This is a genomic window from Methanofollis aquaemaris, from assembly GCF_017357525.1.
GTDB lineage: Archaea > Halobacteriota > Methanomicrobia > Methanomicrobiales > Methanofollaceae > Methanofollis > Methanofollis aquaemaris.
Genome location: NZ_CP036172.1, coordinates 2,042,543 through 2,100,213 on the forward strand (window position 1 = coordinate 2,042,543; position 57,671 = coordinate 2,100,213).

Here is a 57,671-nt window from a genome sequence, read left to right on the forward strand (position 1 = left end):
GTCTCTTCGTACCTCTCTGACGGGACGGTCTTTGCCGGTGAGGGGGATCTGGTCAATGCCCACGCCAGTTTTGCCTATGCCTATGGGTGGCTGGATGCCGGTGCCTTCCTCGGGCTGTATCATGGTCGGAGCGTTCCCGGAGACTATGATTTCTCCACCTCGACCGGGCCGGATCTCCGTGCCCACCTGGAGGAGAAGACGGCGCGCTATGAACGACTTCTTACTGAGGCGGTCGGGTCGATCTCCCCGGCACCCGATGCCGAGACTCCGATGTACCGGACGGCATGTCAGGTCGCCGATGCCGGAAGGGTTGCGCTGGGACGGGGGCAGGAGTGTGCCGCAGACCTGAGGCTGGAGGAAGCGCTCGGCTGGTATTCGTATGGGTATGGATGGCTTGACGCCGGTGTTCAGGCCGGGATTTTTGTAATTCTTGGCAGACGAGATATTTTTACAGTCTGAAGGGTGGATTTCTCTTATTTTCGTGTGAATTCATTCATATCCCCTCTTCTTTCTATTCCAAATACTCAAAGGGTTTATACTATGGTCCATAACCTTAGTGGAACAGAGTGCACCCGGTGCTCCTCCGGGTGCGATGGTGCCAGATGAAGAGATCGCAGTGGAAGTGGCTTGCCGTTTCGCTTGGGTTCAGCAGTATCGTACTTGTCCTTGTCCTTTACTTCACCTTTGACGAGAGGACGCTGACCTATCTCTCCAGGCTCAACCCCTGGTATCTCGCCCTTGCTCTGATCGCTCACATTGTCGCCCTCGGGATCTGGGCGCTCAGGATGAAGGTTCTCTCCCGTTCGCTCGGGTACCGCGTGGGGTTGTCCGGGTGTCTCAACGCGGTCTTTGCAAACTTGCTCATCGCGGGGATTACTCCCTCGCAGGCCGGGGGGGAACCGGTGCGTGTCCACGAACTCTACCGTTCCGGCGTCAAACTCGGTGACGCCACGGCGGTGGTGATCATGGAACGGATCCTGGACGCTGTGGTGCTGGTCGCCATCAGCATCATCTCGATGCTCCTGCTGGGCCAGCAGTGGCAGAGCATCGGATCAGGACAGTCCGGTCTGATCTACGGGTCCTGGGCGATCATTGCCACCTTTGTGCTGCTCTTGCTCTATCTGTTCAAAAATCCCCATGTGCTGAAGGGATGGCTCAGGAGAATATCGCTCTGGCTGGACAAGAGGAAGAGAAAGCGGAATGCGGAAAAACTGACTGCGCTCCTCACCAGGATCGACAGCGAGGTCGACAACTTCCATGGGAGTCTGGGCATGTTTGTCAGCCGCGGGAGGTTCGGTCTCTTTCTGGGGATGGTCTGCACCGCACTCTTCTGGTTCATCGAGTTTGTCATAGCCTCAGTCATCCTGGTGGGTCTGGGGGAGCAGCCACACTTTGTGGAGTCGTTCATCGCCCAGATCCTCATCGCTCTCCTGATGATGATCCCGCTCACGCCCGGCGGGTCGGGGATCGCAGAGGTGAGCGCCATCTCGATCTATAGTATTTTTGTGGACTCTGCGATTGTCGGCGTCTTTGTCCTCCTCTGGCGGATGATATTCTATTATTTCAACATCTTCGCGGGTCTTGTGGCGAGCATCGGCATCCTCAAGCGTGAGGTCAAGAGGCTCTAACCCGCCGCAACCCTTAACTGGGGGGAGATGATCTCGTAGCTCATGGGAGCCGTGGACGCGACTGTACGGGGGGTGTTCTTCACTGCCAGTGCCGGGGGGGCGGTGCCTGCTGTCCTGCTCGGACTCCCCTCAGGGAAGGCGCTGCCGATCTATATCGGGTTGTGGGAGGCGATCTCGATCAACAATGCACTCAATGACGATCTTCTTCCCCGGCCAGGAACACATGACCTTTTTGTGGCGATGCTGGAGTCGTACGGGATCAGGGTGACCGGGCTCACGATCGACGACCTGCGGGACGGAGTATTTTATGCCAGACTCGTCTCGGTGCGCGAAGAGGGGGAGGAGAGTCTGGACTGCCGTCCAAGTGACGGGATCGCGATCGCCATCCGGTCCGGGGCACCGATCGCTATCGAGGAGGTGGTGGCCGAGAAGGCGGGAGTCGAAGAAGAGGATCTGCCGAGTTTTGTTGATCTTTCCACGTACCTTTCCTGAAGTCGGGGATCTCGTGGAGGCAAAAGAGGGAGGTTATTTCCTCCGTGCAGCGAGTTCTCCGAGGACGTCCTCGATGTCGATCTCCGCTGCTTTGAGGGCGACGAGGAAGTGGAAGAGAAGATCGGCGCCTTCCTCGATGGTTCGATCGTTTTCCCCGTTCTTGACGGCAAGGATGAACTCGGTCGCCTCTTCGCCGACCTTTTCCAGGGGTTTGTCGATCCCTTTGCGGTGCGTCAGGATCGAACTGACATAGGAGTCAGGGGAAGGGTGCTCGGCCCGTTCGTTGATGACGGTCCAGAGTTCTTCAAGGACTTCCAGGTTTTTCATGCTTTTTCCCACTCCTCTTCGGCTGGCGGGACGATTTCGCCGACTTCATCGCCGAAAAAGCGCCTGACCAGGAGTCTTGCTTTTTCTACGGTGCTGCCGCCCTTCCCGATCGCGATCCCGAGTTCGCTCTTTTTTCGTATGACGATCTCCAGTTTGCCGCTGATTTCATCGGTTCTTACGTCTTCCACTTCGGCGGGTCTAAGGATATTTGCGATGAATGCTTCCTTCTCTTCTGCGTATTCGACCATCTCGATCCGCTTTCCGAGGACTTTCTGCATTTTTCTGATGTTTTCACCCTTTTTACCGATGGCAAGTCCCATGTCCCCGGGTTTGATGACGTAGATCACCCGGTCGAACCGGTCGTCGATGATGCAGTCGACGGCCACCGATTTGGTGAGAATGCGGAGTTCCTCGATGTATCGTCTCTCTTTAAAGCCAATACTCCGTTCCATTTTTAAAATCCCTGATATTGCATATTTTCAACATTTCTTTCCGATTTTTGCGATTCGTGGAAAAATCTGTCTGGTGTTCATATATAGTTTGTGCGGGAGCAAAAAAAGAGTTGGCAGGTCTGACACACCGGCCAACACGCACCGACATGGTGCTCGGTCTCGGATTCATAGAGGGTTTGAGTGGAATGAAGATGTCTGGTCGTCCCCCCGGGCGGGATGTCCGGCCACCCGCGGATGGACCACCCTCTCATCTCTACAATCTTATATATATAATTTCTCCATGCCCTATGATCAGGAGAACTGGTGTTGCCGGCCTGCGCCCCCTTGATTGAATGCTCCGGAGTTTTTCTCTCTTATTGTCTCTATTCCTTCTGTACAGTGTGATGGAGAGAGATAGGCGAGTTTCTTGAGGGCATCAAGGTCTTCTTCAGAGACTGAATGGAATCCCCCAATCGCGCCCATGATCTGGCCATGTCTCGCGACGGTCCCGATGATCTCGCTGATGTGGGGATGGGCGCATCCGGTGATGATCAGGTACCCGCGCTCTGTTCTGAGGGCGAGTGCCTGTTCGGGGGGATTGTCCCCACATGGGCCGGTGGAGAAGAGGCCCGGGGCCAACTCCTGCCAGCCTTCGATGATCTCGGTCCTGCCGCCCTCTGCCGCGGCTGTCTTTGTCTTTTCAGAGAAGGTGTCGAGGATGCAGACGGTGAGGTCGGGGTTCTGGCCGAGCACGGCCTGAAGGCCACCCACATGGTCCCAGTGGTCATGGGAGAGGACGAGCGTCCGGATCCTGGCGGGGTCGATCCCGAGTGTCTGCAGGTTGGCCGAGAGGATGGCCGGATCGCCGCCGGTATCGAAGAGGAGATCCGCCTCCTTGATGTGGCATGAAAAACCCTTTGCTGTCCTGAGCGCCGGGTCGAAGGGGATGTTGTTGTAAACTTCGGTAACGGTGTACATCGAAGAAGAGATGTTTTCTTCTTCTATAGGTCTTGTCTTTGAGGAAAAAAGGGGGTGAGTTTTTCAGGCGCAGAGATATGAGATGGAGACCGACGCGGTGACTTTCGCCTCGCCTGCTTCGATAGGGGTCGGCATCCCGGCGGCGGTGTCCATCGCCATCGGTGCGTTGAAACTGCGCTCATAGTACGGGACATAGGTGCCGCCGATGGTGATCTCTTTGGTTCCTGTGATGGTCACGCCTGCGGCGGCCGCAACGGCATCGGCGTCGGCGCGTGCATGGTTAACGGCCTGGGTAAGCGCCTCGGCTCTGAGTTCCTGTTCCTTCTCGGGGCTGAGGGTGAAGTACAGTCCGTTGACGCGGTTGACGTCGTTCGAGACGGCGATGTCGATCACCTCGCCCGCACGGTCAACATCCTTGAGGGTGACCTGGAGGGTGTTGGTGACATGGTAGATCGTTGCCTGGGTCCTGAAGGGCTTGTCGTTGTCGGGCTTTTCGTGCCAGATGTTGTACCCGGTGGTCTTGAGGTCTTCAGAGGCGATACCCGCGGCTTTGAGGGCGTTGATCACCTTGTTCATCGCCTGGCTGTTTGCCGCCTGGGCGGCTTTCGGGTCGGTGTTCTCGGTCTCGACACCGAAGGAGATGACCGCACGGTCAGGGGTCGTCGTCACCTCGCCGGTGCCGGAGGCATGGATGAGCCGCTCCTCGGTGGTGTCGGTGGCTGCTGCGCTGGCGCTCCAGACGCCGGCGGCCATGAGCACCATGAGAGCGGTGCAGAGGATGAGTGTGTGCGTACGCATGGTTATCAGGCTACTATCGAACCAGAAAATAAAAATACCTTCCCAAAACTCCGAAAAATTTCGCACTTATCGCGTGAGATCTTGGCTCTGTTGAATCGAGCATGAACTCCTGGCTCAAGCATACGGGATGAAAATGCTCAGAGCAGCGTTTCAAGATGTGGAAGTATTCACCGCCCTTGCGCCGGTACACCCGAGAGGATCTCGTTCAATCGCCACCCTTTGGCTATCCTCTGTCCGTGGGGGGTTTCGGGATGAAAACTCCCGGCCCCCCCACGATGAAGATAGCCAAGGGGCGGATCCGCGTTCATCCACGCACCTGTTGACCGGAGACTCCTCGCTCCGCCCCTTTCGCCCCCAAAAGTTAAAATCGGGGAAAATTCGAGAAGTACATAAGATGGGAAAAAAAGATGGTGAATTTTCCTGTGGACTCTCTGCTGTAGAGGTTCCTGACGGTGCAGATGTTTTGACTCCTGAGCGTGCGTGCTGCGATCTCTGTGGGGAGTGGTTTATCCCGCATTCCCGGGAAGAGGAAGAGAGGGGGCTCTGTCCAGTCTGCAGGAGGGCATACATCCGGATATGTCCGTACTGCGAGCGTCCCTTCAGGACCGATACGTGGCCGCATGAAGTCTGTCCTGAATGTTATGAGGACGATCTCTGGCGGGGTGATGGTCCTGTCGACGAATATGAGGATGAATTGGACTGTCTTGAGGATTACTAGTGGCGAGTCAAGAACACAAGGTCGCCAGGAGAATATAATTGAACGACAGGCTCTGTTGAATCAGGTATGAAGCGAAAGCACGCCTCAGGCATAGCCCCTGAAAAAGTTTCATAGCAGATCTTCCGGGTGATTTTCATGGTAAACCCTCAATTCCTCTTCTCCCGTCCTTGAGGGTGACGGGAGCCGAGCACTTCGCCGCCCCTCGGCTCTCTTCGTCGTGGGGGGGTCCGGGGGGCAGCGAGGTGCTCTGTTCTCACCCGCCGCCATGTTGTGAGGAGCCTGATCGAGGCTTTCTACAGAGCCCTAAGAGCTCTCTTCCTCTTTCTTCTTTTTTCCGGTGAGGATGATCCCGATATTGGGGACGATGGTATAGACGGTGAAGTGGCCGCCAAGACAGTGGCGTTCAGGGCCGTAGGCACTCATCTGTATCAGAGTTTTTCTGATTGCAGATAGTTCTTCTATGATCCTGGAATCGTCCTCTCCTTCTGCTGCTGCCCGGTCGGCCAGGTTCTCTGCGGCCGGGAGGAGGTGCTCCTTCATCTCCTGGATCTCAGTCTTGTTCACCTCCAGGAGGAGCGACCTGGAGTACCTTCCCTGGAAGGAGCGGAGAAACACGAACTGCGCGAGGAGGAGCGGGACGACCGGCAGAAATGTTCTGAGCCTGGTGACCGCCTCAACATCCAGGAGTCTGTCGAGGGTCATGCCAGGGAGGAGCATCGCCGAGACGATCAGGATGCCGGCGACGGCGGCGACGCCGCCGATCACGAGGAGGGCGACGAAACCTGACCTGACGCCCCCGGCGATCCCGGTCTTGAGGTCATGGCGCATGCCGAGGACTCTCCCGAAGAAGCCCGGGGAATAGGGTTTCATGCGCCAGATGGCGACGTAAAAGGCGATGATAGCGATCGACTGCACCCCAACGATCGTCGCCACCTGCCAGCCCGTCTCTCCGGTTGCGGTGAGGATGAGGACGAAGAGTATGTCCAGTGAGTAGATGAGCCAGAACCCCGGTGCCAGGGGCTGACTGTTGATGAAGAAGAGGTTCCAGAAAACCTCGGCGACCGCACCCCGTCTGGTGGTGACGGTCTCCTTGATCGCACCGACGTCGCGGAGATATCTGGTGTATTTGATAAGATCCTCTTTGCTCAGTTTGGGCTTTTCGGCCCCGCCGGACGGGACGAACATGGCCAGCGGGTGGAACATATAGAGGTAGAAACTGGCCACGATCCAGAAGAGGAGAGTACCGTCGATGAAGAGAAAGAGCGCTGCGGTGTTGATGACGGCAAGGAAGAGAACAATACTCTCGGGCCAGGTCCGTCCTGGGGCCGCTTGCATGCCCCGGTTGTATTCTTCGGCCTTCCTGACCGCGTCACGCACCTCATCTCTGAGGGCCGCGGCCTCGCCGGCGTACATGCTTCCCATAAGAGAATAAGTACCTTATTTTGAATAAGCGTTTTCATCAGTTTTCTGCTTATTTCTCGGAGAAGACGAGGGATGCGGAGTTGATGCAGTAGCGCAGACCTGTCGGCGGTGGTCCGTCCTCGAATACATGGCCGAGATGTGCGTCGCACCGGGCACAGAGCACTTCGGTTCTGTTCATCCCGAAACGTCTGTCGGAAAGTGTCCTGATATTCAGTTCGGAGGCCGGCGCCCTGAAACTCGGCCACCCGGTGCCTGAGTCGAATTTTGCCTCAGAGAGGAAGAGGTCGGTGCTGCAACAGACGCAACGGTAAATCCCCGCCGCCTTCCAGGCATGGTACCTCCCGGTGAAGGGGGGTTCGGTACCTCCTTCTCTCGCCACCCTGAAGGCCTCGGGTGTGAGTCTCTGTCGCCACTCCTCCTCGGAAAGCCTGCACCGCGCCACGGGCCTCACCGTTCCCGAGGCGTCGTCGTAGATCATGACCGTATCCATCGCCCACCCTCACGTGGGTGGTGATGATAAGAGTGTCGATACCTTCAGGCTAGATTGCGGATCTCTTTGAGGGTGAGGCAGAACGTGAGATCTTTGCCGGCGAGCGGGTGATTGGCGTCCACGACCACCCAGTGTTTGCTCACTTCCTTGACGGTGACGAGCGAACTCTTCCCGTTCTTGAGACTGACTCTCGCCATCCCGCCCGGAACCGGATCTTCGGGCAGGTTGAGTTTCTTGCGCCGGATCCTGAAGACCAGTCTCATTTTGTACGGACCATAGGCCTTCTTTGCCGGGAGGAAGATTGTCTTTGTCTCGCCGGGGGCCATCCCGATCAGTGCTTCCTCGAAGGCCGGGTTGATCGTTCCTTCGCCGATGGTCACCTCTTGCGGTTCATCCGAGCGGTCGAAGACGGTGCCGTCTTCAAGGGTGCCGGTGTATTCGACGAGGACGACATCGCCCTCCGCTGCCCTCTCCATGCCTCTCTGGTGCGGCGGGCAGGGGCATAAAGGTGCGGCACCGCAAAAGTTTATTCCCCCTGAAGATGAATGACCACCAGTCTCTCCGGTTCCGGGATGGGGCCCGGCCGGAGGAGGAATGGTGAAAATATCATGTATAAGAAAATGCTTCTTCTTGCCATGGCTCTGTGTCTCATCTGTTCTGTGCCTGCCGCGTCGGCAGTGCTCCTTGAGGTCACAGAGAAAGGAACCGTCACGGCACTTGACGCCGAGAATGGAACGATGACCATTCTGCCTGATGCCAGGTACGCCTGCAACTATTCGATGACACCGCCATGCGGATGGGCCGCGATGAACGAGAGTATCGAGGTCAATGGCACGGTACCTGACCCTGCCGTCTTTTCGATCTTCGAGGTCGGCGATGTTGTCGAGGTCACCTCGGTCGGCGGCGAGGGCGGCCGCTGGATCGCCGTCGGGAAACTGGTGGCCTCAGAGGGGGTCTGGTATGCGACTGATATCGTCGGCGACCCGGCCACCCTGCCTGCGCCGCTGGTCGGCAATTATTCGCTGACCTATGAGGCGGTCCCTGACTGCGCCAACTGCACCGGATCGGTCTGCCCGGCCGTCGAGATGAATATCACCGTCCTGAGCGAGGGGAAGACAGTCTTTGAAGATGTCATCAAGCCCGGCGAAGACCTCATGTACAACGGGAGAAACGACAACTCGAGTGTCCTGGTTACTTTTATCCGGGGGGAGGCCTCGTCCTTGAACTGTCCTGACCAGCCCATGGTGGCCGGACCTCAACCGATCTCGGTCTTCCTGGTCCATGTGAACCCGCCGATCGGCTTTGAGCCTGAGGGAACCGCGGTCCCGACGACCGTCGCCACAACCGCCCCGACCTCGTCGGGCGCCCTGCTGGTGCCGCTCGTCGCCGGTATCCTCGGTTGTGTCGCCGCCCTCAGGCGGCGCTAATCTTTTTTTGTTCAGGATCACAGCCTGACCAGGTGCGCCTCTTTAGTCCTGGTATCGAGGACGGCGAGGGTCGGTGTCCCGGTGAGATATCCGCAGATCTCGCCAGGGTTGATCATCAGCGTCCTCCCATGCCTGCCGATGAGGGGATGGTGGGTGTGGCCGGAGACGAGGACATCGAGATCGCCGCTCTCCATGAAGGTGGTGAGCAGGTCGGTGTCATGACCATGAACAAGCCCGATGGAGAGGTCTCCGTCCTCGATCCTGGCGCCGTCGCCGCGCAGGTCGACTATGTCGCCCTCAGATGCGGTTTTTCTGAGCAGTTCCCGGTCGCCGTCATTGTTCCCGAAGACTCCGATCACCGGCGCGTCCAGTCCTTCAAGCACCCTCAGGGTGAAAGGGGCGACATAGTCCCCGGCATGGAGGACAAGCCCGACGCCCTCCCTGTTCAGCACCTCGACCGCCCGCTCCACCAGGGGAAGACAGTCATGGGTATCCGCCATGATCCCGATGCGCATAGATCCCGATGGGAGCCGATCGCCATAGCGCTTTTGGCATGCGAGGGGGTGTGCGGGCCGTCCTCTTCTGGCCGATCAGAACTCCTTAACTTGCGCTGATTTTGGTTAACATGCGCCTGTGGACGTTCCTATTTCACAAGGACTATATATTGTCGTGAGTCGATCATATTTTATGGACAAAAGGATCCTGACCGCTTTTGTTGCAGCGATCGTCGTTCTGGCGGTCGCTCTCTGCGGCTGCACTGGTACATCCCCCGATGTGCCGGAAACCACTCCTGCAGTCACCCCTGTTGCCACAGGTGACGCAGGTACGCCTGCTCCTGAGACGAATGTCACTGAGACCACTCCTGAGACAAACGTCACTGAGACCTCCCCTGCTGCTCAGACCGGCGAGAAGACCAGGTACATCGTGGGCATCGACGGCGACTACAAGCCGTACTCCTGGATGACCCTCGATGGGAAGGCTACCGGCTTTGACGTCGAGTCGATCCAGTGGATCGCCGACGAAATGGGCTTTGAAGTCGAGATCAAACCCATGGCCTGGGACGGCATCATCCCCGCGCTCCAGCAGGGCAAGATCGACATGGTCTATTCGGGCATGACCATCTCCCCCGAACGTCTCCAGAATGTGAACTTCTCCAAGCCCTACTGGATCGTCAACCAGGCCGTCGCCGTCCGCGAGGGCTCCGACCTGACCATTGAGGATGTCAAGGAGGGCAAGGTCGTGATGGGTGTCCAGCGCGGTTGCACCGCCCACACCTGGATCGACCAGCACCTGATCCAGACCGGGAACCTCTCCTCGGACGACTGCAAACTCTACAAGAACGTCCAGCTCGCCCTGACCGACCTCCAGAACAAGCGGGTCGACGCCGTGATGTACGACGTTCCGGTGATCAAAGACGCCATCCAGGGCAAACCCCTGGTGATGCTCGGCGAGATCCAGACCGATGAGGAGTACGGCGTGGCCGTCCGCAAGGACGACAACGACCTGCGTGCCACCATCAACGAGGGCCTGGACAAACTGATGACCTCCCCGAAGTGGGACGAACTCAAGCAGAAGTACGAGATGGCGTGAGCGCTTTCTTGCGCTTCTTCATCCCCTCTACATTTTTCAATGATGGTGCTCAATTCATATCAAACGTGATTCGAGCCCCCATGTTCTGGACAGGACAGGGTCCCCTGTGGTGTGGTGAGTTCAGGTGACCGGTGTCCTTGAGGTGATCGCCCAGTCGCTCCCCTATCTTTTAGAAGGGATAGTGGTCACGCTCGCCCTCGTTCTTGCCGCCCTCGGTGTGGGCCTCCTGATGGGGGTGCCGATGGCCGTCGCCCATGTCTACGGATCCAGGGCGGTCAAAGGGCTCATCTCGATCTATGTCTGGTTCTTCAGGGCCCTCCCGAACCTGGTGCTGCTCTTTCTCTTCTTCTTCGGGATCTTCCCGCTCATCGGTCTGGGCGAGATCTCGCCTTTCGTTGTGGCCGTCGTCGTCCTGGGGTTGAGGTCTGGAGCATACCAGTCCCAGATCTTTCGGGGTGCGATCCAGTCCCTGGGCGAGGGGCAGATGACCGCCGCACGGTCACTGGGGATGAGCAGGCGGCAGGCGATCAAGAGCATCATCCTTCCTCAGGCGATGCGGATCGCCCTGCCCGGATGGTCGAACGAGTACCCGATCCTCCTCACCGATTCGGCGGTCTGCTATGCGATCGGGGTGATGGAGATCCTGTTCAGGGCCGACCAGATCGTCTCGGTGACCTATGAACCGATGACTGTCTATGTGGGGGCAGCGGTTGTGTACATCCTTCTCAATTATGGCGGGATGTGGCTCCTGGATCGGGTCGAGAAGAAGATCACCATCCCGGGATTTGGAAAAGGAGCATAAGAGATGGTTTCAGATGTTTGCATCCTCCGGGTCGAGGATATTCATAAGAAATATGGTGAGCGGGAGGTGCTCCGGGGTGTCTCCTTCGATGTGAAGAAAGGTGAGACAAAAGTCTTCATCGGCCCTTCAGGTACGGGCAAGAGCACCTTGCTGCGGTGCATCAACCAGTTGACCGATCCCGACGAGGGACGTGTGTTCCTGCACGATGAGGAAGTGACGCACTCTGGTGCACGTATCAATTATTTCCGGCAGAAGATCGGGATGGTGTTCCAGAACTTCTACCTCTTCGACCACCTGACGGCTGTACGGAATGTCGAGATCGCACTGCTGAAGGTGAAGAAGATGGATCCCGCCGCGGCCCGCGAGAAGGCGCTTGCCGAACTGCGCCGGGTGGGGATGGAGGATTGGGCCGAGAACTATCCTGCCGAACTCTCGGGGGGTCAGGCGCAGCGCGTCTCGATCGCGCGTGCGCTGGCGATGGACCCCGACGTGATCCTCTTCGACGAACCGACCTCTGCCCTCGACCCCGAACTGACCCGCGAGGTGCTTGAGGTGATGAAGTCGCTTGCCCGACAGGGGATGACGATGCTCGTGGTGACGCACGAGATGAGTTTTGCCCGCTCGGTCGCCAACGAGATCATCTTCATGGAACACGGGAAGATCCAGGAACAGGGCTCCCCCGACGACCTCATGACAGGTCCTGCATTCACCCGGACAAGAGAGTTCATAGGATCATTTACTGAAACCATTACCGGAAAGCAGGATGACTGAAGCAGATTTTTTCCTTGAGATCCTCCTCCCCGCCCTCCTGAGCGGGACGATCATCTCCCTGCAGTTGATCATCCTCTCAGCCCCGTTCGGTTTCCTGTTAGGCACCGGTATCGCCGTCGGTCGGACCTATGGGGGGAGACTCCTCTCTTTCCTCTGCAAACTCTATATCATCTTTTTCAAGGGAACCCCCCTTCTTCTCCTTCTCTTTATCCTGTACTTCGGTCTGCCGTCGGTCGGGATCGTTTTTGAACCCTTTGTGGCGGCCTTGATCGGGTTTGTACTCTGTAATGGGGCCTATAACTCGGAGTACATCCGTGGCGCCCTTCTCTCAGTGAAGGAAGGGCAGATCACCGCTGCCCAGGCCCTCGGGATGACGCGTCTCCAGGCGATCAGAAGTATTGTTCTTCCCCAGGCACTCCGTCGGGCGATCCCTGGAGTTTCAAACGAGTTCATCTATCTGATCAAATATTCATCCCTCGCCTACCTGATCACGGTACCTGAACTGACCGGTGCGGGCGCCAACATTGCGTCCAAATATTTCGCATTCTTCGAGGCCTTTGCCATGGTTGGGGTCTTCTACCTTGTCATGGTTACGGTGGCCACCATCGCCGTCAACTGGTTGGAGAAGCGGACCGCCATCCCTGGCATGGTTGCGTCGTGAGGGCATCCGGCGCTCTCTCCCTATTCCTGGTCAGAATGAGTCAATTATACAAATTCAACTATAATACTGGGTGGGGCGGGGTATACCCAGTAAATCCAGATTGATCTTCTCTTCTACAAGAATTCTCTGATAACCTGTGACCAAATCATTAATCTGAACTCTCAGGAAACGTTTTTTCAGTATTATGGCAGAAGATCAGCGTTGGAGTTCTCGAAAAATGTTCATTCTCGCCGTTGTCAGTTCGGCGATCGGCCTGGGAAATCTCTGGCGTTTCCCGTATGTCGCCTATGACAACGGTGGTGGTGCGTTCCTCATTCCCTATCTGCTTGCGCTGTTTACCGTCGGTATCCCCCTCCTCATCCTGGAGACCGGGGTCGGGTATAAGACCCATTCGGGTCCGCCGCTGGCATTCAAACGTCTCCTGGGCAAGTGGTCCAGCGTGATCGGGTGGGCCGCCGTCCTGGTCGCCTTCCTGATCGTCACGTACTATTCGGTGATCGTGGCATGGAGCTTTGACTATCTGGGCTTTTCCTTTAATCTTGCCTGGGGCAATGACCCGAGTGCGTTCTTCTACGACGACTTTCTCCAGATCTCTGATGGGTTCTTCTCCATCAGCGGCCTGAATCTCGTGGTCCTCGCCGGTGCGATCCTTGCCTGGATCTGGATCTATCTTTCCATCTTCAAAGGGGTCAGGTCGGTCGAGAAGATGGTCTGGGTCACCGTCGTCGTCCCCTGGCTTCTGATCATCATCTTTGTGCTCAGAGGGATCACCCTTCCGGGCGCGATGGACGGGCTTGCCTACTATCTGACCCCCGACTTCTCGGCCCTCCTCGATCCCGGTGTCTGGATCGCCGCCTACGGCCAGGTCTTCTACTCGATGTCGATCGGGATGGCGATCATCATCGCGTACTCCAGATTCCTTGGCGAAAAGTCCGACGTGGTGAAGAACGCAGTGGTCATCGCCATCGCCGACTGTTTCACTTCCATCTTTGCCGGAATCGCTGTCTTCTCCACTCTCGGTTATCTTGCCTATACCCATGGCGTCTCGGTGACCGAGGTGGTCCGGAGCGGGATCGAACTGGCGTTCGTGACCTACCCTGCGGTCATCAGTGCACTCCCGGTCCTTCCGCAACTCTTCGGCATCCTCTTCTTTGCGATGCTCATCACCCTTGGGGTCGGTTCCGCCTTCTCCCTGGTACAGGCGGTGAGCGCCAGTCTCACAGATTATATCAGGACCGAACGCTGGATCCTCACTGGTGTGATCTGCGTCGCTGCCTTTGCTGTCAGTCTCATCTACATGACCGATGCCGGTCTCCTCTGGCTCGATGTCATCGACCACTATGTCAACAACTTCCTGGTCCTCATGGTCGGGCTTGCCGAGGCGGTCGTCATCGGGTATGGCTATGGCGCTCCGAAGCTGCGCGAGTTTGTCAATAAATATTCTGACTGGAAGGTCGGGCGCTGGTGGGACGTCTGCATCTGGGTCGTCATCCCGCTTTTCCTGGGCCTGGCCCTGATCATCAACGTCATCGACGGGATCGCGGATCCCTATGGCGACTACCCGCTCGCGGCCAACCTGATCGGGTGGGCCGAGGTCATCGTCCTCCCGCTTCTTGCAGTGGTCCTCGCCTATGTCTACCGGAACCATGAAGGCGTTGGGGTGGACGAAAAGGCCTCGAAATAATTTTTTTGGCTCTGGTGAAACCCCGGTACTTCTCTTATTTTTCGGCTCCGTAGAATGGGCATGAACCTGGGGCTCGAGCATACGCGATGAAAATTTCTCTGAGCAGTGCCTCAAAGTGTGGAGGGATTCCTTTCTTCACGACAGGGCAACAGAGAGTCTCCCGTTCAATCGCCGCCCCTCGGCTATCTTCGCCGTGGGGGGTCCGGGGCTCTCCCCCGGTGCGAGAGAACCGGGTAAAGTTTCTCGTTCTTCTGGTGGGGCGCCCCTTCGGATCGCCCACCTTTTCCCCTATCAAATCGCGCCGGGAAGGCGAAGGAGGGAATCTTTGGAAGGGTGATCCCGTCCTCTGCCGATCCGTCGTGCGGGGGCAAGGGGGTGGTCGACCCCTGATGTTCACGCCAGAAGATGGATACAACAAAGCCCATTTTCCTATTTCCATCCGATGCTCCTGGTCTCTTTTCTCCTGGCCCCGGTTTCGACAATTCATAAAAGATATATCAAGGCCGACCCCATTTTTTTATGAATGAACATGAAGTTGGGTGGTGGTCTGCTGGTCCTTATACTCGCCTTTACCGTCTGCTTTGCAGGGTGTACAGGGAGTGAGGCGCCGGCTGACCAGGGTCAGGAAACTGGCGGTGCTGACGATGTCCCCACATACATTGTCGGTGTCGACTCAGCGTATCCTCCATATGCCTATATGGAGAAGGACGGAACGATCACCGGGCTTGACGTCGAGTCGGTTCAGTGGATCGCCGAGAAGAAAGGGTTCAAGGTTGAGATCAAAGGCATGGACTGGGACGGCATCATCCCTGCGCTCCAGCAGCGCAAGATCGATATGGTCTACTCAGGGATGACCATTACGCCCGAGCGTCTTGAGGAAGTGAACTTCTCCAATCCATACCTGACGATCAACCAGTCCTTTGCTGTCCATGATGACTCCGGGCTCACGATGGATGACATCATGGCAGGCAAGGCCGTGATCGGTGCCCAGCGCGGGACGACCGGTGCGTACTGGGTGGAGCAAAACCTCATCGCAAACGGCACGATACCCAAAGAGAACCTGAAGTACTTTGACAGTTTCCCGATTGCCATCACCGCCCTGAACAACCGGCAGGTCGATGCGACGATCTACGACAAGCCTCCGCATATGAACTCGATCCAGGGCCAGCCCCTCCATATCGTGGGTGAGATCTACACCGGCGAGAACTATGGTGTGGCTATCCGCAAGGAGGATAACAAACTCCTCAAGACCGTCAACGAAGGTCTCGACGAGTTGATGGCCTCCCCGAAGTGGGAGGAACTTCTCAAGAAGTACGAGATGCTCTGAACCGGCTCTCTGCCCCGGTTGCTATGCATCGGCAGGGTGAGGGGTTAAACCCCAAACCTTTTCTTAAATGCAGGATAACCATAAAACACTGTATTCCTGGTGAACACATAGAACATGGCCGCTCCTTCGTGTGGCTATAGGGACTGAACATGGGTGTTATAACTATCCTGGTGGATTGGATCCCGTACCTCTTTGAGGGGGTCATCCTGACCCTCGCTCTGGTGCTTTCCTCCCTTGGTCTGGGGTTGCTCTTCGGTCTCCCTATGGCCCTCGGCCAGATCTATGGGAATCGGATCCTCAAGAGTATAATATCGGTATATGTCTGGTTCTTCAGGGGTCTGCCTGTCCTTGTGCTCCTGTTCCTCTTCTATTTCGGGATTTTTCTCTCGCTGAACCCCGGGATAGACCCATTTTATGTTGCTATCGTCGTACTTGGGCTCAGGGGTGCGGCGTACCAGTCTCAGATCTTCCGTGGTGCTATCCTCTCGATCAGCGAGGGACAGATGATCGCCGCGAGGTCGCTGGGGATGAGCAGGTGGCAGGCGATCAAGAGTATTATCCTCCCACAGGCAGTGCGGATCGCCCTGCCCGGGTGGTCAAACGAGTACCCGACGGTGCTGACCGATACCTCGGTCTGCTATGCAATCGGAGTGGCCGAGATCCTGACACGGACGACGCAGATTGTAGCCCAGACCTACATCGCGATGCCGATCTATCTGGCTGCAGCCGGGATCTATATTCTTCTCAATTATGCGGGGATGAAGGGCCTGCACATACTGGAGAAGAGGATCAGTATCCCCGGGTTTGGACAAGGAGGCGTGTAGAGAGATGGTTTCAGATGGTTGCATCCTCCGGGTCGAGGATATTCATAAGAAATATGGTGAGCGGGAGGTGCTCCGGGGTGTCTCCTTCGATGTGAAGAAAGGTGAGACAAAAGTCTTCATCGGTCCTTCGGGTACGGGCAAGAGCACCTTGCTGCGGTGCATCAACCAGTTGACCGATCCCGACGAGGGGCGTGTGTTCCTGCACGATGAGGAAGTGACGCACTCTGGCGCACGTATCAATTATTTCCGGCAGAAGATCGGGATGGTGTTCCAGAACTTCTACCTCTTCGACCACCTGACGGCTGTACGGAATGTCGAGATCGCACTGCTGAAGGTGAAGAAGATGGATCCCGCCGCGGCCCGCGAGAAGGCGCTTGCCGAACTGCGCCGGGTGGGGATGGAGGATTGGGCCGAGAACTATCCTGCCGAACTCTCGGGGGGTCAGGCGCAGCGCGTCTCGATCGCGCGTGCGCTGGCGATGGATCCCGACGTGATCCTCTTTGACGAACCTACCTCTGCTCTCGACCCCGAATTGACCCGCGAGGTGCTCGAGGTGATGAAGACGCTCGCCCGGCAGGGGATGACGATGCTCGTGGTGACGCACGAGATGAGTTTTGCCCGCTCGGTTGCGAACGAGATCATCTTCATGGAACACGGGAAGATCCAGGAACAGGGCTCCCCCGACGACCTCATGACAGGTCCTGCATTCACCCGGACAAGAGAGTTCATAGGATCATTCCAGGACTTCGGCGAGCAGTGACGTGGCGAGACGATGGACGATATAGTATTCCTGACGACAATTCTTCTCCCGGCTCTCTGGGACGGTGTCCTGATCACCCTCCTTCTCATCGCAGCGGCAGCCCCCTTCGGTTTTCTCCTGGGGATCGGTCTTGCGATCGGCAGAACATATGGCAACCGCTGGGTTTCGTTTCCCTGCAAAGCTTTTGTCACCTTTGTCAAGGGGACGCCCCTTCTTCTCCTCCTCTTCATCCTGTACTTCGGTATGCCTTCGATCGGGATCAGGTTCCCGTCGGCCGAGTGGGCGGCGGTGGTCGGGTTTATCTTCTGTAATGGGGCGTATAGTTCAGAGTATATCCGGGGTGCGCTTCTCTCGGTGAAGGAAGGGCAGATCACCGCTGCCCAGGCGCTCGGAATGACCAGATTCCAGGGGATTCGGTACATCGTCCTCCCACAGGCGCTCCGCCGTGCCATCCCCGGGCTGACCAATGAGTTCATCTATCTCATCAAGTATTCGTCCCTCGCCTACATGATCACGGTCATCGAACTGACCGGTGCGGGCAAGTTGGTGGCAACGAAGTACTTCACCTTCAATGAGACCTTCATCGTGGTCGGGATCGTCTATCTCTTCCTGGTCACAGTCACCACCCTGGTCGCAAACGGGCTTGAGAAGAAGTACGCCGTCCCGGTGTGAGGGACTCACACTCTTTTTTCAGAACGATCTGTCAGGCGCGAGGGATCCCGTTCACTCATTTCTCGCCGCCCCCCGATGCGAGACGGCAGGGTAGAATCCGTCGGGTGTGGAGGCTCTTCCGATCATCCCGCCGCCGCGCTCCCCATTTGAGTTAGGTTTATCCACCGTGGTGACCTATGCCCCCCGAACCGGGGGGGACCGGACTGAGATGATTTCAGGGTATTTCTCTCTGAGGAGCGGGTGCGATGGCTGAGGAGAAGGGCCCGGCACGGGAACTGGACTGCGTCGGACTCTTCTGCCCGGAACCGATTGCGAGAACGAAAGAGGAGATCGAGAAGGTCGCCGTCGGTGAGGTGCTGAAGGTCGAGGCCGACGACCCGGCGGCCGAAGAGGACATCACCCGCTGGGCGAAGCGGACCGGGCATGAGATTATTGGTCTTGAGAAGGAAGAGGGGATCCTGACCTTCTATATCAGGAGGACGAAGTGAGGTGGTTGGATGGAAAAAATATTGTATGTCCAGACGAGCGGACCCGATACTCCGGAACGGTTGTACGCCCCGTTCATTCTCGGGGCGACGGCGGTGAGCATGGGGGTCGAGGCGGCGATCTTCTTTATGATCAAGGGGGTGATGGTCGTCAAGCAGGGTGAGGCCGAGCAGGTCAGGGTCGGGGCCTTCCCGCCCCTGGTCGAGGCGATGCAGCAGGCGCTCGACGTTGGGGTGAAGATCTATATCTGCGAGCAGAGCACGCAACTGCTCGGGATTCCCCGTGGTGAGTTCATCCCCGAGGGAGTGATCGCCGGCGGGGCGACGCTCAACGACCTGGCCCTGGAGGCCGACGCGGTCCTGACCTTCTGAGTGGTGAGGTGGAGAATGGTCTACCTGGATCATGCATCGGCGGTGCCGGTGGACCCGCGTGTCCTGGCCTTTGCCAGGCACTATCTGGAGGAGGAGTTTGGCAACCCCTCTTCCCTGTATGACCGCGGGCTCTCGGCGCGGCGTGCGGTGGAGGCAGCGAGGGAGCAGGTCGCGGCCCTGGTCAATGCCGGGAGCCCGCGGAGCATCGTCTTCACCGGGAGCGCGACCGAGTCGAACAACCTGGGGATCAGGGGGACGGCGCTGCGGAACCGGAAGAAGGGGAAGAAGATCCTTGTCAGTGCGGTCGAGCACATCTCAGTGATGAACCCGGCAAAAGATCTCCAGAAACAGGGGTTTGAGCTGGATTTCATCCCGGTGGACCGGTATGGGACGGTCGACCTGGCCAATCTGGAGGCAGAGCTCACGCCTGAGACCGTGCTGGTCTCGGTCAATTATGCGAACGACGAGATCGGGACGGTCGAGCCGGTGCGTGAGGTGAGCAGGCTGGTGCATGAGCACGGGGCGTATCTCCATGTGAACGCCACCGCCGCGGCCGGGCGGGTGCCGATCGATGTGCAGGGGGACGGGATCGATCTCCTGACCCTTTCGGGAAACGATCTCGGGGGGCCGCGGGGCGCGGCCGCCCTGTACGTCGGGCCGGGGGTGAAGGTCCAGTCGGTGATGCCGGGCGGCGGGCAGGAGCGCGGGCTGCGTTCAGGGACCGAGAATGTCTTTGCCATTGCCGGGATGGGTGAGGCGGCGCGGCTTGCGGCAGAAGAGATGGAAGAGGAGATGGCGCGGGAGCAGGCGATCCGCGACCGTCTCGTCAGGGCGGTTCTGGAGATCGAGGAGGCCGCACTCACCGGCCACCCGACCGACCGACTCCCTCATCACGCAAGTTTCAGGTTCAGCAGGATCGAGGGGGAGAGCATTCTCCTGAATCTGGATACGTTCTTTGGCATCCAGGTGGCGACCGGGTCGGCGTGCAGTTCCAGGACGCTGGAGCCTTCCCATGTCCTGCTTGCGATCGGGTTGACCCATGAGCAGGCGCATGGCTCGGTGGTGATGACCCTGGGACGGTCGAACACCGTCGCCGATGTCAGGGTCGTCGTCGATGCGATGCAGGAGACGGTAGGGCGTCTCAGGGGGATCTCCCCGTTATAAGAGGAGGTGAAGATATGGAAGATAGGCCACAGATTGGCTACTCGAAGCGGGTCATGGACCATTTCATGAACCCGAGGAATGTGGGCGAGGTCGAGGACGCGGACGGCGTCGGGTTGGTGGGCAACCCGGTCTGCGGCGACCTGATGCAGGTCACTATCAGGGTCGAGGAGGACGTGATCACCGATATCAAGTTCAAGACTTTTGGGTGTGGTTCTGCGATCGCGACGGCAAGCATGGTCACCGAACTGGCGATGGGCAAGCACCTGGACGAGGCGCTGGCGATCACCCGTCAGGACGTGGCAGACGAACTGGAGGGACTGCCGCCGGTGAAGATGCACTGTTCCAACCTCGCGGCAGACGCCCTGCACGAGGCGATCACGGATTATCGGGAGAAGAGAAAGAAGAAAGAGGCTGAAATGACGGCTTGAACCTGCCGGGTATCTGGTGCGGCTGTCCGGGATCAGACCGACAGGATGATGTACCGTTATGTTCCAAGTTCTCACATGGTAGAGGAGTGCTACAGCATCGTCGACCTGATGCTCCTGACGTCTGAGAAGGTTGCGGAGACAGCACGCGGCCTGGACCAGGAGCAGGCGGCGGGGCTCATCGACCACCTCCTTGCGGCGCGCCGGGTCTATGTGGTCGGGGCGGGTCGCTCGGGGCTTGTGGCCAGGGCGTTTGCGATGCGGCTCTGCCATCTTGGGGTGGAAGCCTATGTGGTCGGGGAGACGATCACCCCGGCCCTGGGAGAAGGGGACACGCTTGTCGCTTTTTCGGGTTCGGGGGAAACGACGTCGGTCGTTGACTTCTGCGAGACGGCCCAGGAACTCAATGGCCGGATCTGTCTCATCACGGCCACCCCGGATTCGCAGCTCGGCCGAATGGCCGACTGTGTGGTGGACCTGGGCGCCTCGGCCCCACCGATCCGGACCTCTTCGGGGCAGTATGAGATTCGCCAGCTCACCGGGGAGTATCGATCGGTCTCTCCGTCGTTTGCTCCGTTCGGGACACTGTACGAGACTGCCGCCTTGATCTTTTCAGATGCCGTCCTCTCGGCCCTGATGGAGTTGAAGCATTGCAGTCTTGAGGATGTGAAGGGGCGGCTCGCCAATATCCAGTGAACCGCTCTGAAGATTGATATCTTTGTGAAGGGTTGACCACTCGGAGACCTGTGGTCTTCTCATGCTTTTTTTGGTCGCATCTCGAAAATCAAAGGTTTTTTGGCTTTGTGGAATTCCGTTTCCGGCGTGAGCATCGGGGGCAAGGGTGTGAACTCAAAAGATCTCTGATGAACAATTTTCATGTGGTGTGCCTGAGGCGTGCTCTCTGCTCATCCCTGATTTTACGCAGCCCCATGAGCCTTTTCATTCGGTTCCGTCGTCGGGGCGTCCCTCGATCATCTCGACTTTTTTTCTGATCTCGTCGACTGAGCGCTTCAGGTCGGCGAACTCCCTGTTCATCCCGATCCTCTCGCGGTGGCGACGGTCCAGCCAGGCCTTGAGCCTGAAGAGGGTGTAGAGCAGGAGGGTGAAGCCCGCCAGGAGGAGGATGACCACCGAGAGGGCGTGCAGATGGTCCAGGTATCGGGGGATATTGCCGGTGAGTGCGTACCCGGCCCCACCTACCACGAAGAGCCCACCGGCAGCGGCCCAGGCGGAGAGGACAGCCAGTTTCAGAGGATCCCTGCCCATATGCATATCACCGGATGGTACGGCCGGGGGTGGGGCGCTGAAGAAGTTTTTGTCCAGATGAGCGTTAATCTCAGGTGTCTGGTTGAACATGTCGAGGGGGCTACCGCCGGCGGCGTACCGTTTTATGGGATATGTACATATTCATATTGTTATATTTTTTGTAGATTTTGTGGATCGTCAGGGGGTTATATGCATTTTTTTCAGGAACTGTTTCTATCTGACGGGGTATTCAGCGATTCAGTCCTGCAATATAATTCTGAACAGCAGACGTATCTTTTTCCGGCCTGAGAGGGTGTTGTCCTGGACTTCGGTTCCTGTGTCGCGTGTAAATATATAGCCGCCGCCTATGCTGCCGTCTCCGTCCTTCTCCTCATTACATCGTGAGTGATCGGGTTCTTTTTCGAGACGATCGCATATTTGCCGGGGGCCCTCTTAGAGTATTTTGCCTCAATTTCGCGCTCCTCGTCCCCTTATCCCCTCTTCGCATCACATCTGCGAATCACGCATCCCTCCCTGGCAATTCTTGCCGCCGGTCTCCTGATACCCTCCGGTGTCCCTGATGTCGTGATGCAGGCGCTCTATCTCTCCCTGATCGATGTCTTCGCCGCGGTCGTGTATGCACTTGCGGTCCTTGCGACCAGCAGCCCAGGAAGAGTATTATCCCTCAGGCGTAGAAAAGATCTATTCAATGACTCAGAATGAAGGACACTTTGAGAAGGGGCGGTGGGTCGAGTATGAGGAACCGGCGCCTGAAACATCGTCAGAACCCTCAGCACCTTCGTTGGATGACCTCGTCGACGAGGCCTCGAAGTCGGTACGCAGGGCGGTCGGGGACGTGACCGCACTCGGCCGCCACCTTTTCCTCACTGAGGAGGGACGCGGTCACCTGGAGAAGAAGGCACGGGACGCCGGGGCGGCGCTGGAACGTGCCGTCACCGAGGTGGCCGAGAAGGCGCGGAAGGGTCACGAAAAGAAGGAATAAGCAGGCGGTGGTCTGCTGGCCTCATATCTTTTTTTTAGGCTCTGTAGAATTTTTCATGAGCGCCGGGCTCACGCATACGGGATGAAAATTTCTTGTCACGTGCTGTCTCATTTCAAGACGCAAGAATCGATGGAGACCTCACTCTATTGCCGCCCCCCGGCTATCTTCGTCTGTGGGGGTCCGGGGGCACGGCCCCCGGTGCGAGACGGCAGGGAAGTTTCTGCAATTGAGGGCGGCATGCCTGATCATTCCATCACGCCTTCCCAAACATCGGTGCCGGGGGGAGATTTCTGGCTGTTCACCGATCGCAAGGAGGGGATCACAAACTCTTCCACATCCTGGACGACTGCAATATGAAATTTTCATCCAATATGCCTGTGGTGTGCTTTCGCTTTATGGGCTATTCTAAAAAGCCTGATCTTCTTCAGTTTTCCTGGTGAGGAGTCGATCTGTCATCGCTTCAAGTGCAGTGGTGGCCTCTTCATCGGTTATATTGGGGTCTCTGAAACGGGTAAACCGCTCACATACAAGTTCCTGGCACTGCCCACAGTGGTCGAGGTGCCGTTCGCCCACACAGCATTCATGGATCGGGCACTCCTCGGCTCCGACATATGCCGTCCAGAACGGCCTGCCCCGGACCGCTTCGCACCCTCCACATTCAGAAAAGTAGTCGCAGTCTTTACAGACAATTCCACAGACCTCGATATTTTGTTCCATATGATCGCACTCTGACTGATCGATATATATCTCTGTGCCCTGTATGGTGAAAGTAAATAAGGGAATATATGGGTTCTGTTGAATCGCATGTTTTTAAGGCTTTGTAGAATTTTTCATGAGGCGAAAGCACGCCTCAAGCATATGGGATGAAAATTTCTTGTCACTTGCTCTCTCTCTTTTCAAGAGAGGAGAATCGGTGGGGATCGTGTTCCATCGCCGCCCCTCGGCTATCTTTGGTCCGTGGGGGGTCCGGGGGGTGCAACCCCCCGGCGTGAGACAGCGGGGAAGATTCTGCGATTGAGGGCGGCACATCAGATCGACGTGCCTTCCTCCACGGTTGGTAATGGATCGTGACCAGAACGCGGCGATCAATATTATGAGATTGGGGCTGCAATCTCAGGGGTAACATCCCAGGATGCCCCCGACTTCAGTCGGGGGAGCAGTCACCATTATTTCACGTTCTGTCTTACAACGGCACTCCCATGAGGTGAAGGATCACCACGATAACCACGCCGACGATCCCGCCGAGTGCACAGATGAGTACGGTGATAATGTCGATCGGGATGTCGGGTTGTCCGAAAAGGCTCATCACGTTGAAGAGGTTGATCAGGTAGAGGACGACGACGCCGATGATGGCGTTGATCACGAGTGCAATCCCTTTTCTCACAAAATAAAACAGGAGCAGCGCTATGAGAAGTGCGAGCAGGATTCCGATGATTGGTCCGAGCATGCCTGTAACTCAGCATGCGGAATAAATAGGTTGCGGTCACTTCGCCCTGACCCGCCAGACCCCCGCGGCGAGGACGGCGGCCCAGAGGGGGGCGACCGCTCCGAAACTCCAGGGGAGGGCGGCGAGTGCCGTCGCGAGGGCAAGGGCCTGCGCCGCCCTCACTCTCCCGGGTTCCAGTGTTCCTCCTCCGCTGTCGCCTGATGACCGGATAGTCGATGCCGCGGCGATCGCCCGGAGGAAGAGCACCGTCGCGACGGCGACGATGATGCCGATCGGGAGGAGAGGTGTCGTGATCGCGGTGCCCCGTCCGGCGAAGAGGGCCGCCGCCGCGGCGGTGAGGGCGAGGGCCGCGGCGGGGATGCGGTGGGGGGCGGGCTTCCTCAATGTTTTGTCGAGGAGGAGCGCCGCGGCCGTGAGCGGCCCTGCCATGAGAAACCCCTGCCAGAGGGGCCAGAGGGTAAGGGCGAGCACCAGCGCGACGTCCACGCCCGTTGCCGTAAGCCCGGACGTCCGGTTCACGATCCGCAGGACGAGAAGGAGCCAGAGGAGGGTGAGGATGTCGGAGGCAGGCAGGACGAGGAGAGCGGCGGCCGTGAGCGCCGCCGCCAGCAGCGCGGAAGGGTCGTGGTCGGGGTCGACCTCCCGGCCGAGCGCCCAGGCAAGGAAGACTGCCATGCCGGCGGCGACGCCCAGGATGACGGGCCCGACGATCCCGGTGCCGGTGAGGGCTGTCGCCGCCGTTTTGATGAAGAAGATCACGAGAGAAAAGATGGCAATTGCACGGTTTGTCGGGTAGGAGAAGTCAAGGGGCCGGACGATCCCGCTCACAGGTTGCATGATGGCAGGGCGGCGTGCGCGTAAAAAAGGTTTGGTGCCGGTGCGCGGCCCTTGTTCATTCACGCACCGATACTTTCTCTGTCTTCTCGAATGGCACGTCGAACGAGGCGATGCCTGCATCGATGGTCATCGTGCCTTCCACTTTCACCTCAAGTTCTCCGGAGAGGAGCAGAACCGCGGCCGCAGAGAGCATGGCCGCATTGTCCATGGTGATCGGGACCGTGACTTCGGTCCGGTTGGATGCCGGGACGGTGATCGCTCCTTTGGTTCCTGAGCCGAGCAGCACCTCGGCTCTGTCTTTCGAGTAGGAGACGTCCATCTCCACCCTGCTGATCGTCACCTCGATCGGGTTCGGGTTGTCCACGGCAAGGAAGACCACCAGGTCCATGCTCTCCAGGCTGAGGTCACTGACGGCTACGCCGGTGACGGTGACCTCCGGCGGCCCGACTGGCGGTTCTGAGGTGCATCCGGCGATGAAGACCGCGATCGCGAGAATGGCCAGGATTGGAGTGAGTTTCATAATCCTCCTCTGTCGGTGAAGGGGTGTCACGGTATTTATGGTGCTCGGCACCGCAGGGGGACCGATGGAAAAAAGAGGTGAAGGCCCTGCTCACATCAAGTAGAGGGCCAGATAGACCACGAAGACCGGGACAAAGGCCACTGCCCAGTTCACTCTGTTCCACGTGTACACCGAACTCCCGTCCATGGGGGTGAAGGGCACGAGGGAGTAGACGGCCTCGATGAGGTTGACCGAGAGACCGGTGGTGCCCATGAGGGTCCAGATGCCGCCGAAGGGGATGAGGAGGGCGAATCCCACGGCGAAGATAAAGGAGACAAGCGGCCCTGCGATCATGGTGATGCCGGTCGCCCGCTTCTCGGCGGCCGGGACTGCGGTCATCAGGGGCTGGGCAAAGACATTGCCGAAGAACCAGGCGGTGAGGAAGGTGGTGACGATGCCGCTCGCGTTGAACCTGACCCTGGAGGGCATTGCAAAACGACGGGCGATGAGATGGTGCGTCGCCTCATGCACTGCGACCACCACTCCGCAGACGAGGATGTACACCCCGATGACCCCGGGTACCAGGCCGATCCTTTCGGCAAGGACGAAGGCGAGGCCGTAGATGACCGCACCTGTGCTGAGGATGAGGATCTCGCGGTGGCGGTTTTTTCCTGTCGTATCCCCGAATTTGTTGGCGGCGATCTCTGCCTCTTTCTCCCCCAGTTTCTCGGCGATGTGTTCGCCGAAGAACTCGGCGAGGTTGCCGAGGAGATCCCTGAGGGTGTCGCCGATGCGCCTGAAGACCGAACCGGTCGCACTGCCCGCTATACCGGTTGCAACGAGTGCCCCCGCGACGACCCCGAGGACGACGGCGCCGAGGGGCTCGGTCCCTTCAGGCATCAGGGCCGCGGCCGGTACCGGTCCCTTCACACCAGCGACCGCGCCCGAGGCCCGTGCGCCACCTTCCTGCACGGCCCTGGCCGCTCCGCTGAGGGTATTCATGATCGTCCGGGAGGGGCTTTCGGGAGGCTTTACGTCGTTTGATCCTTCAGGTTGTGCTTCTGAGAGAACTGATGCGCTTTCCCCGGATTTGACCTCTGCTTCTTCGGCGGCCCTTCCATCCGCCTCAGGGACGGCAGGCTGGGCCGGGGGGGTGTCCCGTTCCTCTGTACATGGTGCGCTCGCGTCGCTGCTTCCAGAATGCCAACTGTCTGATCCGCCGTCGTTCGAAGGCGTCGGTGTCGTTGGCGTGACTGTCGGCGGCGTAAGCGGGGCGAGTGCCCCCGCGGCGAAAGTTGAGAAACCGGGGGTCCATACCCTGAAGACGGTGTGAGTGACGTTCTCGGAGACGAAGGCGGCCGGAAGGACGGTGACATTCCCGGTATCGTCCCGCCTGAAGAGCCTGATGTTCTCGTTCCCATACGCCCCGACCCACTCCTTCGGGACGGTCAGGGTGATGAAGGCACCGTTCAGGGCGGAGAGGGTGTGATCGACGAGCATGGTGAGACAGATCTCATCGAGAGACCTGCCTTCAGCCAATGCGGCTTCGGAGAATGCAGCGAGGTCGCTCCCGCTGCACCCGTCTGAGACGAGGAGGTCGAAGGAGGCGGCCTGGTCGTACCGGGAACCGTTGATCTCCACCGCGATCGAGGCCGTCCCGCCTCCTGGGAGGATGATGCTCACCGGGACACCATTCATCAGCACATAATCGAGATCGCCGGTGACATTGCCGCCTGCCTCTGTGAGGGAGGAGAAGATGAAGCGTATCCGGGTGAATGAGGGGTTCGGCCCCTCCACGACCGTCGTGTTTCCGGAGACGTTCAGGGGGGCGGCAAGGGCCGTCCTGTTCAGGGTGACGGTCTGCCCCCCGCCGACAAGGACTCCGTTCAGAGAGAAGGGATAGGAATGCCCTGCCTGGAAGACCGCGATGTAATCTGGCTCTTCTGCCGTGTCCGCGGCATCCCGGTTCTGCACCGTCAGGTTCACGGCGTACCAGCCGTGTACGGCGTACTCGTGGGTCGGGTGCTGGTCTATCGAGAGCGCGGTGTCGTCGCCGAAGTCCCAGCGCCAGGTGTTGGGGAAGCCTGTGGAGGTGTCGTTGAACCGGACGGTTAAGGGTGCGACGCCTGCCGAGGTGTCCGCGGTGAATCCTGCTCTCGGCGGGAGGTTGACCGCATACCAGAGGGTGCCTGCGGTGGTGTTCGTGTCCACGGTCCCGTAGCAGGTATGTGCGATATCGCTCCTGTCGAGGGCCAGGGCGGCGGCGGTGATGAAGGTGTCCGGGGCCGACGCCTCCAGGGTCGTCTGCGACCAGTGCGGTCCTTCGTACCAGAGATGGACCAACCCTTCGGGCGCGACATAGCAGATGTGGGGGTTGCCCGCACTGTCGAGGGCGAGTGAGACGGTATCATAGTCGACCGTACCGAGGAAGGTGATCTTCCAGTCGGTTCCGTCGAAATGGGTATACTTTAGCATCGGGTTGATGGCCGCGGCGTTCGCCCCCTCCGGGCTGTTAACGGTGTAGGCGATGTGAGGATTGCCGTTCCGGTCTATCGCCAGGGAGGTATCGAAGACTTCCACCTTTTCGAGGGTTCTGTTCTCGAAGGAGGACGATCCCTGAGGCAGCCAGGCATGTACCAGTTCTTTGGTATCGCCGCTCTGGCGATAATAACTGAGGTGCGGCCGTCCGGCCGGGTCGAATGCAAGGGAGATGCCGTCGGCATCGGTCCTTTCTTTCGTCTCCACCGCGACCGAATTCCAGGACGCCCCGTCGTGGCGGGCATATATGACGGCTGTCCCCATATTATCGGGAAGTTCGGTCGTGTATGCGATACAGGGAGATCCGGTGCCGTCCACGGCGCAGGCACTCTCTCTGGTCGAGAACCTATAGACGTGATATTCTGTATCCGGCCGACCGAGCACGCCGTCGATGTCATAGTAGTAAAGGCCCTCCTCACTTCCGTCATAATAGACGGTGTGACTCACGCCGGCGAGGCCTTCGCCGTCCAGCGCAACGGAGATGCTGTCCCGTAGGTCTGTCCCGTTCGCGAGGCTCCGCGTCTCCCAGGTCGTCCGGTTCAGGACGGCGTACATCACCTCGACGAGGGTCGGGGAGGAGGACGCCTTCTGGAAGGAGAGATGGGGTCGCCCCTGCCTGTCCACCGCAAGAGAGCACGGACTGCCCGTCCATCTCTCGCCGGTTGAGACGTCGTCGAATGTCCAGTTCACAAGAGGCTCCACCGCGATGACGGTGATGAGATCTGTTTTTTTTGCCGTCCCTGCCTGTCCGTCTCCGTCCCTCACGGTCAGGCCGACCGTGTAGGTGCCGGGGGTTTTATAGGTGTGATCGATGTTCCTGCCGGTTCCCTTCGACCCGTCCCCGAAGTCCCATTCCCACTGAACCAGGGGAGCGGTGTCCGGCGGGGTGAATGAATGGTCGGAGAACTGTACGGTGAGGGGAGCGGGGCCTGCTGGCGGTGCGGCAGAGAAGTCGGCGCTGATCCCCATCAAAGGCACCGCATACTTAAGGGCGGTGTTTGTCTCGTCATAGAAGACGATCCCGGGGTTTCCGTCGCTGTCCACTGCGAGGGCGGGCAACCCGAACCCCTCGACGGTTGCGACGGTGACCGTCTGCCACATGTCCCCGTCGTACCGGGCGTACTGCAGGTTCTTCTCCTCCCCTCCACCGACCATATAACAGATCTGGGGCCTGCCCTCCCCGTCGAGGACGAGGGGGGTGGCGAACCCGATCCTGTCCGCGTCGATGACGTTCTTCTGCCACTGCCCTGCCTCGAGCCAGGCATGGTACAGCGTCGCGGTCTCGCCTTCGAAGCCCACATAACTGATCATGGGCCTGTCCTGAATGTCGAAGAGGAAGGAGGAATCATAGGGAAGAAAACCCGAGGCGACGACTGAGGTCTGCCATTGCCCTTCTTCAAACCGGGCATAGGTCAGTTGGTCCTCTCCGGTCCCGGGTTCGGTTGCCATGAAGCAGATCCCCGGCCTGTCGTGGCTGTCGAAGAGGAGAGTGGCGTCCTGGACCGGGCCTATGGCGACCCGCGCCGTTTCCCATTCTTCCTCACCGACCCTGGCATAGCAGAGGGCGTTTCCTGCATTGTGGTAGCAGATCCCCGGCTTCCCCTGGCTGTCGGTCGCTACCGAGAGGGGTGTCCCTCCGGCTGGATCGGCGGCCTCCGTCTTCCAGGTCGTGCCGTTCCTGAAGGTGCAGAGGAGAGGACCTCCCATGGCGGTGTACGTGATGCAGGGATCACCGTCGGGACCGAGGGTCAGGACCAGGTTCTCAGGCCGTGCTTCCTGGCCGGTCGCAATAGTCTTGGTGACCCAGTTCTCCTCTCTGTGGATGTACCGGAGGGAGGTGTCTTCTGCGACCGAACAGACAAGGTGCGGCCTGCCCTGGCTGTCATGGACGATCTTCGACATCCCGCGGATCTCGCCGCCCGGCGGGGGGACCGCCTCGGTATGCCAGGAAGATCCTTCCCGCCAGGTATGGTTCATCCCATCGTAGGAGGGAGTTCCGATCTCATAGCAAAAGTGCGGATGGCCCTCATCGTCGACAGCAAAGGACCGAAGATAACAGATTGAATTATCCGGAAAATCTGCGGCTACGACGACGTTCCAGGAGGATGTCGCGGAGGCTGCCGGGATGAGAAGAAGAGCGATGAAAAAAACAGCGGTCATGAGGCCTCGCCTGCTGCTGGAGAGGGTAGATGGTGTCATCATGGTTCCTCCAGGTCAGCGCTCCGCCTTCTTTCTCAGGCCGAGGATGCACGGCCCGCCGCGGCACCCGCCGATCGGGTTCTGGGGACGGCCGAGCGAGCACATGCACCGGGCCATCAGGGAGGCGCCGCGGGCGAGGGCGTCCTCGACAAAGATAACGTGGTCGTAGGGGGTGGTGTAGAGACTCCGGTCCTTGATGTCCATGAAGATGTACTCGGGTTTTCTCCCTGAGGTCGCCGCCCGCCCGGAGAAACCGATCGCCGTCTTCTCCGGGAGCAGCAGCCTCTCCTCGACCGCGACGTCGATGAAGCGCAGGGCCATGCGTGCACAGACGCGGTCGATGACCTCGGCCATCTTCTTTGCGCCGTGCTTCTCGTAGATGTCCGCCCCGATCGCTTTGAGTCTGGGGGCGTCGGAGAAGTTGGTCCCGCAGTCGCAACCGATGAGCGTGATCCCCTGTTCGGTCGCGCCCTTCGGGTCGACCGGGACGGTGCCGAAGTGCGTCGCCCCTTCGGGGACGACGCCGATGGTGAGCAGGTCGTGAACCTCGTCGGTGTACTCCTTGACGACCGAACGCTCTCGCAGGGTGAGGACCGTCGGCACGAACTCGTCGCCGAGAAGGTCGAGTGCGGTGCCGTTGTCGTCGTCGACGTCTGGCGTACCCCGTGCAAGGGCATCCGGGACGGCACCTCCGAGGCCGAGGATCGTCCCGATCGTTCGGGCAAAGGGAGTTTTATGGTCATGGGGGACGTCGCCGGTGATGCACCCGTCCACCGTGGTGCCGAAGTCCATCGCGATGCAGGGGTTGCGGAAGTCGATGGGGGAGAGGAGGGCACCGTCCTTGATCCCGGCCATGGCGAGCACGCCCTCCATCTCGTTGGCCACCAGGCGGTCCTCGCCGGCGAGGTCAGAGGGGGGGATCACCCCGGCGACCGTCTCGCGGAGGGTGACTTTGTCCATCAGAGAGAAGGGCTGCAACTTCTTGGGGAGATGTTCTCTGGACATCGGAGGCGTCATCTTTCTCGGATGGACACCCGCCTGGACGCAGCCGGTGGCGATCGCCCCGATAAACCCGGCGACCTCCTGGGGGGAGTGCCAGGTCGCCGCCATCCCGGTGCTTCGCACCACAAAGTCGAGGTCGTGCTCGATCGAGAGTCCGGCCTCTTCGTGGCACTGTTTGAGCACATCCCTGGCGATTTCGGCCACTCCTTCCATGGAGACCGGGTGACCGACAAGGGAGGTTGCGATCACCTCCTCGCCCTCCTTCGGGAGGCGGGCGTCGCGGGTGAACATCACCGTCTTGTTGATGATGTACGTGGCACCGGTCTCGAGATTGGTCCCGGTGAGCACGCACTTCGTAGTGGTGTTGCCCATCTCGACCGATGCAACGATGAAGTAGGGCTTTTCCCGATATTCAGGAATGGTTGTACCTGCCCCGTTGTTGCGGAAAGGCGGCGGACGGCTCTCCATGAAGTGGGGGAGCGGGTGTTTGAGAGAATCGATGAAACCCATGCATCAAAATCCATAGATTGCTGATTAATGGTATGCGATGCAACAATGCCCGGCATATTATAATTATTGAAATTGGTCGCAATTTGTGGTATGATTTGATTTTTGAAATCTTTTGAGACTTTATTTTACGTCGATGCAAATCCCTGTAATTTATTTAGGATATTTTCCATTCATCTCTTTAGGAGTGGTGCATGTCCGAAACCCTCGAACATCAGATCGCAGACGCCGAGATCACCGACAGGATCCTCGGGATCCTCAGGTTCAGAAAAAAGGGTGCCACAATATCGGAAATATCCCGGGAAACACACCTGAACCGGAATTCGGTCGCGAAATATCTTGAGGTTCTCCTCGCGTCCGGGCAGGTGGAGATGAAACGGATCGGCAAGGCAAAGGCCTACTCTCTCTCCAGGCGGGTGCCGGTCTCCGTGTTGATCGACACCATATCCGAATATATCGTGATCCTGGATGAACACACCCGGATCCTCGAGATCAACGAGCCGTACCTCTCCTTTTGTGGGAGAGGAAAAGACGAACTCGTGGGATGCCCCCTTTTCGCGGCTGCCCTTCCTGGACTCACCGATGATCTCGCTCCCCTGGTGAAAGAGGCGCTCGCCGGCGACCCCTTTGCAGAGGAGGTCTGCCTGGAGAGGGATGGTCTGGCCCGACATTTCAGAGTGAACTTTGTTCCCACCGTGCTCGCCTCCGGGGAGGACGGGCTGATGATCCTGATGGCCGACACGACTGAGAAGACAAACGTGGAGGCGGGTCTCAGGGAATCGGAAAAATTTTACCGGACCGTTTTCAACAACATCAATGCCGCCGTTTTTCTCCTGGATGTGGAAGAGGGCAGCAGACCCGGCAGTTTCATTGCGGCCAACGACCATGCCTGCGATTTCTTCGATTCCCCCCGCGATGAGTTGATCGGGACGGCCTTCGCGCGTTTCACGCTTCCCGAATGCCCCAGGGTCGGGGAAGATTCCGTTTTCCTGGCATTCGGGCAGGGGGAGTATGCGAACGCCGAAATGGCCCTGGCGAACCGGCGCGGGGAGCGGATGGTGGTGCGGATCAGGTCGCATTCTTTTCTCTACGATGATTCGCCGGTGATTCTGTCCGTCGTCCGGGATATCACCGAGGAGCGTAAGAAAGAGGAACAGGATCGGAAATATGTCATTTCTCTCGAATACCTCACCGGTACCGCCGCGGAGTTCTCTTGTTTCCCGCCCGATCGGGATATCTATGACTATATCGCCGACGAGATCTGCGGGCTTGTCCCTGATGCCATCGTGGCCGTCAATGCTCCGCTGGAGGATGGGTCGGGGTGGGTGAACCGTGCCTTCCGCGGCTGGGAACGGCACCGCCAGAACTTTGACGCTGTAATGGGAGGAAGCCCGGAGGGAAGACCCGTCACCATGAACGGGAAGCAGATGCGGTTCTTTAAGTCGGGGATCTTCTTTCACCACAGGGTCACCGATGACGACATCTCCCTCGCCGACGAGGTCAAGCAGAACTGCATGATGCTCGCAGAACACCTCGGATACGGCGAGTACTACATTAAGGGCCTGGTGGCTGACAGCGTCCTCTATGGCATGGTCATCCTCAGTTTGCCGATAGGGAAGATGCTTGCGGACCAGATGACGGTGGAGGCCTTCATCGACCAGGCCGCCGCGGCCCTCCGGAGGCGACAGGCTGAACGGAGACTTGAGGAAGCAAACGAAGAACTGCGCTTCGCCCTCTCAGACCATGAATCAGACCTCCGCGTCCTCCAGAAAGCGCTTGGGGACCAGAGATATGAGCGTGAACAGACCGAAAAGGCCATTCGCGATCTCGCCGACCTTGCTCTCCGGTGCATCTCCCTCGGGAATATGGCAGTCGTTGGCCTTTCACGAGGTGGAGACGTGATCCACATCAGTCCGGCGATGTCCTCAGTAATCGGCTGCAGCGTAGAGGATGCAGTCGGAAGGCACTGGTACTCCTCGTTTGTCCCGGCGTCCGTGCGGGAGAAAGCGATGGAACTGCATCGTCTTCTCCTTGCCGGGGTGATCGGCACCGGCGAGACGGTCTGTCCCCTCCTGACCGGAGACGGGGAGGAGCGGACGATGGTCTGGGCCGTCAGGCGGGTTGCCGGGGGTCAGGACGACGGCCTCGCCGTCCTCTGGTTCGGAGAGGAACCGCCCGGAAAAAAGGTCATGGCGTTGTCTTTCCCGGGCTGAGGCCGTTCCCGTCGTCCCTGATGTGGATATCGATCTGGCTGAACGGGATCTCGATCCCCTCCTCCCTGAAGCGCCGGTCGATCTCGCGGTTGATGGTGCTTCTCGTCGTCCGCTCCATTCTGAAATCGTTCGTCCAGACCCTGAGCATGAAGTTGAGGCTTGAGGCCCCGAACTCGTCGAAGAAAACGACCGGTTTGGGGTCGGTGAGGATGTAGTCTTCCTCTGCCGCGGCCTCCTCGACGACCCTGTTCAGGATGCTCATCACCTGCTCGACGTCGCTCCCATAGGCCACCGGAACCTGGATGTTCACCACGATCTTCGGCTCGGGCCTGGCATAGTTGGTGATGACGCTCTGGGTGACGACAGTGTTCGGGATGGTAATGATCAGATCGTCGATCGTCTTGATCTGGGTGCTTCTCGGTCCGACCCGTACCACATCCCCGAAATGATCCAGAATCCGCACCCGGTCGTTCACCCTGAGCGGCTGGTCGACCATGATCACGCTCCCTGCAAAGATGTTGCCGATGATCTCCTGGGCTGCGAGGGCGACGGCGATCCCGGCGACGCCTGCGCCCGCGACGAGGGGGGTGATGTCCACGTTGAGGGTGCAGAGCACCATCAGGATTCCTATGAACCAGATGATGTAGTGCGCCGTTTTCTCGAGGGTGCCAAGGATGTGGTCGTCCAGGTCGGTGTCGGTCTTCTCTGCGATCTCTCTTCCATACTCGCGGAAGGCGAACTCCACGAAACTGGCGGCCGCCCATGTCCCGAGAAAGACGAGGAAGGCCGAAGCGGTGGTGGTGCCGACCACCCAGGCCTGCTCACCGGGCAGGGTGATCTCGTAGGTGAAGGCGTACCAGACGGCGGCGGCGAGCACAAAGACGATGAGCGGTTTGCCCAGTGAGATGAGGAAGAGGTCGTCGAGTTTTGATGCTGTCCTCTCAGCCCGTTGGATCCCGCGGTGATACAGCGCATAGATGACCACCGAGGCGAGCGCTCCTCCGAGAATGACGACTATACCAAGAATAGAATGATAAATGTCCACCAGGTGGTGGTTCAGGCCCGCAGGAAAAATAGATATGCCATGCAACGATGCGTTGCGTCGGCGGCAGGCTTATCCGCTCTGCCGCCGTGAGCCTCCACCGATGGAGGGGAGTGACGACGAGACCCGCCGGGTGCTCGCCTTTCTCGGTGCCGAGCGGAGGCTTGCCGGCCGTTTTTCTCTCCCGGCCGAAGCCTTCCTTCCGGTCTTTTTCTCGCTGCGCTTCGGGGGTGCGTGGAGTTATGCGACGGAAGGGTTCAGGGCGGTCTCGGTCGTGAAGAAGACGACCGTCTATGAGGACGAAGGGAGGGGGACCACCATCGAAGAGGTCTATCTCCTCGTCGACCCGGTGGTTCTCAGCGAGGAGGGGGCGGTCGCCAGGCTTGAGAAGTGCGGGGAAGAGCCCGAACGCCTCCTGGTCGTCCGCCCCTCTCGTGTGCGTCTCAAGTTCCGCCGGGGAGTGCGGGTGCGGGTCGATCCGGCCAGAAGAGAAATCTCGGCTGAGGAGGTGGCCGGGAACGTCCTCGTCTTCGAGGGTTCGGCGGCGTTCACTTTTGCCCATGAGATGGAGCACCTCGAAGAGCGCGAGGTCTCGGGGAGGAGGTTGTGGGAGTTCAGGTTTGTCTGAAAAACCGCGCCCGCCCGGTCCGCTCCAGGACCATTTCGCAGAGGGCGAAGTAGACCTCCTCCTGCTCGTCGGGGGTCAGGCCGAAGGCTTCGAAGACCATGGCGTCCAGATGTGTCCGGTCAGGGAGAGGCCTGGGGCGCTGTTCTCGTATCGGTCGGCCGGGATCGATCCCGCACTCTTCAAAGATCGAACCAAGTTCCCGGTCCTCAAGGAGCAATTCCCCGGAGAGCCCGTCGATCCCGGCGGGGATCAGCATTCGGTTGACCTCGTAGACCATCAGCGACCTGGCACCCTGGCCGAGGCTGCTGCGCGAGAGGGTCTCGGCCAGGAAGAGAGCCAGGGTGCTGTTGACAGCGTTCTGAACCGCCATCGGGGCGCTGACACAGTAGAAGCGGCAGTCGCAGAGGAGGTCGCGCTCTGAGACGAAACATCCGAGCCGTTCGTAGGTCTCCTTCATCCAGAAGAGGTTGCCGCCCCTCGCGTCGAGAGAATACCATTGCTTCTTCGTCTCAAAGGAGCGGAGGCGGTGGTATCCCCTGACCGCCCCGCCTCGCTCCCCCCCGCCCCGCACCCTGACCTGTTGTTCCTCGCCCATCTCGATATAGCGGCCGGCACCGGTGCCGGCAAGGGTGTCTCTACTCCTGGTGCAGACGAAGGCCCGATGCTGCAGGGCGGCCGGGTCGACCCTGGTCGTCAGGCACTCGCGCGGGCTCTTGATCACCGGGACGAGGAACTCGCCCTCGATTTTCCACTGTTCCCGCGTTGCCGTGTCGAGGTAGAAGAACTTGTTCGCCCCGGTGGTCATCCCGCGCCTGAACGGTGCCACCTCGCCGATCCTGACGAGCCGGTCCTGGCCCTTTCTGAGCACCGTGTAGAAGATCTCCGGCGCCCTGAGAAATTTCCCGGTCCAGGCACTCCCGGCGTACCGGCCGTCCCGCGTGTCCCGGCCCTCTTCAAGGAGGTCTGCCTGGAGGGCCGGGAAGGCCCGGCACCTCCCGACCTTTACGAGGTTTCCGGCCATCGTTGCGAGGTTCCCGCCCCGGGCCGCGGCCCCGTCCCTCTCGACCGCCGCCAGATCACCGGCGAGGTTCCGGTCGCCGGGGGGTGCGGCGACCCGCACGAACCTGGCCTGATGGTCGAGGCACCTGTCTGGTTCTTCTGTGGGGGGGCCGAGGAGGGTGATGACCGTGTTCACATCGGCGCAGGAGAATGTACGTCCCGGGAAGTCATAGACCGCGATGATAGGGACGTTTCTGAGGAGAAATTCCTGCAGCCCGTTGCCGTAGGCGGTGTCGAGCCAGGTGGTCGGGGTGATGAAGCAGAGGACGCCGCCGGAACGCCTGAGCATCGCCAGTCCGCAGAGGAAGAAGTAGATGTAGAGGTCGGACCGGCGGTCCGGGCGCCCGAGGGCCGGGAAGACCGTCCCGGCCTTCTGGATCAGGGTGTCTTTGTAGACCTGCCGCTCGCGCTTCCCGACCCCTTCCTCGCCCGGAGGAGCGATCAACTCCTGCCTGACATAGGGTGGGTTGCCGATGACGATATCAAAGCAGCCTTCCCAGGGGGCGGCGAGGGTGTCCCCAACGCGGAGATTCTGCCAGGGACTGACCGATCCCGCCCCCCCTCCGGCAAGGAGCCTGAGGAGGAGGCGCAGGCCCGCGGCCCTGACGGCGGCCGGCATCACGTCGGTCCCGTGAAGCCCCTCCCCGACGGCCCGCACCATCGTCCTGGTCCCGGACCCCCCGAGGGCCCGCGCCGTCGCCTCGAACACCCCCAGCATCCCGACGAGGAAGGAGCCCGACCCGCAGGCCGGGTCGATGACCGTGATCTCGTCGAGGGCGGCGAGTGCGCGGCCACGGTCCGGCAAACCTGCTGCAGACTGCGAAAAGACGAGGGCGTAGAGCGCCTCGGTCCCGACCTCAGGGAAGCGGGCACCCAGCGCCTCGACCAGGGCCCGGCGGCACATGAACCAGACCTCAGTTACGGGAGTATAGAAGACCCCGGTGAGATCGTGGTCGCCTGCCGGGGCGAGACTCTCGGTGAGGAGAGCAATCGCCTCGGGTCCGACTGCGGCCTCCTGCTCTTCGGGTGTCTCTTCGCGGCAGGTGAAACGGTATCGCTCTATGATCTCCAGAATATTCTTGCAGAAGCGGTCCGGGACATGGAGGAGGTCGGACGGCGGGCACCCCTGCAACGCCCCCGCGAGGGACGGGCCCGCCACCTCGGAGGCGAACCGGTCGGTGCCGTACCTCCCTTCGGCACGGTACCTCTCCCAGAGATCGCCCGGACCTTCACCTTCAGCACCAAGGATGGAGAGCACGACGAGGTCGACGAAGACGTCGAGGGTGCCCTCCCGGTCGCCGGTCGCCCGCGAGATCGACTCGAAGAGGGGGATGCACTCCTCCGTGAACCGGCGGGAGGTGGCCGCCTGTCCGTATGCTTCGCCGTCCCGCAGGGCGAGCAAGGCGCGGCGGTCGCTCTCCCGCACGTCTGCCGGGTCGAGGACGATCCTGGTGTGCCCCTCTCCCGCCGGGCAGAGCAGCACGCCCTTCTCGCCCACACTGACGATCACGAGGGGCCCGTCCGGCACCTCGTCGTCGTTCCCGGTCCAGAGGGCGAGCGGCACCTCCGTGGTCCCGGCCAGGAGGAAGACGCCGGCGGTCTCCAGAGGGAGGGGACGGGGGAGAGGCGAGATGCCGAGAGTGATGCAGAAGGCGGCGGCACCTTCCGGTGATCCGAGCGCGTTGGTCATCACATCGAGCCAGTCTGGCGGCCAGGCCCTCGGGTCGCCGGCGGACATCCCTCTCCTCTGTTCTGAGGAGTGTCTTCAGGGGAAGGGATGATGAAGGTTCCGACATGTTCCCAGGACTGAAGGCGGCCTCCTGTCATGGCCGTCGTAGACAAATTTGTGTCAGATCGGCTTTGTAGAATTCCTTTTCTGGCGTGAACATCGGGGGCCCGGAGGCAGCGCCCCCGGCGCGATTCATGGAGTAAGGCGGGCGATCCGAAGGGCTGCCCCACCAGAAGGACGAGAAATGCTAAGTTGATCTCTCGCGCCGGGGGGGGGGCGGTGAGGGCTTGTGTTTTCCCTCGCTGCCATGTTGTGAGGGGAGTGATCGAGGTTTACTACAGAGCCGCCAGATCAGAATTACTTCCATGAGTCTGAATCACTCTCCCCATCCCCGGCAAAAGACTGATGACGTACCGGCATGCATGGAGGGACGAGGAGGTCGGCGATATGGGAGGGCCTGAGATCATCTGTCCCGGACTGCTCGTCCTCAACGCCGTCTGTGCCCTCCTGATCATTTTGTTCGAGCGGAAAAACCCGGGTGCCGCCCTCGCCTGGATCGTCGTCCTGGTCTTCATCCCGGTGCTGGGGTTCGTCTTCTACCTCCTCCTCGGCCAGAACATCTACAAAGAACGGCTCTTCATCCTCAAAAAGAAGGACGACGAGATGCTGAAGGGGATTCTCAAGGAGCAGGAGGAGTGGATGACGGCCGGCGGCCCTCCTCTCGACACCCGCCTCGGAGCCTTCCGGCCCCTGGCCTCCATGTTGCTGCGCCACGACATGGCGGTCCTCTGCCCTGACAACGAGGTGGAGGTCTACACCGCAGGAGATGAAAAGTTCTCGGCCCTCTTCGATGCAATCCTCGCGGCCCGCGACCATATCCATCTCCAGTATTATATCATCAGGGACGACCACCTGGGCCGGCGGCTGGTCTCGGTGCTTGCCGGGAAGGCGGCCGAAGGGTGCGAGGTGCGACTGCTGTACGACGCCGTCGGGTGCCGGCGGCTCCCGAACGATTTTTTTAGACCCCTGACCGATGCGGGCGGGGCGGTGGCGAGTTTCTTCCCGTCGCGCTACCTCCCCTTCAACCTCAGGGTGAACTACCGCAACCACCGAAAGATCGCCGTCGTCGACGGGACAGTCGGATTCATCGGCGGCTTCAATGTCGGCATCGAATACCTGGGCGAGGACCGGCATCTTGGCCCCTGGCGGGACACCCACCTGAAGGTCACCGGGAGCGCCGCCTCCTTCATGCAACTCAGGTTTTTTCTGGACTGGAACTATGCCGCCGGCGACGACCTCGGGTTTGAGGAGTGCTACTTTCCGGTCCGCGACTTCACCGGCGACGCCGTTGTCCAGATCGTCTCAAGCGGCCCCGACTCGCTCGGGGAAGAGATCAAGAAGGGATACCTCAAACTCATCTCCTCGGCGCACGAGTCGGTCTACATCCAGTCGCCGTACTTTGTTCCTGACGGGAGCGTGCTCGACGCCCTGACCATCGCCGCGCTCTCGGGCGTTGACGTGCGGGTGATGATCCCCTGCAAGCCCGACCACCCCTTCGTCTACTGGGCGACGTACTCGTACATCGGCGACCTCCTCGCCGCCGGGGTGCGGGCCTACACCTATGACGCCGGGTTTCTCCATGCCAAGACCGTCGTCGTCGACGGCGCCGCGGCCTCGGTGGGGAGCGCTAACTGGGATATCCGGAGTTTTTGCCTGAACTTCGAGGCCAACGCCTTCATCTACGACGCAGAGGTGGCCGGGCGGCTGAAGGCGGTCTTCGAAGTCGACCTGGCTGCCTGTACCGAGGTGACGCCGGCGGTCTATGCGGCGCGGTCACGCAGGGTGAAGGTGAAAGAGGCGGTCTTCCGTCTCTTTTCAGGGGTGATGTAGCCCGTCTCTCAACCGCTCGGGGATGCGGAGGAGGCGGGGGAGGTTCTGGTGCCAGTGGACTGCGAGGGAGGGGCCGAGGTACGGGAGGTACTGCGGGACGACCCCGACGGCCATGGCGCACTTCTCAAGGACATTCTTCTCAAGCCCGACGACCGTCGTCTCCCGCCTGACGACGGCGTCGAGGAACGCTCCTGTGTCCGCGGCGTCGGCACAGGTGACCACATTGCCGAGGTCTGAGAGGAGGTGACCGTCTGTCCCGCCGGTGACCCCGAGTTCCCCATCCCTGGCGAGGCGGGCGGCCTTCTCGTTCTGCCCTCTGCCCATCCCCCCGCAGACCGCTTCGACGGCGTCGAACTCGAAGAGGATCTCGGGTTCGAGATACTCGCGGTCGATGCACTTCTGCACCCCCTTGTTGAAGAGGAGGTAGCCGTATGGGTGGGCGGCCGAGACGACGCAGGAGTACCCGGCGGCCCACTCCAGGACCTCGGGGGTGGTGAGACGGGTGGCAAGGTACGGGCTTTTGCTCCGTGCATCCCTGATATGAGACCGGTAAAAATCCTCCAGGTCGTGGGTGTCGTAAAAATAGACGAGGATGTGCGGGCCGTCCCAGGCGCTCACCTCGATCCCGGGGACGACCATCGCGTGAGTGCCCAGGCGCCGCGCCTCCAGGACGCCGCCGATACCGTTGTGGTCGGTGATCGCAAGTCCGAAACCGCGGTCTTCGGCCTTGCGGAGGGCGTCTTTTACGCGTGTCGGGGCGTCTGAGTGGTTCGTGTGGGTGTGCATGTCCACCGGCATGAACCCTCTCTCCCTGAGGGCGGCGAAGTCGGGGCGGGCAAAGGTGACTGTCTGACGCATGGGTGTATCTCTCTGATCTCCTCTGCCCCGGGCGGTGATGAAGGTCGCGGTCGGTGCACCCTTCAGACGGCCGCCCCCCCTCCCTTCTCGCTTACCCTGAGGAGGTGGGCGATGTAGATCCTGGCCCATCCGTATCCGACGATCCCGCCGAGGATGTTGCCGATGACGATCCCCCACCAGACCCCTGCCTCGCCAAGGCCGAGGGGAATGGCGAGGAGGTAGGCGAAGACGGCGATGAAGACAAGGTTGCGCAGCAGACTGAGGACCAGCGAGTACATCCCCTTCCCGGTCCCCTGGAAGACCGAACCCGACATGATGCCAGGCGGGACGAAGGGGTAGAAGAAGCAGATCGTCTGGAGGAAGGCGACGATCGTCGGGGCGAGGTGGGCGCTCTCCGGGGAGTAGGTGAAGACGAGGGCGATCGCCGGGGCGAAGACCCAGGTGACGATGCTGATGGCGATGGCGATCGCCACCCCCAGGCCGACCGAGAAGGTGTGGGCGGTCTTGAGATTTTCAAAGAGCCGCGCACCATAGGACGCACCGACGACCGAGACGACCGAGGTGCCGATGGCGATGAAGGGGATGAGCGCAAACATCACGACCCGCCACCCTGAGGTATAGACGGCGACGGCTTCGGTGCCGGCGACATGGACGAGGAGGCCGTTGATGACGATGACGACGATCGACATCAGGAAGAACTCCATGCTTGCCGGGAGCCCGACCCTGAGGATGTCTTTGAAGATCGCCCGGTCAGGGGAGAAACCCTGCCAGGAGAGGGTGACATAGGTGTCCCTTCTGACGAGGAACCAGTAGAGCAGGATGACCGAGACCAGAGCGACGGCGATGATCGTGGCCCAGGCCGCACCGGCGATGCCCATCCCTGCCCAGTAGATGAGGACGGGATCGAGGAGCATGTTGACGACTGCGGACACGCCCATGGCATACATCGTCCGTCTGGTGTCACCTTCGGCCCTGAGCACGGCATAGGCGATGTTGGTGAAGAGGATGAAGATCGTCCCCGAGAAGACAATGCTCCCATAGGTCGCCGCAAGGTCTGCGGTCTCGCCGGCACCGAGGGCGGCGGCGACCGGTCCGGCGAGGAGAGTGAGAGGGAGGGTGAAGATGGCCGAGAGGAGGATGGTCAGGACCATTGCGTGCATGGCCGCGCTGTCTGCCCCGACTCTGTCCTTCGCACCGATCCGGCGGGAGATAGCCGAACTCACGCCGGCCCCGAGGCCGTTCCCGAGGCCGATGAGGATCATGAAGACCGGGGTCACGAACCCGACGGCGGCGAGGGCGTCGTCACCGAGTCCTGCAACCCAGACGGCGTCGACGAGGTTGTAGATCGAGAGGAGGAACATCGCCATGATCATCGGGCCCGAGAGTTTGATGATGGCCTTCTTCGGATCGCCGGTAAGGATGGAGACGCCCTTTGTTGTTCCGGTCTGTTCAGGAGGTTTTGTTTCGTTGTTGTGCATACTCGTTCTCCAGGATGAGGCTGAGGCTGTTGTGGGCGATGGCCCTGAGGAGAGTGCGGACCATCTTCTGCTCTTCGTCGGTGAGGCCGGCGCAGACCTCCTCTTCCCATTCTTGATCGATCCTGACGATCTCAGGGACGATCTCTTCCCCTTTTTCGGTCAGGAAGATCCTGACGGCCCGGCGGTCGTCGGGGTCGGTGGTCCGTCGGATGTATCCGGTGTCTTCCAGTCTCCGCACGGCCCGGGCGACAGTACCTTTGTCGACGTGGAAGCGGCGGGCCAGTGTCTCCTGGGTGATCCCCTGCTGGTGGGCGAGGTGGATGAGGGTAAAGAGTTGCCCTGAGGAGAGGCCGTACCGCTTCATCCGCTCGTCGATGATGATGTGGTGGGTCCGGTGGATGACCGAGACGAGGGCCCCGAGCGGGACCTTCTCGTGAGGGGGTTGCATAGAGATCAGTTTGGTAGTGGGAGAGGATAATGGTTGCCTGCGCAACTGTTGGGTCGGCAACTATATGCAGTGACGACCGGATCTTTTTTCTGTCTCCCGGTGGTTCATTGCCGCCGGTGAATCAGTCATGCCTGACGGAGAGAGAGGACCACCCGATCGAGGGTTTGGTCGGCGGGGGGAACCGCCCGAGAACTGTGTATGCCCGAGGTGCGGTTATCAAGAACCAAAGACGCGAGGTGTGCCCTGCCGGGAGATGAAGTGCCCGAAGTGCGGTGCGCCTATGAGGGGGAAGTGATCGGGGGACAATGCCTCCGACGCTGTGAGGCGGGGGTCAGACCGGACCCCGCCATGTTTGCTGAGCAAAAGAAGTTGGTATTTTGCCGCCCGTCTCAGTGGATGCTCGGGCTGACAAAACCCACGGTCATCCCGCCGAGTCCCTCGAAGAGCATCTGGATGGCGATGCCTGCGATGACGATCCCGAAGATCCTGACCACGATCTCAAGCCCCTGCTTCCCGAAGAACTTGAGGATGTAGTCTGAGGCGAAGTTGCAGAGGGTGATGAGGAGACAGACGATCAGGACGACGCCAAGGGCCGGGATGAGAAGGGCGCCGTCGGCCAGGGCCTGGTGACCGTAGAGGACGAGGGCGCTGATCGTGCCGGCCCCGACATAGATCGGGATGACGAGCGGGACGATGACCTTCGGGATCACGGCCTCCGCACGCTTCCAGACTGACTCTTCCCCTGTCGCAGCGGTGAGGGCGTGGGTGCGGTCGGTGTGCGTGCCCGAGAGCATGGAGAAGGCGATGGTCAGCAGGATGATCGCCCCGGCGATCTGAAAGGCCGGGATCGAGATGCCGAAGAACGTGAGGATGTCGGCGCCAAAGAACATGCACAGCAACATCGTCCCGGCGAGAACTCCCCCGAGGAGGAGGGCGACGGCATGTCTGGTGCGGGTCGATGAGACGTCTGCGGTGTACATGATGAAGAAGGGTACGTTGCCGATCGGGTTGGCGATGGCGAAGAGGGCGGCGAAGAACGCGGCAAAGAACGAGGTCGGGTCCATGGCGGCAATAGGGGGATGCGATACTTAAGGGCTTTGTGCAAGGCCGTGGAGTGAGAGGGGTTGAGGGTCCGGAAAAAAGAGATGGGAGGAATGTGGAGGTCACCGCTTCCTTATCCTGGCCGCGCCACAGGTGGCTGCTATGGCAAGGAGAGTGCCGAGAGTCCCGAAGGCGGCTGAAGGGCTCTGGGCCGGGTTTGTCCTGGTGGCTTTTGGGGTTGTTCGTGTCGGTTCAGAAGTGGTGGGGGTGTCGACCGCCGCTTCCCGCGCCGGTGCGGTCACTTCGAGAACGATTGTCCCGTTCTCTTGATAGACAATGGCAAAGTAGGAGAAGCCCGGGGTTTCGGCAGAGTAGTAGTAATAACCATCTTTTTCTCCTTCAAAAGTCGTCGGAATTCTGGTCCATGCGCCGTTGTGGAAGCGCAGGAGTACGATGTCTGAGAAACGGTAGCCCCGCTCGTCGAGCCATGCTTTCGATACGCTGAACCTGATCGTTGCCGTGGCGATGTCGTTGTCATTGGTGCGGTACTGCTCCACGTGCTCGATACAGTAGGTCTCATCGTCGGGACGGGGTATGCCGGCAGGGAGAGAACCGGCGTCTTCGACGGTGAAGAGGAGGTTGCGGGTGGCGTCCGCCGCGGTGACATTGATGACATAGATCGCCGTCCCTTTGAAACTGAGGCTGCTCTGCTGCTCAGGCAAGAGGGGTTTTGTAGAGGCCGCAGAAGTCCGGGAGTTGCCGCCGCTGCCGCCACCGCCTGATGACGAGGAGGTGGGGGTCGGTGTGGGCTGGACAGATGCGGTCCGTGCGGTGGCGTTCACCCAGGTCTGGTTGAGGTTGCCCGCGGTGTCGATGGTCCTGGTGCTGATCTGGTACTCGGTGTCGGGTGCGAGGTCGGTTGCGTTGAAGCGTTCTTCGCCTGTGGGTACCTCCACGTTCGCGCCGTCCCAGTACACCCGGACCGCGGCGAAGTCCGCATCTGCCGGGTCGGTCCAGGTCCAGGTGATCGCAGTCTCCGAGATCGTGGTGGCGGCGAGATCGGTGACGCCTGCCGGCGGGGTGCGGTCCGGTGCGGTCCGTGCGGTGGCGTTCACCCAGGTCTGGTTGATGTTGCCCGCGGTGTCGACGGTCCGTGTTCCGATCTGGTATTCGGTGTCAGGTGCAAGTCCGGTCGTGGTGTAGGTGCCGACACCCGCCGAGATGTTGGTGATGAAGGTGCCGTCGAGGGTAAGCATCACCTGGTCGAAGTCCGCATCTGCCGGATCGGTCCAGGTCCAGGTGATCGCGGTCTCCGAGATGGTGGCGGCGGTCAGGTCGGTGACGCCTGCCGGCGGGGTGCGGTCCGGTGCGGTCCTTACAGTGGCGTTCACGCGGGTGGCGTTGGCCTGGCCGCAGAAGTCGACGCTCCTGGTGGTGAGGAGATACGCGGTGTCGGGTGCAAGACCGGTCGTGGTGTAGGTGCCGACTCCCGCCGGGACGTTGGTGAGGAAGGTGCCGTTGAGGAAAAGCATCACCCGGTCGAAGGTCGGGTCTGCCGGGTCGGTCCAGGTCCAGGTGATCGCGGTCTCCGAGACCGTGGTGGCGGCGAGATCGGTGACACCGGGTGGGGGAGTGGTGCTGATGCCCACGCTCCGTATTCCGGTGACGTTCATGTTCCCGGCAGAGTCATTGGCATAGATGCGGTATCGGTGGATGCCATCCCCGGTGATGTTTGCGCTGGCGTACGCCCCTGTCCGGGTTCTGTCGAGGGTCATCGTGGCGTTGACGCCGTTCACTTCGAGGAGTGCCCCCGCGACGCCGACGTCGTCGGTGACAAGTACCTTTACCGTGACGTTCGCGGGCGACCTGGCCCCTTCCTCAGGGGTCGGCGCCACATAGGTGATCGTCGGAGGTTTTGTGTCCTGGAAGAGACGGAGGGTCACGGTCGTGGGTCCGGAGAGGTCGGTGGCGTCTGAGGCCGAACCGATCGGAGCGCTGGCTGTCAGGGTGTAGGGTGTGGAGAGGACTGCGGGTGCGGTTCCGTTCCGGGTGTATTCTCTGAGGAGGTGCGGGCCGGTCCGGCCGTCCGCGTTGGTCTGTGCAGTGAGTGCCACCGTTCCGTTCACGTCGGCGACGGTGACGTCCGCGCCGGCAACGATGTTCCCTGTCAGATCGGTGGTCGTGACGATGAGTGGCCAGAGGACGGCAAGACGGGAGGTTCCGTCGAGCGTGACCTTTGCCCGGTCGTGGGTGGTGTTCGAGAGCGTGATGTGCGCTTCCCCTCTCAGGTCGAGGTCTCCGGTGGTGCCGGCAAGAGCGGAGTCGGTGATCGTGGCGTTGATGCCGGTGATCTGCATGGCCTGGTTGTTTCCGGTGATTGTGGCGTTCTCAAAGACAAGGAAGGGCCGCTCGATGCCGATCAGGACCATGCCGGTCTGGGCGTTCCCGCTGGCCTCGCAGTCGAGGATCCGTACGTCGCCCCTGGCCCTCAGATCGATGCCGTTCGTCCCCGACCCTTCGACGGTGCAGTCCAGGAGAGTGAGGTTCATGCTCTCTGCATGACTGTCCTGCCCGAGGGTGATGCCGGTTCCTGTTGCGTTCCTGACCGTGAGATTGGCGAGAACCAGATCGCGGACAGAGGAATAGTAGTCGTCCAGGGCGATGCCGCCAGTGCCGGCGCCGGTCACCGTGCAGTCGCGGATGGTGAGGTTCTTGAGGGTGATGTATTTGTAATACTTGCTGATGCCCGCCTGCGCCGGGTCAGTGATGGTGAGATTTGAGAATACGGTGTCTCTGCAGTTCCCGTTGAAGTAGATCCCGTTTATGCCTGGATTCGTGATGGTGATGGCGTCGAAGGCGAGGCCTGCGGATGTGCCCTCAAGCCAGAGTGCGTCGCCGGTGGATCCCGAAAAAGTGAGGTTCTCGAAGGAACAGTCTGTCACCGCGGAGAGGTGGAGGCCGCGGGTGTAGGAGCGGACCGCGGGGGTTGCGGCGAGGTCGCGGACGGAGACATTGTCGCAGGTCTTCAGGACATAGACATACCCGCCGTTGTCGCGGACGGCAATGCCGTCGTCCAGGAGCAGGTCGGAGACTCCCTCCAGATAGAAGCCGTTCCTGTTCTTCTCGACGGTGATATCAAGGAGAGTGACGGCCGGAGTCTCGATGCCCCTGAGAGAGAGACCGTAATGGGTGTTATCCCCGCCGGTCTCTCCATTGTCTCTGGCCTCGATGCCGTCGATGACCACCTCGCCCCGACCTCTGAGGTCGATCCCGTGCTTCCCTGACCCTTCGACGGTGCAGTCACGCACTGTGACATTCTCACTCTGTGCGTTGTTGTCCTGCCCGAGGATGATGCCGGTTCCTTTCACATTCCTGACCGTGAGATTGGAGAGGACGATGTCGCGGAGAGAGGAAGAGTAGTCGCCCAGGACGATGCCGTCGCCACCGGCCCCGGACACGGTGCAGTCACGGACGGTGAGGTTTTCGAGGGTGATGTATTTGTAATACTTGCTGATGCCCGCCTGCGCCGGGTCGGTGATGGTGAGATTTGAGAATACGGTGTCCTTGCAGTTCCCATTGAAGTAGATCCCGTTTGTACCAGGAGAAACAATTTTGATGCTGTCGAAGGCGAGGCCTGCGGATGTGCCCTCAAGCCAGAGTGCGTCGCCGGTGGATCCCGAGAAAGTGAGGTTCTCGAAGGAACTGTCTGTCACCGCGGAGAGGTGGAGGCCGCGGGTGTAGGAGCGGACCGCCGGGGTTGCGGCGAGGTCGCGGACGGAGACATTGTCGCAGGTCTTCAGGACATAGGCATACCCGCCGTTGTCACGGACGGCGATGCCGTCGTCCAGGAGCAGGTCGGAGACTCCCTCCAGATAGAAGCCGTTTCTGTTCCTCTCGACGGCGAGGTTGAGGAGCGTGACGTCCGGTACCCCGATGCCCTTGAGAGAGAGCCCGTAGTATGTGCCGTCCCCACTGGATTCTCCGTTCCCTCTTGCCCGGACGCCGTCGATGACGACCTTTTCGCGGCCGAGTACCAGGACACCGTGCTGCCCTGACCCTTCGACGGTGCAGTCACGCACCGTGACACTCCCACTCTGTGCGTTGTTGTCCTGCCCAACGAGGATGCCGTTTCTTGTTACATTTATGGCTGTGACATTGGAGAGGACAATGTCCCGGACGTAATCGGAACTGTAGTCGTCCAGGGCGATGCCGTCACCGTCTGCGCCTGTCACCGTGCTGTCGCGGATGGTGAGGTTTGCAATGCTGGAGTATCGCCCGTTTTTCGTGACGCCTGCTTGTTTTGGGTCGTTGATGGTGATGTTCGAAAAGACCGTGTTTGCGCAGTTGCCGTTGAACCATATCCCGTTTTTGCCTGGTGTGGTAATGGTGAGAGTGTCGAGGGTCAGGCCTGAAGAGATGCCGTCGAAAACGATGGCATCTCCTGTGTTTCCTGAGATGGTGAGGTTCTCGAAGGTGCTGTTCGTCATCGAGGAGAGGTACAGACCGCGGAGATAGGGTCTGACCGTCGGGTCGAGAGCATGGTCCCTGAATGTGATATTGTCGCAGATCTTCAGGGCACAGGCATACCCGCCGTTGTCCCGGACGGCAATCCCCGTCCCGAGAACGAGATCGGCGACTTTCTCCAGGTACAGACCGTTCCTGTTGTCCTCGACGGTGAGGTTGAGGAGAGAAATGGTTGGCATCTCGTATCCTGTGAGAGAGAGGCCATAGTAGACGTTGTCTCCATTTTTGTCGCCATTCCCTCTGCTCTGCACACCGTCAAGGACGATCTCGCCCCTTCCAAGTATGCGGACGCCGTACTGCCCCGCCCTCTCGACGGTGCAGTCACGCACCGTAAGGTTTCCGCTCTGTACGTGGTTGTCCTGCCCGATGAGAATGCCGTTTCCTGTGGCATTCCTGACCGTGACATTTGAAACTACGACGTCGCGGACAAAAACGTAACGGTAGTCGTCCAGTGCGATGCCGTCGCCTCCTGCGCCTGTCACCGTGCAGTCACGGACCGTGATGCTGGCAAGGCTGGAGGCCCCCACGTCTTTCGTGATGCCTGACAGTGCTGGGTCTGTGATGGTGATGTTCGAGAGGGCCGCGTTCGCGCAGTTGCCGTAAAAATAGATCCCATTTTTGCCCGGTGCGGTAATGGTGAGAGTGTCGAGGACGATGCTTGAAGAGGTGCCGTCGAAGAAGACGGCATTACCGGCGGCTCCGACGACAGTGAGATTTGCAATGGTGCTGTTCGTCACCGAGGAGAGGTACAGGCCGTGGAGATAGGATCTGACCGTGGGGTCGAGAGCATGGTCCCTGAATGTGATATTGTCGCAGATCTTCAGGGCACAGGCATACCCGCCGTTGTCCCGAACGGCGATCTCTGTCCCGAGAACGAGATCGGCGACTTTCTCCAGGTACAGGCCGTTCCTGTTGTCCTCGATGGTGAGGTTGAGGAGAGAGACGGTTGGCGTCTCGTATCCTGTGAGAGAGAGGCCATAGTAGACATTATCCACGCTGGTATCACCGTTCCCTCTGGCCTGGACATCTTCAAGGATGACCTCTTCACGGCCGAGTACCCGGACGCCGTACTCCCCCGCCCTCTCGACGGTGCAGTCATGCACCGTGACGTTCCCGCTCTGGGCGTTGTTGTCCTGCCCGATGAGGATGCCGTTTCCTGTGGCATTCCTGACCGTGACATTCGAAAGGACAATGTCGCGGACAAAAACGTAACGGTAGTCGTCCAGTGCGATCCCGTCGTCTCCTGCGCCTGTCACCGTGCAGTCACGGACCGTGATGTTGGCAAGGCTGGAGGCCCCCACGTTTTTCGTGATGCCCGCCAGTGTCGGGTCTGTGATGGTGATGTTCGAGAGGGCCACGTTCGCGCAGTTGCCGTTGAAATAGATCCCGTTTTTGCCCGGTGCGGTAATGGTGAGAGTGTCGAAGGTCAGGCCTGAAGAGATGCCGTCGAAGACGATGGCATCCCCTGTGTTCCCTGAGATGGTGAGGTTCTCGAAGGTGCTGTTCGTCACCGAGGATGTGTATACTCCGTGGAGATAGGGTCTGACCGCGGGGTCGAAATCATGATCCCTGACTGTGATATTGTCGCAGATCTTCAGGGCGCAGGCATACCCGCCATTGCCCTGGATGGTGACGCCGCCGTCCAGGAGGAGGTCGGCGACGTTCTCCAGGTACAGCCCGTTCCTATTGTTCTCGACGGTGAGGTTGAGAAGGGCGATGTCAGGTGCCTCGATGCCCTTGAGATAGAGACCATAGTATGTGCCGTCTACGCCGGAGTCTCCATTCCCTCTGCTCTGGATATCTTCGATGACGACCTCGCCCCGACCGATCACCCGGACGCCGTATTGCCCCGCCCCCTCGACGGTGCAGTCACGCACCGTAAGGTTTCCACTCTGTGTGGTGGCGTCCTGTTCGAGGATGATGCCGTTTGCTGCGGCATTCCTGACCGTGACGTTCGAGAGGACGAGGTTGCGGACATAACAGGTCCCGTAGAGGTTGGATCTGCAGTCGTCCAGTGCGATGCCGTCGCTGCCTGCGCCTATCACTGTGCAGTCCTGGAAGGTGAGGTTGCCCAGGCTCCCGGAATTGTGCTCCCTGATGCCTGCCTGCCCCGGGTCTGTGATGGTGATATTCGAGAAGATCGCGTTTTCGCATTTGCCGCCGAACCAGATGCCGTTTTTGCCTGGTGCTGTGATGGTTATGCCGGAGATGGAGACACCGCTTGAACTCCCTTTGAATAGGATACCGTCCTGAAATGAGGTGATCTCGCCGTTTTTGATCGTGACCCCGACCGCGTTTGCAAGGGTGATCCCCGGCCTGTCGGAAAATCTCGACCCATCGAGTCTCGAGCCGTTGAGGTCGAGGGTGATCGATTTTGCATCAAAGACGAGGGGAGAAGAATAGGATGTCTGTTCAGTGACGGTGACCACGCTCCCGGCAGAGGCATTGGTCAGCGCCGCCTGGATGGGGTTTGCCGGGGCAGGGTTGAAAACCCCTGTCTCGTTCCACCACCCCGTGGCGTTCACCGAGTACGGGGGAGGGGAGGCCGCCACCCCGGAGACCAGATATCCGAGGATCGATACGCAGATGAGAATCCTGAAGACGTTTGATGGATTAATTATAATCTCGGTAACTTTTTTTTCCATAATGGTGTCCTCCGGAACGATATAATAAAAATAACAGTATGATATAGATTCTTTTCTATCGAGGCATGGAAATCTATATAATGTACTTCTGTCTCGCCATAAATCAAATATAAATCATTTATCTGTATGGCCATGCAATTTTATGACAAGATTGGATTTTTTTGTGATTTATTTTATGATTGTGATCTGTTTTGTGTCTTTTTGCGGCGAGAATCAATCTGGTCCAATATAAAAAAAAGAATATCTGGGTTTGCTGTTCGCCGGTCTCCCCCTCCTTGATGGAAGGTCGTCTGTCTCGACGCACGCATTCCTTATCCTTCGTGATCGGGTTGGGGGGTAGGAGTGAGAGCGGGTGATCCCTGCCTGATGAGCCGCGAGATATAGAGCCGCGCCCAGAGATACCCGACGATCCCGCCGAGGATATTCCCGGCGACGATCCCCCACCAGACGCCGACTTCGCCGAAACCAAGGACGACGCCGAGCACCCAGACGGCGAGGGCGATGAAGACGAGGTTCCTGAGGAACTCGACGGCAAGGGCGAAGATGCCCTTCCCGGTCCCCTCGAAGATCCCGGCCGACATCATGCCCGGCGCGATGAAGGGGAAGAAGAAGCACATCGTCATCAGGAAGGCGGTGATCCCGCCTGCCAGGTGTGCGCTCTCGGCCGAGTAGGTGAAGATCCAGGAGATGAAGGGTGCGAGGAACCAGGTGAGGAGGGAGAGACCGAGGCCGATGAGGATGCCCGATCGAACCGCGAAGGAGTGAGCGACCCTGAGTCTGTCGTACTTTCGTGCACCATAGGCCGCGCCCGAGACCGAGACGACGGCGATGGACATGGCGATGAACGGGATCAGGGCGAAGAAGATGATCCGCCACCCGCCGGTGTAGACGGCGACGGCATCCGGCCCGGTGACCCGGACCAGGAGACTGTTGATGATGATCCCGGCGACCGACATCAGCACGAATTCCAGGCTTGCAGGGATGCCCACAGCGAAGATGTCCATGGCGGTGTGTCTCTCGGGGGAGAAGCGCCGCCAGTCGATGGAGACGTAGGTGTCCTTTTTCACCAGGAGCCAGTACAGGAGGAGGGCGCAGACGAAGGCCATGGAGATGAGCGTCGCCCATGCCGCCCCGGCGATGCCCATGCCCGCACCATAGATGAGGATGGGATCGAGGACGATGTTGAGGACCGCAGATCCGGCGCAGGCGTACATCGTCCTCCGGGTATTCCCTTCGGCCGTGAAGACGGCATAGAGAACGTCGGCAAAGAGGATGAATACGGTCCCGGCAAAGATGATGCGGCCGTATTCTATCGCATATCTCGCGGTCTCCCCGGCACCGAGAGCGAGGACGAGGGGTTCGATGAAGAGGAGGAGGGCCAGGGTGACGACTGCCGAGATGAACAGGATGATGGCGATGCCATGCATCGTGACGTTGTCTGCCCCGGCCCTGTCCTCAGCGCCGATGCGGCGTGAGACGGCCGAGGTGACGCCGGCCCCGAGGCCGCTCCCGAGACCGACGAGGATCATGAAGATCGGGGTGATGAACCCGACGGCGGCGAGGGCGTCGTCACCGAGTCCTGCCACCCAGACCGCATCGGCGAGGTTGTAAATTGCCTGGAAGAGCATGGCGATCATGATCGGGCCGGCGATCTTGAAGATGGCCTTTTTCGGGTCGCCGGTGAGGACGGCGACGCCTTCGGTGATCATGCTCTGGTGGTCTGTCGTTTTTGGGTCCGGATCGGAGGTGATGGGGGAGTCTATCATAATGTATCCTTTAAATCAGGGGGGTTCGTATGGGGGCCCAGGAGAAGGGGAACCATACCATTTTTTACATGCGTTTGAACAGCACCGGGCAGGAGCAGATCATGTCGCCCTCTGTATAGATAATGGTGCTTCATTACGATCTCATCATTCGTTCGGGCCACCGGTCAGGTCGCCTGATAGGATCTGTCACCTGAGAAGATAGCATGCCGGAGTCTGCCCCGTGGAAGGGTTCTGGCCCGGATGGAGTGATGAAAAAAAGTTATGCGGGATGTGGGTCTTTGCCGGTGGCGATGAAGAGGTGGCAAGCAGGGGCCAGGATGGAAGTCGCCGGAGAGATCCGGTGTTCAAGCGTATTGTTATGCGTCGGTCCGGAATACCTTCGATGTACGATTCAATCGTTGCAATACCACATGCCGGGAGAACGGTGGGAAGATGGTGTGGTCACCCCTGCGGTGGGCGTGAACCCGGTCAACCAGGCGGATGTTCATGGGATGATGCGGGAGGTCTCTTGCAGCAGACCCCCTTTTTTTGCAGCGGTTTGCAGCAGGTTGCGGAAGGTGTTGCCATTCAACGGGCGGCACTGCAGGATCTGATCGGGTTTATCTCTATTGCACGTAGAGATCAGTGGATCGTTTGCAGCATTCCGGGTTTCGCACACACACGCACACACAGAGACAGAGGAAGCGGTGATGCCGTGTGGGTGTGGGTTTTGCTGTAATATAGTACTGATAGAGAAGCTTCTCTCTCTCTTGTACAAGTACAGTACAATTCAACCCCTTTCCTGGCCGTTTGATCTTTGCGGCATATGCTGCAAATCTGCTGTAAACCTGCTGCAATGTTGTAAGCGTCGTCGCCGGCAGACACCGATCCCGACCACACTTCTACCGTCTGCCTGATTGAACATTTGTTTTCACCAGACCGGGATTATAGAGCATCCGGCTCTGTTGAATCGCTCATGAAGCGAAAGCACGCCTCAGGCATACTTCATGAAAAGTTTTTCATGCTAAACCCTCAATTCCTCTTCTCCTGGCCTTGAGGGTGCCGGGAACCGAGCACTTCGCCGCCCCGCGGATATCTTCACCGTGGGGGGATTCGGGAGGTCGCCCCCGGCGCGAGAGAGCCGGGTAAAGTCTCTCGTTCTTCTGGCGGGGCGGCCCTTCTGATCGACGTGCCTTCCCACACCATACGCGCCGGGGGCTCCGCCCCTGGAACCCCCGTGATTGCGATAGGGTGGGAAGGTGGGCGGGGAATCGTTCAGAGGGGGTTCCCATCCTCTGCCGGTCCATCACGGAGGGGCAAGGGTGTGAGCAGCCCCTCATGGTCACGCCAGAAGAGGAATTCAACAGGGCCGTTTTTTTGTAAATCGTGGCTCTCTACGGCCGCCTTCCCGTCTTTCTCAATGGATATATAAACTCGGTCTCCAACACTCTCTCAGTCGAATGTCATATCTCATTGAGGTTGCTCTTATCGTCATTCTGATCGTGCTCAACGGCATTTTTGCGATGTCTGAATTTGCCATTGTCTCGGCCAGGAAGGCTCGCCTTCATCAGCGTGCGGAAAAAGGGGATGCCGGGGCGGCAACAGCGCTTGCCCTTGCGGAGAGCCCGACGTCGTTCCTCTCGACGATCCAGATCGGTATCACCCTGGTGGGAATCCTTGCCGGCGCCTTTGGTGGCGCGACGGTTGCTGCGGGAGTCGCACCTTTCTTTCAAGAGATTCCGGCCCTGGCACCATACAGTCAGGCGCTGAGCATCACGCTGGTGGTCCTGGTCATCACCTATCTGACCTTGATCTTTGGAGAACTCGTTCCCAAACGTATCGCCCTCAACAGTGCGGAGGAGATCGCATCAATGGTCGCGCGGCCGATGCACGTTCTTTCGTTCGTCGCGACTCCGATCGTGTTCGTCCTCAGTCGTTCGACTGAGGCCGTGCTCAGGGTCATGAGGGTCAAAGATGCGGCAGAGCCGCCGGTCACCGAAGAGGAGATCAAGATCATGCTTGAGGAGGGGGCCGAGGCCGGTGTCTTTGAGCGATCTGAGTTGAGTATGGTAGAAGGTGTGTTTGCTCTTGATGATCGCCGGGTTGAGTCCTTGATGACGCCTCGTCCCCATGTCGTTGCGCTCGATCTCGATGACCCTGATAAAGAAAATCTGAGAAAGATGATCCTGAGCGGCCGCTCCAGGTTCCCGGTGTTTGAGGGAGATCAGGACAACATCGTTGGTATGGTCTCGGTAAAGAATGTCCTGGCAAGGATGGAGGAAGGCGCTTCGCCCGCGATCAGGGCCGCCATGACAGAGCCCTTCTTTGTTCCTGAGGGCCTTCAGGTCCTGAAACTGATCGAGTCGTTCAAAGAAACCGGGCTGAATATTGCGCTGGTCACTGATGAATACGGGAGTGTCCAGGGTCTTGTAACGCTCCATGATGTGCTGGAAGCAATTGTGGGAGATGTCCGTACCCTCAGAGAGCGTGCCGAGGTATCGGTGGTCGTCCGTGAGGACGGTTCGTGGCTGATTGACGGGAGCACCGACGTTGAGAATATCAAGGAGATCCTGTCTGTGGAGGTCTTTCCAGGAGAAGATGAGGGGCGGTACCATTCCCTTGCCGGGTTGATCATGTATGTCCTGGAGCGGGTACCCAGAACCGGCGACTCTATCGAGGTGGGCGATCTGCGGTACGAGGTGGTGGATATGGACGGCAACCGGGTGGACAAGGTGCTGGTCACGCGGGTTGCTGCAGACCGTACCGAAACATAGAATATGATGTCCCAGACCCCTGATCGAGAGAGGGTTGCCACCGCCTCCCCCGTAGAAGACGGGGTTGGGGGTTGGTGTATCGCCCCGGTTCGATCATCTTCCGATACTGATTCTTGAAGGGGGCGCATCAGTCTCAGAAAGATTTTCTGGCCTGTTCTTTTTGAGTGTCTGTGTCATTCATGGGGTGATCAATTTCGGATGATCAACGATATCGACGACATAGATTTCATATCGAGATCTTTGGCATGAATCTGAAAAACATAGGGAATTTAGACCCAAAATCGGATGCTGCTATGGGGATTCGAACCCCAGTCGCAGGAGTGAGAGTCCTGCATGATTGGCCGGTCTACACTATAGCAGCAGGTGAATGCACCTAAGTGCTCTACAATATTTGATACGACGGTATTTAACCATTCCTGTCTGCGCCACCGGATCTGACCGTGCCTGTAACTCTGCGATACGGGCCGCGCGAGGGAGCGCCAGCGTTCCCTATCCATGACCCTTATGTAGTCGACAGACAGAGTATTGAGGAATGAGTGGTCTTGAAGATCAGATCAAAGAGATCGAGGATGAGATCCAGCGGACGTCCTACAACAAGGCCACCTCCAAGCACATCGGTCGCCTGAAGGCGAAAGTCGCCAAGATTCGGGAGGAAGCTGTCCAGCGGGCGATGAATTCGGCCGGAGGCGGCGAAGGTTATTCTGTCAAGAAGTCAGGGGACGGGACGGTCGTCCTCGTCGGCTTCCCGTCGGTAGGGAAGTCCACCCTCCTCAACCGGCTCACCGGCAAGGACAGCGAGGTTGCGGCCTACGCCTTCACCACCCTCACCGTCGTGCCGGGTGTCCTCGAACACAAGGGTGCGAAGATCCAGGTTCTTGATATCCCCGGCCTCATCGCCGGCGCGGCGATGGGGAAAGGGCGGGGCAAGGAGGTGATCGCCGTCGTGCGGAGCGCCGACCTGATCCTGATCCTCGGGGATGTCTACAATGGCAAGCACGTCGATGTCCTGATGAAAGAACTCCACGACGCCGGCATCAGGATCAACAAGCCAAAGCCCGACATCACTATCAAGAAGGCCTCGAACGGCGGTATCAGGCTCAACTATGTCGGGGAAGAGGCGCTCGAGATCGAAGAGGTCCGTTCGATCCTCGCCGAGAACAAGGTCAACAATGCCGATGTTCTCATCCGCGGCAATGTCACGCAGGACGACTTCATCGACGCCATGATCGGCAACCGGGTCTATGTCCCGGCATTTGTCGCCATCAACAAGGTCGACCTCGTCGATGAAGAGATGAGAGCAGAGGTCAAGGAAACGGTCACCGAGCGCTTCGGTGATGAACCCTATATGATCTCGGCCCACTCAGGCTACAATATCGAGGTTCTCAAGGACGCGATCTACGAGAACCTGGGGTTCATGCGGGTCTACATGAAACCGCTCGGCGGACCTGCCGATCTGGAGGAGCCGCTGATTGTCAGGAGCGGCTCGACAATCGAGGATGTCTGCCGCCGTCTCCACCGGGACTTTGTCGACAAGTTCAGGTATGCCAAGATCTGGGGCAAATCGGTGAAGCACGACGCCCAGCGTGTTGGTCTCCAGCACGCCATCGCCGACGAGGACATCGTGACGATCGTCACGAGGTTCTGAATCTTTTTTTTTGCTCTGTTGATTCCTCTTCCGGAGTGGAATATTCAGGGCTGATTCCTCTCTCGCCCCTACGTGACGGATCGACAGAGGAAGGGATCGCTCCTACCTTCCCCCTCCAATCGCCATCCCTGTGGTCCGGGGGCAGCGCCCCCGGTGTGAGGATGGGGGGAGGCATGTGTTCGGAAGTGCCGGGGGAATGACGCGTGCGATCAGAGGGGTCACCCCTCTGAAGAATTTTCATCGCCGTCTCGCGCCGGGGGGCGGCAATTGAACAGGTCTTCCACTGATCCTCATGTCCTGAAAAGAGCGATCTAAACCATTTCAACACCCGGAGATCGAGCGACGAGTAATTTTCATCCCGTATGCTTGAGGCGTGCCCCTCGCCTCATGAGCAATTTTACAGAGCCAGAAGATCTTTGATCTTCGA

Annotated in this window: 49 protein-coding genes and 1 tRNA gene (1 of these 50 cut by a window edge); 26 read left to right on the forward strand and 24 right to left on the reverse strand. The window is 59.5% G+C overall.

Going from position 1 to position 57,671, the window contains the following annotated elements:
• The 3 genes from RJ40_RS09845 to RJ40_RS09855 all read left to right on the forward strand — a co-directional run.
• Positions 1-459: the 3' portion of a DUF357 domain-containing protein gene (locus tag RJ40_RS09845; protein ID WP_265580678.1), read on the forward strand. It extends 108 nt beyond the left edge of the window; 459 of the gene's 567 nt are visible here — the last part of the coding sequence; its start codon lies beyond the left edge, outside the window; it ends in the stop codon at positions 457-459.
• Between the two features lie 143 nt (positions 460-602).
• Positions 603-1,628 carry a flippase-like domain-containing protein gene (locus RJ40_RS09850; RefSeq protein WP_265580679.1) on the forward strand — a complete coding sequence of 342 codons (1,026 nt, stop codon included), beginning with the start codon at positions 603-605 and terminating at the stop codon, positions 1,626-1,628.
• 42 nt (positions 1,629-1,670) lie between these two features.
• Positions 1,671-2,120, forward strand: a complete 450-nt coding sequence (locus RJ40_RS09855) for a bifunctional nuclease family protein (RefSeq protein ID WP_265580680.1) — start codon at positions 1,671-1,673, stop codon at positions 2,118-2,120.
• 33 nt (positions 2,121-2,153) lie between these two features.
• Here RJ40_RS09855 and hisE read toward each other — a convergent pair whose 3' ends face one another.
• The 4 genes from hisE to RJ40_RS09875 form a co-directional block, all read right to left on the reverse strand.
• Entirely contained in the window at positions 2,154-2,447 is a 294-nt protein-coding gene (gene hisE / locus RJ40_RS09860) for a phosphoribosyl-ATP diphosphatase (protein WP_265580681.1), read from the reverse strand.
• Entirely contained in the window at positions 2,444-2,899 is a 456-nt protein-coding gene (locus tag RJ40_RS09865) for a NusA-like transcription termination signal-binding factor (protein ID WP_265580682.1), read from the reverse strand. The genes hisE and RJ40_RS09865 overlap by 4 nt, the downstream gene beginning before the upstream one ends.
• A gap of 291 nt (positions 2,900-3,190) precedes the next feature.
• Positions 3,191-3,856: an MBL fold metallo-hydrolase gene (locus RJ40_RS09870; protein ID WP_265580683.1), complete on the reverse strand. Its 666-nt coding sequence runs from the start codon at positions 3,854-3,856 to the stop codon at positions 3,191-3,193.
• 63 nt (positions 3,857-3,919) lie between these two features.
• Entirely contained in the window at positions 3,920-4,654 is a 735-nt protein-coding gene (locus RJ40_RS09875; RefSeq protein WP_265580684.1) for an SIMPL domain-containing protein, read from the reverse strand.
• Between the two features lie 394 nt (positions 4,655-5,048).
• Here RJ40_RS09875 and RJ40_RS09880 point away from each other — a divergent pair, with 394 nt between their 5' ends.
• On the forward strand, positions 5,049-5,372 hold the full coding sequence (locus RJ40_RS09880) for a hypothetical protein (protein WP_265580685.1): 324 nt from the start codon (positions 5,049-5,051) through the stop codon (positions 5,370-5,372).
• Between the two features lie 303 nt (positions 5,373-5,675).
• Here the strand turns inward: RJ40_RS09880 and RJ40_RS09885 are convergent, their stop codons facing one another.
• Genes RJ40_RS09885 through RJ40_RS09895 form a run of 3 tightly spaced genes read right to left on the reverse strand, consistent with a single transcriptional unit; the run spans position 5,676 to position 7,760 of the window.
• Complete coding sequence (locus tag RJ40_RS09885) at positions 5,676-6,794, reverse strand: hypothetical protein (RefSeq protein ID WP_265580686.1); 1,119 nt, start codon at positions 6,792-6,794, stop codon at positions 5,676-5,678.
• Positions 6,795-6,843: 49 nt separating this feature from the next.
• The gene (gene msrB, locus RJ40_RS09890) at positions 6,844-7,284 is read right to left on the reverse strand and encodes a peptide-methionine (R)-S-oxide reductase MsrB (RefSeq protein WP_265580687.1); all 441 of its coding nucleotides are present in this window, start codon (positions 7,282-7,284) and stop codon (positions 6,844-6,846) included.
• A 44-nt stretch (positions 7,285-7,328) separates the two neighbouring features.
• Positions 7,329-7,760, reverse strand: a complete 432-nt coding sequence (locus tag RJ40_RS09895) for an FKBP-type peptidyl-prolyl cis-trans isomerase (protein ID WP_265580688.1) — start codon at positions 7,758-7,760, stop codon at positions 7,329-7,331.
• A gap of 132 nt (positions 7,761-7,892) precedes the next feature.
• On the opposite strand from RJ40_RS09895, the gene RJ40_RS09900 reads away from it, so the two are divergent.
• The gene (locus RJ40_RS09900) at positions 7,893-8,711 is read left to right on the forward strand and encodes a hypothetical protein (RefSeq protein WP_265580689.1); all 819 of its coding nucleotides are present in this window, start codon (positions 7,893-7,895) and stop codon (positions 8,709-8,711) included.
• 17 nt (positions 8,712-8,728) lie between these two features.
• On the opposite strand, the gene RJ40_RS09905 is transcribed toward RJ40_RS09900, so the two are convergent.
• The gene (locus RJ40_RS09905) at positions 8,729-9,226 is read right to left on the reverse strand and encodes a metallophosphoesterase (RefSeq protein WP_265580690.1); all 498 of its coding nucleotides are present in this window, start codon (positions 9,224-9,226) and stop codon (positions 8,729-8,731) included.
• 172 nt (positions 9,227-9,398) lie between these two features.
• Between RJ40_RS09905 and RJ40_RS09910 the strand changes: the two genes are divergently transcribed.
• The 14 genes from RJ40_RS09910 to hxlB all read left to right on the forward strand — a co-directional run bounded on the left by RJ40_RS09910 (position 9,399) and on the right by hxlB (position 20,944).
• Positions 9,399-10,301, forward strand: coding sequence for an ABC transporter substrate-binding protein (locus RJ40_RS09910; protein ID WP_265580691.1), 903 nt, complete (start codon positions 9,399-9,401; stop codon positions 10,299-10,301).
• Between the two features lie 124 nt (positions 10,302-10,425).
• On the forward strand, positions 10,426-11,103 hold the full coding sequence (locus RJ40_RS09915) for an amino acid ABC transporter permease (RefSeq protein WP_265580692.1): 678 nt from the start codon (positions 10,426-10,428) through the stop codon (positions 11,101-11,103).
• A 3-nt stretch (positions 11,104-11,106) separates the two neighbouring features.
• Positions 11,107-11,874, forward strand: a complete 768-nt coding sequence (locus RJ40_RS09920) for an amino acid ABC transporter ATP-binding protein (RefSeq protein ID WP_265580693.1) — start codon at positions 11,107-11,109, stop codon at positions 11,872-11,874.
• Positions 11,867-12,535: an amino acid ABC transporter permease gene (locus RJ40_RS09925; protein WP_265580694.1), complete on the forward strand. Its 669-nt coding sequence runs from the start codon at positions 11,867-11,869 to the stop codon at positions 12,533-12,535. The genes RJ40_RS09920 and RJ40_RS09925 overlap by 8 nt, the downstream gene beginning before the upstream one ends.
• A 184-nt stretch (positions 12,536-12,719) precedes the next feature.
• The gene (locus RJ40_RS09930; protein WP_265580695.1) at positions 12,720-14,219 is read left to right on the forward strand and encodes a sodium-dependent transporter; all 1,500 of its coding nucleotides are present in this window, start codon (positions 12,720-12,722) and stop codon (positions 14,217-14,219) included.
• Positions 14,220-14,742: 523 nt separating this feature from the next.
• On the forward strand, positions 14,743-15,546 hold the full coding sequence (locus tag RJ40_RS09935) for an ABC transporter substrate-binding protein (protein WP_265580696.1): 804 nt from the start codon (positions 14,743-14,745) through the stop codon (positions 15,544-15,546).
• 149 nt (positions 15,547-15,695) lie between these two features.
• Entirely contained in the window at positions 15,696-16,370 is a 675-nt protein-coding gene (locus RJ40_RS09940; RefSeq protein ID WP_265580697.1) for an amino acid ABC transporter permease, read from the forward strand.
• Positions 16,371-16,374: 4 nt separating this feature from the next.
• On the forward strand, positions 16,375-17,130 hold the full coding sequence (locus tag RJ40_RS09945) for an amino acid ABC transporter ATP-binding protein (protein WP_265580698.1): 756 nt from the start codon (positions 16,375-16,377) through the stop codon (positions 17,128-17,130).
• Positions 17,131-17,142: 12 nt separating this feature from the next.
• Complete coding sequence (locus tag RJ40_RS09950; RefSeq protein WP_265580699.1) at positions 17,143-17,802, forward strand: amino acid ABC transporter permease; 660 nt, start codon at positions 17,143-17,145, stop codon at positions 17,800-17,802.
• Positions 17,803-18,047: 245 nt separating this feature from the next.
• Entirely contained in the window at positions 18,048-18,290 is a 243-nt protein-coding gene (locus tag RJ40_RS09955; RefSeq protein WP_265580700.1) for a sulfurtransferase TusA family protein, read from the forward strand.
• Positions 18,291-18,299: 9 nt separating this feature from the next.
• Positions 18,300-18,659: a DsrE family protein gene (locus RJ40_RS09960; RefSeq protein WP_265580701.1), complete on the forward strand. Its 360-nt coding sequence runs from the start codon at positions 18,300-18,302 to the stop codon at positions 18,657-18,659.
• 15 nt (positions 18,660-18,674) lie between these two features.
• Positions 18,675-19,823, forward strand: coding sequence for a cysteine desulfurase family protein (locus tag RJ40_RS09965; RefSeq protein WP_265580702.1), 1,149 nt, complete (start codon positions 18,675-18,677; stop codon positions 19,821-19,823).
• Positions 19,824-19,837: 14 nt separating this feature from the next.
• Positions 19,838-20,251: a Fe-S cluster assembly scaffold protein NifU gene (nifU, locus tag RJ40_RS09970; protein WP_265580703.1), complete on the forward strand. Its 414-nt coding sequence runs from the start codon at positions 19,838-19,840 to the stop codon at positions 20,249-20,251.
• A 75-nt stretch (positions 20,252-20,326) separates the two neighbouring features.
• Positions 20,327-20,944 (forward strand): 6-phospho-3-hexuloisomerase, encoded by a 618-nt coding sequence (gene hxlB, locus RJ40_RS09975; RefSeq protein ID WP_265580704.1) that lies wholly within the window; start codon positions 20,327-20,329, stop codon positions 20,942-20,944.
• A 243-nt stretch (positions 20,945-21,187) separates the two neighbouring features.
• Here the strand turns inward: hxlB and RJ40_RS09980 are convergent, their stop codons facing one another.
• Complete coding sequence (locus RJ40_RS09980; protein ID WP_265580705.1) at positions 21,188-21,514, reverse strand: hypothetical protein; 327 nt, start codon at positions 21,512-21,514, stop codon at positions 21,188-21,190.
• A 384-nt stretch (positions 21,515-21,898) separates the two neighbouring features.
• On the opposite strand from RJ40_RS09980, the gene RJ40_RS09985 reads away from it, so the two are divergent.
• On the forward strand, positions 21,899-22,216 hold the full coding sequence (locus tag RJ40_RS09985) for a hypothetical protein (protein WP_265580706.1): 318 nt from the start codon (positions 21,899-21,901) through the stop codon (positions 22,214-22,216).
• A complete protein-coding gene (locus tag RJ40_RS09990) occupies positions 22,203-22,496 on the forward strand; it encodes a hypothetical protein (protein ID WP_265580707.1) in 294 nt (97 codons plus the stop codon). Before RJ40_RS09985 ends, RJ40_RS09990 begins: the two co-directional genes overlap by 14 nt.
• A gap of 405 nt (positions 22,497-22,901) precedes the next feature.
• Here the strand turns inward: RJ40_RS09990 and RJ40_RS09995 are convergent, their stop codons facing one another.
• The 6 genes from RJ40_RS09995 to RJ40_RS10020 form a co-directional block, all read right to left on the reverse strand.
• Entirely contained in the window at positions 22,902-23,213 is a 312-nt protein-coding gene (locus RJ40_RS09995) for a DUF3795 domain-containing protein (protein WP_265580708.1), read from the reverse strand.
• Positions 23,214-23,679: 466 nt separating this feature from the next.
• Positions 23,680-23,943 carry a pro-sigmaK processing inhibitor BofA family protein gene (locus RJ40_RS10000; protein WP_265580709.1) on the reverse strand — a complete coding sequence of 88 codons (264 nt, stop codon included), beginning with the start codon at positions 23,941-23,943 and terminating at the stop codon, positions 23,680-23,682.
• 36 nt (positions 23,944-23,979) lie between these two features.
• Entirely contained in the window at positions 23,980-24,780 is an 801-nt protein-coding gene (locus RJ40_RS10005; RefSeq protein WP_265580710.1) for a hypothetical protein, read from the reverse strand.
• Between the two features lie 55 nt (positions 24,781-24,835).
• Positions 24,836-25,300, reverse strand: a complete 465-nt coding sequence (locus tag RJ40_RS10010) for an LEA type 2 family protein (protein ID WP_265580711.1) — start codon at positions 25,298-25,300, stop codon at positions 24,836-24,838.
• A gap of 90 nt (positions 25,301-25,390) precedes the next feature.
• Entirely contained in the window at positions 25,391-30,019 is a 4,629-nt protein-coding gene (locus RJ40_RS10015) for a PKD domain-containing protein (protein WP_265580712.1), read from the reverse strand.
• Positions 30,020-30,031: 12 nt separating this feature from the next.
• On the reverse strand, positions 30,032-31,528 hold the full coding sequence (locus RJ40_RS10020; RefSeq protein WP_265580713.1) for a methanogenesis marker 14 protein: 1,497 nt from the start codon (positions 31,526-31,528) through the stop codon (positions 30,032-30,034).
• A 191-nt stretch (positions 31,529-31,719) separates the two neighbouring features.
• Here RJ40_RS10020 and RJ40_RS10025 point away from each other — a divergent pair, with 191 nt between their 5' ends.
• Entirely contained in the window at positions 31,720-33,738 is a 2,019-nt protein-coding gene (locus RJ40_RS10025; protein ID WP_265580714.1) for a PAS domain S-box protein, read from the forward strand.
• On the opposite strand, the gene RJ40_RS10030 is transcribed toward RJ40_RS10025, so the two are convergent.
• Entirely contained in the window at positions 33,713-34,783 is a 1,071-nt protein-coding gene (locus RJ40_RS10030) for a mechanosensitive ion channel family protein (protein WP_265580715.1), read from the reverse strand. The two genes, RJ40_RS10025 and RJ40_RS10030, sit on opposite strands and share 26 nt — an antisense overlap.
• A 34-nt stretch (positions 34,784-34,817) precedes the next feature.
• Here RJ40_RS10030 and RJ40_RS10035 point away from each other — a divergent pair, with 34 nt between their 5' ends.
• Positions 34,818-35,408 (forward strand): RimK/LysX family protein, encoded by a 591-nt coding sequence (locus RJ40_RS10035; RefSeq protein WP_265580716.1) that lies wholly within the window; start codon positions 34,818-34,820, stop codon positions 35,406-35,408.
• Here the strand turns inward: RJ40_RS10035 and RJ40_RS10040 are convergent.
• Entirely contained in the window at positions 35,395-38,205 is a 2,811-nt protein-coding gene (locus tag RJ40_RS10040) for an Eco57I restriction-modification methylase domain-containing protein (protein WP_265580717.1), read from the reverse strand. The two genes, RJ40_RS10035 and RJ40_RS10040, sit on opposite strands and share 14 nt — an antisense overlap.
• Before the next feature lie 396 nt (positions 38,206-38,601).
• On the opposite strand from RJ40_RS10040, the gene cls reads away from it, so the two are divergent.
• A complete protein-coding gene (gene cls / locus RJ40_RS10045; RefSeq protein WP_265580718.1) occupies positions 38,602-40,086 on the forward strand; it encodes a cardiolipin synthase in 1,485 nt (494 codons plus the stop codon).
• Here cls and RJ40_RS10050 read toward each other — a convergent pair.
• The 6 genes from RJ40_RS10050 to RJ40_RS10075 all read right to left on the reverse strand — a co-directional run bounded on the left by RJ40_RS10050 (position 40,072) and on the right by RJ40_RS10075 (position 52,846).
• Positions 40,072-40,944 (reverse strand): PHP-associated domain-containing protein, encoded by an 873-nt coding sequence (locus RJ40_RS10050; protein ID WP_265580719.1) that lies wholly within the window; start codon positions 40,942-40,944, stop codon positions 40,072-40,074. The two genes, cls and RJ40_RS10050, sit on opposite strands and share 15 nt — an antisense overlap.
• A 62-nt stretch (positions 40,945-41,006) precedes the next feature.
• Positions 41,007-42,422 (reverse strand): MATE family efflux transporter, encoded by a 1,416-nt coding sequence (locus tag RJ40_RS10055; protein WP_265580720.1) that lies wholly within the window; start codon positions 42,420-42,422, stop codon positions 41,007-41,009.
• Positions 42,394-42,870 (reverse strand): MarR family winged helix-turn-helix transcriptional regulator, encoded by a 477-nt coding sequence (locus tag RJ40_RS10060; RefSeq protein ID WP_265580721.1) that lies wholly within the window; start codon positions 42,868-42,870, stop codon positions 42,394-42,396. Before RJ40_RS10060 ends, RJ40_RS10055 begins: the two co-directional genes overlap by 29 nt.
• 389 nt (positions 42,871-43,259) lie before the next feature.
• Positions 43,260-43,934, reverse strand: coding sequence for a MarC family protein (locus RJ40_RS10065; RefSeq protein WP_265580722.1), 675 nt, complete (start codon positions 43,932-43,934; stop codon positions 43,260-43,262).
• A gap of 99 nt (positions 43,935-44,033) precedes the next feature.
• The gene (locus RJ40_RS10070; protein ID WP_265580723.1) at positions 44,034-51,080 is read right to left on the reverse strand and encodes a right-handed parallel beta-helix repeat-containing protein; all 7,047 of its coding nucleotides are present in this window, start codon (positions 51,078-51,080) and stop codon (positions 44,034-44,036) included.
• A gap of 311 nt (positions 51,081-51,391) precedes the next feature.
• On the reverse strand, positions 51,392-52,846 hold the full coding sequence (locus RJ40_RS10075) for an MATE family efflux transporter (protein ID WP_265580724.1): 1,455 nt from the start codon (positions 52,844-52,846) through the stop codon (positions 51,392-51,394).
• Positions 52,847-54,285: 1,439 nt separating this feature from the next.
• Between RJ40_RS10075 and RJ40_RS10080 the strand changes: the two genes are divergently transcribed.
• Complete coding sequence (locus RJ40_RS10080) at positions 54,286-55,599, forward strand: hemolysin family protein (RefSeq protein WP_265580725.1); 1,314 nt, start codon at positions 54,286-54,288, stop codon at positions 55,597-55,599.
• Positions 55,600-55,885: 286 nt separating this feature from the next.
• On the opposite strand, the gene RJ40_RS10085 is transcribed toward RJ40_RS10080, so the two are convergent.
• Positions 55,886-55,960, reverse strand: a tRNA-Glu gene (locus tag RJ40_RS10085).
• A gap of 171 nt (positions 55,961-56,131) precedes the next feature.
• On the opposite strand from RJ40_RS10085, the gene RJ40_RS10090 reads away from it, so the two are divergent.
• Positions 56,132-57,244 carry an OBG GTPase family GTP-binding protein gene (locus RJ40_RS10090; protein ID WP_265580726.1) on the forward strand — a complete coding sequence of 371 codons (1,113 nt, stop codon included), beginning with the start codon at positions 56,132-56,134 and terminating at the stop codon, positions 57,242-57,244.
• The last annotated feature ends 427 nt before the right edge of the window (positions 57,245-57,671 follow it).

Excerpts from the sequence above, each read along its gene's own strand:
- RJ40_RS09900 (WP_265580689.1), top strand. The coding sequence starts at position 7,893 with ATGTATAAGAAAATGCTTCTTCTTGCCATGGCTCTGTGTCTCATCTGT.
- RJ40_RS09905 (WP_265580690.1), bottom strand. The coding sequence starts at position 9,226 with ATGCGCATCGGGATCATGGCGGATACCCATGACTGTCTTCCCCTGGTG.
- RJ40_RS09955 (WP_265580700.1), top strand. The coding sequence starts at position 18,048 with ATGGCTGAGGAGAAGGGCCCGGCACGGGAACTGGACTGCGTCGGACTC.
- RJ40_RS10080 (WP_265580725.1), top strand. The coding sequence starts at position 54,286 with ATGTCATATCTCATTGAGGTTGCTCTTATCGTCATTCTGATCGTGCTC.
- RJ40_RS10055 (WP_265580720.1), bottom strand. The coding sequence starts at position 42,422 with ATGCACAACAACGAAACAAAACCTCCTGAACAGACCGGAACAACAAAG.
- RJ40_RS09995 (WP_265580708.1), bottom strand. The coding sequence starts at position 23,213 with ATGGAACAAAATATCGAGGTCTGTGGAATTGTCTGTAAAGACTGCGAC.
- RJ40_RS10035 (WP_265580716.1), top strand. The coding sequence starts at position 34,818 with ATGCCATGCAACGATGCGTTGCGTCGGCGGCAGGCTTATCCGCTCTGC.
- RJ40_RS10060 (WP_265580721.1), bottom strand. The coding sequence starts at position 42,870 with ATGCAACCCCCTCACGAGAAGGTCCCGCTCGGGGCCCTCGTCTCGGTC.
- RJ40_RS09885 (WP_265580686.1), bottom strand. The coding sequence starts at position 6,794 with ATGGGAAGCATGTACGCCGGCGAGGCCGCGGCCCTCAGAGATGAGGTG.
- hisE (WP_265580681.1), bottom strand. The coding sequence starts at position 2,447 with ATGAAAAACCTGGAAGTCCTTGAAGAACTCTGGACCGTCATCAACGAA.
- RJ40_RS10070 (WP_265580723.1), bottom strand. The coding sequence starts at position 51,080 with ATGGAAAAAAAAGTTACCGAGATTATAATTAATCCATCAAACGTCTTC.
- RJ40_RS10020 (WP_265580713.1), bottom strand. The coding sequence starts at position 31,528 with ATGGGTTTCATCGATTCTCTCAAACACCCGCTCCCCCACTTCATGGAG.
- nifU (WP_265580703.1), top strand. The coding sequence starts at position 19,838 with ATGGAAGATAGGCCACAGATTGGCTACTCGAAGCGGGTCATGGACCAT.
- RJ40_RS09930 (WP_265580695.1), top strand. The coding sequence starts at position 12,720 with ATGGCAGAAGATCAGCGTTGGAGTTCTCGAAAAATGTTCATTCTCGCC.
- RJ40_RS09850 (WP_265580679.1), top strand. The coding sequence starts at position 603 with ATGAAGAGATCGCAGTGGAAGTGGCTTGCCGTTTCGCTTGGGTTCAGC.
- RJ40_RS09935 (WP_265580696.1), top strand. The coding sequence starts at position 14,743 with ATGAACATGAAGTTGGGTGGTGGTCTGCTGGTCCTTATACTCGCCTTT.
- RJ40_RS09960 (WP_265580701.1), top strand. The coding sequence starts at position 18,300 with ATGGAAAAAATATTGTATGTCCAGACGAGCGGACCCGATACTCCGGAA.
- RJ40_RS10090 (WP_265580726.1), top strand. The coding sequence starts at position 56,132 with ATGAGTGGTCTTGAAGATCAGATCAAAGAGATCGAGGATGAGATCCAG.
- RJ40_RS10010 (WP_265580711.1), bottom strand. The coding sequence starts at position 25,300 with ATGAAACTCACTCCAATCCTGGCCATTCTCGCGATCGCGGTCTTCATC.
- RJ40_RS09870 (WP_265580683.1), bottom strand. The coding sequence starts at position 3,856 with ATGTACACCGTTACCGAAGTTTACAACAACATCCCCTTCGACCCGGCG.
- RJ40_RS09925 (WP_265580694.1), top strand. The coding sequence starts at position 11,867 with ATGACTGAAGCAGATTTTTTCCTTGAGATCCTCCTCCCCGCCCTCCTG.
- RJ40_RS10025 (WP_265580714.1), top strand. The coding sequence starts at position 31,720 with ATGTCCGAAACCCTCGAACATCAGATCGCAGACGCCGAGATCACCGAC.
- RJ40_RS09920 (WP_265580693.1), top strand. The coding sequence starts at position 11,107 with ATGGTTTCAGATGTTTGCATCCTCCGGGTCGAGGATATTCATAAGAAA.
- cls (WP_265580718.1), top strand. The coding sequence starts at position 38,602 with ATGACGTACCGGCATGCATGGAGGGACGAGGAGGTCGGCGATATGGGA.
- RJ40_RS09965 (WP_265580702.1), top strand. The coding sequence starts at position 18,675 with ATGGTCTACCTGGATCATGCATCGGCGGTGCCGGTGGACCCGCGTGTC.
- RJ40_RS10075 (WP_265580724.1), bottom strand. The coding sequence starts at position 52,846 with ATGATAGACTCCCCCATCACCTCCGATCCGGACCCAAAAACGACAGAC.
- RJ40_RS10040 (WP_265580717.1), bottom strand. The coding sequence starts at position 38,205 with ATGTCCGCCGGCGACCCGAGGGCCTGGCCGCCAGACTGGCTCGATGTG.
- msrB (WP_265580687.1), bottom strand. The coding sequence starts at position 7,284 with ATGGATACGGTCATGATCTACGACGACGCCTCGGGAACGGTGAGGCCC.
- RJ40_RS09895 (WP_265580688.1), bottom strand. The coding sequence starts at position 7,760 with ATGGAGAGGGCAGCGGAGGGCGATGTCGTCCTCGTCGAATACACCGGC.
- RJ40_RS10065 (WP_265580722.1), bottom strand. The coding sequence starts at position 43,934 with ATGGACCCGACCTCGTTCTTTGCCGCGTTCTTCGCCGCCCTCTTCGCC.
- RJ40_RS09880 (WP_265580685.1), top strand. The coding sequence starts at position 5,049 with ATGGGAAAAAAAGATGGTGAATTTTCCTGTGGACTCTCTGCTGTAGAG.
- RJ40_RS09990 (WP_265580707.1), top strand. The coding sequence starts at position 22,203 with ATGACTCAGAATGAAGGACACTTTGAGAAGGGGCGGTGGGTCGAGTAT.
- RJ40_RS09940 (WP_265580697.1), top strand. The coding sequence starts at position 15,696 with ATGGGTGTTATAACTATCCTGGTGGATTGGATCCCGTACCTCTTTGAG.
- hxlB (WP_265580704.1), top strand. The coding sequence starts at position 20,327 with ATGGTAGAGGAGTGCTACAGCATCGTCGACCTGATGCTCCTGACGTCT.
- RJ40_RS10050 (WP_265580719.1), bottom strand. The coding sequence starts at position 40,944 with ATGCGTCAGACAGTCACCTTTGCCCGCCCCGACTTCGCCGCCCTCAGG.
- RJ40_RS09865 (WP_265580682.1), bottom strand. The coding sequence starts at position 2,899 with ATGGAACGGAGTATTGGCTTTAAAGAGAGACGATACATCGAGGAACTC.
- RJ40_RS09950 (WP_265580699.1), top strand. The coding sequence starts at position 17,143 with ATGGACGATATAGTATTCCTGACGACAATTCTTCTCCCGGCTCTCTGG.
- RJ40_RS09980 (WP_265580705.1), bottom strand. The coding sequence starts at position 21,514 with ATGGGCAGGGATCCTCTGAAACTGGCTGTCCTCTCCGCCTGGGCCGCT.
- RJ40_RS09910 (WP_265580691.1), top strand. The coding sequence starts at position 9,399 with ATGGACAAAAGGATCCTGACCGCTTTTGTTGCAGCGATCGTCGTTCTG.
- RJ40_RS10005 (WP_265580710.1), bottom strand. The coding sequence starts at position 24,780 with ATGCAACCTGTGAGCGGGATCGTCCGGCCCCTTGACTTCTCCTACCCG.
- RJ40_RS09855 (WP_265580680.1), top strand. The coding sequence starts at position 1,671 with ATGGGAGCCGTGGACGCGACTGTACGGGGGGTGTTCTTCACTGCCAGT.
- RJ40_RS09945 (WP_265580698.1), top strand. The coding sequence starts at position 16,375 with ATGGTTTCAGATGGTTGCATCCTCCGGGTCGAGGATATTCATAAGAAA.
- RJ40_RS10000 (WP_265580709.1), bottom strand. The coding sequence starts at position 23,943 with ATGCTCGGACCAATCATCGGAATCCTGCTCGCACTTCTCATAGCGCTG.
- RJ40_RS10015 (WP_265580712.1), bottom strand. The coding sequence starts at position 30,019 with ATGATGACACCATCTACCCTCTCCAGCAGCAGGCGAGGCCTCATGACC.
- RJ40_RS09875 (WP_265580684.1), bottom strand. The coding sequence starts at position 4,654 with ATGCGTACGCACACACTCATCCTCTGCACCGCTCTCATGGTGCTCATG.